Below are 54744 nucleotides of genomic sequence, written 5' to 3'. Positions count from 1 at the left end.
GAAAGATCCTCCGAACCCGTCAGCAAGCCCCTTGCGGGAACTCTCCGCGCTGAAGCGCCGCCAGGTCTGGCTCACCGTGTTGATTGGCTCGATAGGATTTGGCGGCATGTTTGCGGTCTACACATATGTGACGAGCGTCGTCTTTCAGGTGATCGGCGCTCCAGAATGGATGGCGCTTGTTGTGCTCGCTGTGTTCGGAACGGGAATCACTTTCGGAAATCTTGTTGGTGCATGGCTGGCCGACAAGGCCCTTATGCCTGCGGTCGCGGCGATTCTTTTATGGAGCTCGACATGCCTGCTGGCATATCCCTTCGCGGCTCAGCAAATATGGTCCTTGTGTTTGGTGGTCTTCTTTCTCGGCGGAACCAATGGGCTGTCTCCGGCGCTTCAGACGCGTTTGATGGACGTTGCCGGTGATGCGCAGACACTCGCGGCGGCACTCAACCATTCTGCTTTCAATATTGCGAATGCCCTGGGACCTCTGCTGGGCGGCGCAGCTATTGCAGCCGGCTATGGGCTTACCTCGACGGGTTATGTGGGGGCGGGGCTTGCTTTAGGAGGTCTTTTGTTTTGGGGAATCGCTGTCTGGGATGAGCGTCGAACCAATGCGCTGCAAGCAGCTGAAGTTACCCCTGGGGTGACGCCGGAGGGCTGATAATATATAGTGAGAAACAACGGCGATCAGCTTTCTGTCCCCGGGATACCCAAACCCCTGATAAATGCGGGCCAGAAACTTAACTCATGTGTTGACATCCGAGTCGCAAACACATAAACGTCGCCGCTCGTGAATGAGGTGACCGTACCTTTTCGGTATACGCTCCTCCACGAAACGGAACAATTCACTGGTTTTGGTCCGCCATCTGACCGTCAGGTCGCGTGTGGTGGGCTTAGCTTTTTTTGTGCGGACGGACGCTACAATGGAACGACAAAACATCCGGATTCGCCTGAAGGCCTTTGATCACCGCGCCCTCGATGTGTCGGCGAAAGAGATCGTATCAACGGCCAAGCGAACAGGCGCTCAGGTGCGCGGCCCGGTGCCGCTGCCAACCCGCATTGAGCGCTTCACGGTCAACCGCTCACCGCACGTGAACAAGAAGTCTCGTGAGCAGTTTGAAATTCGCACGCATAAGCGCGTGTTGGATATCGTTGACCCAACACCACAAACGGTCGACGCGCTCATGAAGCTCGACCTGTCTGCAGGTGTTGCGGTTGAGATCAAGCTCGAGGGGGCACGATAAATGACACTCCCAGCTAAACGTACTGGCCTCCTGGCCAAGAAAATGGGTATGACGCGCGTCTTCTCTGAAGACGGCAATCACATCCCGGTGACGGTCCTTTCTCTGGAAGGTTGTCAGGTAGTTGGTCTGCGTACCACTGAGGAGCGCACCACTTCTGTGAACCGTGGTTCTAAGAAAGACCGCGTCGAGAAAACGAAAACAGACGGTTACACGGCTGTCGTCATGGGCGCTGGCGCTAAGAAAGCTAAGCGCGCGACGAAAGCAGATCGCGGTCAGTTCGCGAAAGCTGGTGTGGAGCCTAAAGCAAAAGTTCTCGAGTTCCGCATTGAGGGTGGTGAGCTGCCTGCAGTTGGTTCTGAGATTTCTGCTGATCACTTTGTTGTGGGTCAGAAAGTAGACGTTGCCGGAATCTCGGTTGGTCGTGGCTTCGCGGGTGCGATGAAGCGCTGGAACTTTGGTGGTCTGCGCGCATCTCACGGTGTTTCCATCTCTCACCGTTCGCACGGTTCGACTGGTCAGTGCCAGGATCCGGGTAAGGTCTTCAAAGGCAAGAAAATGGCTGGCCACTACGGTGTTGACCGTGTGACCACACAAAACATTGAAGTCGTACGCGTCGACGCTGAGCGTGGTCTTCTCCTCGTCAAGGGTAACGTTCCTGGTCCGGAAAACGGCTGGGTCGAAGTTCGTGACGCTGTGAAAAAGGCTCGCCCAGAGGAAGCTCCGCTTCCAGGGGCTTTCAAGGCTGGTGAAGGCGCGCCTGCAGAATCCGAGGGAGCTGACGCGTAATGGAACTCGCAGTCACAACGCTTGGCGCTAAGAAAGCCGGTAAGGTTGAGCTCGATGATGCCATTTTTGGTATCGAAGAGATCCGCGGCGACATTCTTCAGCGCATGGTTCGTTATCAGCTGGCAAAGCGCCAGGCTGGTACGCACAAAACCAAGTCACGTTCAGAAGTGAAGCGTACAACCAAGAAGTACATTCGTCAGAAGGGTTCTGGCGGTGCTCGTCACGGTTCACGTAACGCGCCTATCTTTGTTGGTGGTGGTGTTGCTCACGGACCTCGCGTTCGCAGCCACGCTCACGATCTTCCTAAGAAGGTTCGTGCGCTTGCTCTGAAGCACGCTCTCTCTGCAAAAGTGCAGGGTGGTAGCCTTATTGTGCTCGAGGACGTGAACTTCGACGAAGGCAAAACGAAGGCGCTGCGCGCATCGTTCGAATCTCTCGGTCTGTCTAACGCGCTCATTATTGGCGGCGTTGAGCTGAATGAAGGTTTCGCACGTGCGGCCCGCAATATTCCTAACGTTGATGTCCTGCCATCTGCTGGTCTGAACGTTTACGACGTGATGCGTCGTCAAACACTGGTTCTGACTAAGGATGCGATTGACGCAATTCATGCGCGTTTCAACGGCGAAACGGATGCTCCAGCTGGCGCAAAGCCGGGCGAAGAGGGTTTCGTTGATGATGTCGTTCTGATCGACGGTGTTGGCGCTAAAGCTTCCAAAGCTCTGGCTGCAGAAGGTTACGGCGAGCTGACGAAGCTTGCAGCGATCTCTGAAGCAGACGCAACGGCGCTCTTCGACAAGGTCGGTGTCTCTAGCCGCGCTGCGACAGAAGACTGGGTTGGCCAGGCCAAAGCAATGGTGGCGGGCGAAGCTCCGCGTGCCAAAGTTGACCAGCGCCTGCTCGTTAAAATGCGTGCTGAAAAAGCCGCAAACGGAGAGGGCTAATTCATGTCTAAAGCTGCTCAACCCGTACACTATGACACGATCGTGTCGCCTCTCATCACTGAGAAAGCGACACTGCTCTCTGAAGAGAACAAGGTCGTGTTCAAAGTTGCGATCGACGCGACCAAGCCTCAGATTAAAGAGGCTATTGAGAAACTGTTCGAAGTTAAGGTCGAAGCCGTAAACACCATCAAGGTGAAAGGCAAAACCAAACGCTTCCGCGGTATCGCTGGTCGCCGTAATGACTTCAAAAAAGCGATTGTCACGCTTGCCGATGGCCAGTTCATCGACGTGACAACCGGACTTTAAGGGGCCCCTGAATCATGGCTTTGAAGACATTCAATCCTACCTCACCGGGCCGTCGCCAGCTTGTTCTGGTTGATCGTTCTGGTCTGCACAAAGGTCGCCCTGTAAAGGCGCTGACTGAAGGCCTGACCAAGAATGGCGGTCGTAACAACACAGGTCGTATCACGGCTCGTCGTATCGGCGGTGGTGCTAAGAAACTGTACCGTAAGGTCGACTTCAAACGTAACAAGTTTGATGTGCCTGCAACGGTAGAGCGTCTGGAATATGACCCGAACCGCACGGCGTTCATCGCTCTCATCAAATATGAGGATGGCGATCTGTCGTACATCATCGCGCCGCAGCGCCTTGGTGTCGGTGACACGGTTATCTCCAGCTCAACGGCTGACATCAAACCAGGCAATACGCTGCCTCTGAAGAACATCCCGGTGGGTACGATTATCCACAACATCGAGATGAAGCCTGAAAAAGGTGCTCAGATCGCGCGTTCAGCTGGTACGTATGCTCAGCTCGTTGGTCGTGCTGATGGTTACGCTCAGATCAAACTTTCTTCTGGCGAGCTTCGCATGGTGCTTGAACGCTGCCTGGCAACAGTTGGTGCTGTGTCCAACCCGGACAACATGAACCAGAACCTCGGTAAAGCTGGTCGCAAACGCCATCTCGGTAAGCGTCCGTCTGTTCGTGGTGTTGTTATGAACCCGTTCGACCACCCACACGGTGGTGGTGAAGGTAAGTCCTCGGGCGGTCGTCACCCAGTGACGCCGTGGGGTAAAAAGACGCGTGGTCCAAAAACCCGCAAGAACAAGGCGACGGACCGTCTCATCATCCGCCGCCGTCATAAGAAGTAGGACGTTTAGACATGTCTCGTTCTGTCTGGAAAGGCCCCTTCGTCGACGGCTATCTGCTCAAGAAAGCAGAGGCGGCTGCAAACTCGACGAAACGCGAAGTGATCAAGACCTGGTCGCGTCGTTCAACTATCCTGCCGAACTTTGTTGGCCTGACATTCCAGGTCCACAACGGCAACAAATTCATCCCGGTCACTGTTTCTGAGGAAATGGTTGGTCACAAGTTTGGCGAATTCGCTCCGACCCGTACTTACTACGGCCACGGCGCGGACAAGAAAGCGAAGCGGAGGTAGTCATGGGTAAGCCTAAGGCACCCCCGAAGCAGGCCGAGAACGAAGCACGCGCTGTTCTTCGCATGGCTCGCATCAGCCCTCAGAAGCTGAACCTGATTGCTCAGTCCATTCGTGGCCTGACAGCAGAGAAGGCGCTGGCTGAGCTGGAGTTCTCTCCTAAGCGTCATGCTCACGACGTTCGTAAGCTTCTCAAGAGCGCGATTGCGAATGCCGAGAACAACCATGGTCTCGACATCGACTCACTGATCGTTGCTGAAGCCTATGTCGGGAAGAACCTGGTTATGAAGCGTCTGCGTGCACGTGCTCGTGGCCGAGCTGCTCGCATTCTGAAGCCATTTGCACAGATCACGATCGTTCTGCGCGACACAAGCATGGCTGTATCTGAAGCGGAGGCCGCGTAATGGGTCAGAAGGTCAATCCAATCGGTCTTCGTCTTGGTATCAACCGGACTTGGGATTCTCGCTGGTATGCAGATAGCGCCGACTACGGTCGTCTTCTGCACGAAGATCTCAAGCTTCGTGAGTTCATCAAGACCAAGCTGAAGCAAGCTGGTATCTCGAAAATCATCGTCGAGCGTCCACACAAGAAATGCCGCATCACCATCCACACGGCTCGCCCGGGTATGGTCATCGGTAAAAAAGGTGCGGACATTGAAAGCCTGCGTAAGCAGCTTTCTAAAATCGTCGAAGACGAAGTATTCGTGAACCTGGTTGAGATCCGTAAGCCGGAAGTCGACGCCTCTCTGATCGCTGATGACATTGCTCGTCAGCTGGAGCGCCGTGCCTCTTTCCGTCGTGCGATGAAGCGCTCAATTCAGTCTGCTATGCGCCTTGGTGCGCTTGGTGTTCGTGTGATGGTTTCTGGTCGTCTTGGCGGCGCGGAGATCGCTCGTACAGAGCAGTATTCAGAGGGTTCTGTTCCTCTGCACACACTGCGTGCGGACATCGACTACGGTACGGCTGAAGCGCTGACGACCTACGGTATCATCGGCATTAAAGTCTGGGTCTACAAAGGCGAGATCATGGAACATGATCCGATGGCCCAGGATAAGAAACAGGAAGCTTCTGGTGAAGCGCGTGCGCGTTCTTCTAATCCGCGCGGCGACCGTCAGGGCAACCGTGAAGGCGCAGGAGCTTAAGTCTAATGCTGCAACCGAAACGGACAAAATTCCGCAAGGCGTTTAAAGGCCGTATCCACGGGAACGCAAAGGGTGGCTTTTCGCTGAACTTTGGTTCTTACGGTCTGAAAGCCATGGAACCAGAGCGCATTACGTCTCGCCAGATTGAGGCGACACGTCGTGCGATTACCCGTCAGATGAAACGTCAGGGTAAAGTCTGGATCCGCATCTTCCCGGACCTGCCGGTTTCTGCGAAGCCGATTGAAGTCCGGATGGGTAAAGGTAAAGGCTCCATCGACCGTTGGGTCGCAAAGGTGAAGCCAGGCCGTATCCTGTTCGAAATTGATGGTGTGAACGATGAAGTGGCTCGCGAAGCCCTGCGTCTTGGCGCTGCAAAGCTGCCGATCAAGACGAAAGTCGTTACCCGGATTAGCGAATAGGCGCGAGGAGAGACTGATATGAAAGCGGTAGACGTTCGCGCAAAAACTGAAGACCAGCTCAAGGAAGAGCTCGTAGGTCTGAAGAAAGAGCAATTTAATCTTCGATTCCAGCAGGCCACTGGTCAGCTGGAGAACACCGCCCGCGTGCGACAGGTGCGTCGCGACATCGCCCGGATCCAAACGATCCTGCGCGAAAAGACGCAAACCAGCGCTGCGTGAACCTAAGGGAGCAATGAAGCAATATGCCTAGGCGGATTATGGAAGGTGTGGTGGTCTCCACCAAGCAGGACAAAACAGCGATCGTGCGTGTTGAGCGTACTTTCCTGCACCCACTGCTTCGGAAGACCGTGCGTAAGTCAAAGCGCTACCACGCCCATGACGAAAACAACGTGGCTGTAGAAGGCCAGAAAGTGTCAATCATCGAGTGTGCACCGAAGTCCAAGCTCAAGCGCTGGGAACTCGTCACTGATCAAGCTGGTGGAGATGCCGCATGATCCAGATGCAGACAAACCTGATGGTTGCTGACAACTCAGGCGCTCGCCGCGTCCAGTGCATTAAAGTGCTGGGTGGTGCAAAGCGCCGTTACGCGAGTGTTGGCGATGTCATCGTGGTTTCGGTGAAGGAAGCAATTCCGAAAGGACGCGTGAAAAAAGGTGATGTGCGTAAAGCTGTCGTCGTTCGCGTTTCCAAAGACATTATGCGCCCAGACGGCACAGCGATCCGTTTCGACACGAACGCTGCCGTTCTGATCAACAATAACGGCGAGCCTATCGGCACTCGTATCTTCGGACCGGTTCCACGCGAACTTCGCGCGAAAAACCACATGAAGATCATTTCGCTCGCACCGGAGGTCTTGTAATGGCTGCCAAGGTGAAAAAAGGCGATCGCGTGGAGGTTCTCTCCGGCCGCGATAAAGGTAAGCAAGGCGAAGTGACGAAAGTCATGCCTGCTGAGAGCCGTGTGATTGTGTCTGGCGTTAATGTTGTGACACGTCACCAGAAACCAAGCCAGTTCGACCAGGGTGGCATTAAGCGCTTCGAAGCGCCGATCCATGTGTCGAACGTTGCACTGCTTGATCCGAAAGACGGCAAACCAACACGTGTTGGCTTCCGCACCGACGATCACGGTCGCAAAGTCCGGTTTGCAAAACGTTCAGGGGAGGCCATCGATGTCTGATACGGCCACTTACGAACCACGCCTGCGCAAAATCTATCGCGAGACCATTCGCGAGAAGATGCAAGAGCAGTTCAACTATTCGAACCCAATGCAAATGCCGAAGCTCGACAAAGTCGTGCTGAACATGGGGGTTGGCGAAGCGGTTGCGGATTCCAAGAAGATCCAAACGGCTCTTCGTGATATGGAAGCAATTGCTGGTCAAAAGCCAGTTGCGACCAAAGCCCGTAAGTCTATCGCTGGCTTCAAAGTCCGCGAAGGCATGAACATTGGTTGTAAAGTAACACTGCGTCGCGATCGTATGTATGAGTTTCTTGACCGTCTGGTCACGATTGCTCTTCCACGCGTGAAAGACTTCCGTGGCCTTAACGGCAAAAGCTTTGATGGCAATGGCAACTACGCCATGGGCATCAAGGAACACATCGTGTTCCCGGAAATCAATTACGACCAGGTCGATCAGATCTGGGGTATGGACATCATTGTGTGCACCACCGCGCAAACGGACGAGGAAGCCAAGGCCCTGCTGGGGCACGTTGGCTTCCCGTTCCGAAACTAGGCGCTGGGAGGACGATATGGCGAAGAAAAGCGCAATCGAACGTAACAACAAGCGCAAGGCGCTCGTTAAAAAGTATGCTGGCCGTCGGGCTCGCCTGAAAGAGATTGCTCTGAATGAGGACCTTCCTCTGGAAGAGCGTTTTGCAGCGCGCCTGAAACTGGCTGAGCTTCCACGTAATTCGGCTGAGAACCGTATTCGCAACCGTTGCGAAGTCTCTGGTCGCCCACGTGGTTATTATCGCAAGCTGAAGATGTCACGTGTGGCACTTCGCGAGCTGGGCAACCTGGGTAAGGTTCCTGGCATGGTCAAATCAAGCTGGTAAGGGAGGAGTATTCATGAACTTGTCAGATCCTCTCGGTGATATGCTGACCCGTATCCGCAACGCACAGCTGCGCGGTAAAACCGGTGTCATCACACCAGCTTCAAAACTGCGTCTGCGCGTTCTGGAAGTTCTTCAGAGCGAAGGCTATATTCGTGGTTTCACCGAGGTCGAAAAAGACGGCAAAAAGTCGATCGAAATCGAGCTCAAATATTATGATGGTACGCCCGTGATCTCGGAAATCCGTCGTGTGTCCAAACCAGGACGCCGCGTGTATTCTTCGGTCAAGGATCTGCCGCTGGTCCAGAACGGTCTGGGCATCTCAATTCTCTCCACGCCGAAGGGTGTCATGTCTGACAACACAGCGCGTACAGAGAATGTTGGCGGCGAAATCCTGTGTCGGGTCGTTTAAGGGTAGGGTGAAGGTATGTCTCGTATCGGAAAACTCCCTGTAGAAGGCGGAAAGGCCACGTTCTCTCTTGAGGATCGTGTCCTGACGGCCAAGGGCCCAAAAGGTGAGCTTCAGCTCAAAGTCGTGGACGACGTTGAAATCAAACTTGAGGACAACGCAGTAACGTTCACACCTCGTGATGAGTCCAAGCGTTCGCGTGCCATGTGGGGCACAATGCGCGCTCGTGCTCAGAACATGGTGATCGGTGTCACCGATGGCTATGAGAAAGAGCTTGAACTGGTTGGCGTTGGTTACCGTGCTCAAATGCAGGGCTCTAACGTTAAACTGTCACTCGGCTTCAGCCACGATGTAATCTATGAAGCTCCGGAAGGTATAACGCTCACAAGCACGAAACCAACCGAAGTGAAGATTGCTGGCGCTGATAAGCAAGCTGTTGGTCAGGTTGCTGCTGAGATCCGCAAGTATCGTCCGCCTGAGCCATACAAAGGCAAAGGTATTCGCTATGCTGGCGAACAAGTTCGTCGCAAGGAAGGTAAGAAGAAGTAACCATGATGACGCCACGCGAAAAACAAATGCGTCGCGCTCAGCGAGTTCGTGCCAAACTGCGCAAGCAGGCTACTGGTCGTCCTCGTCTGTCCGTGGTGCGCTCCTCCAAGAATATCGCCGTTCAGGTGATCGACGACGAACGTGGTATCACGCTGGCGTCTGCCTCCACCCAGGAGAAAGACTTCCGCGCAGATACAGCAAATGGAAGCACAACAGCTGCTGCGACAGCAATCGGCAAGCTTATTGCTGAGCGCGCAAGCAAGGCTGGCGTGGAAGAAGTCGTGTTCGATCGCGGCGGCTACATCTTTCACGGTCGTATCAAGGCTCTCGCCGATGCGGCTCGTGAAGGCGGCTTGAAGTTTTAGGAGACGGCAATGGCTGAGCAAAAACAAGGCGAACGCCGTGGTCGCGGTCGAGGCCGGGACAACAAGCGCGAAGAAGAGCAAAGCGAATTCGTTGATCGCCTCGTAGGCATCAACCGCGTTGCGAAGGTTGTTAAGGGCGGTAAGAACTTCGGTTTTGCTGCACTCGTCGTTGTCGGCGACCAAAAAGGCCGCGTTGGCTTTGGTCACGGTAAGGCGCGTGAAGTTCCTGAAGCGATCCGTAAAGCAACGGAAGAAGCCAAGAAGAAGATGATCCGCGTTCCACTGCGCGAAGGTCGTACACTTCACCATGACGGTCGTGGCCGTTGGGGCGCTGGTAAAGTCGTCCTGCGTGCAGCGCCTCCAGGTACAGGTGTGATCGCCGGTGGTCCAATGCGTGCGGTTCTCGACGTTCTTGGCGTACAAGACGTTGTTGCGAAGTCTCTCGGTTCTTCGAACCCATACAACATGGTTCGTGCAACGTTTGACGCGCTGAAGAACCAGTCATCGCCACGTTCGATTGCTTCAAAACGTGGTCTGAAGGTTCAGGACATTGTTGGTCGTCGTGCCGACGGTGCTTCTGAAGCCGGCATGGCTGAAGCCACCAACTAGGAGCGGGAAACATGGCCAATAAAACCATCACCGTTCGCCAGACTGGCAGCCCGATTCGACGCAAGAACGACCAGCGTGCAACGCTGGTTGGCCTTGGTCTGAATAAGGTCGGCCGTACCCGTGAACTGGAAGACACACCATCCGTGCGCGGCATGATTGCCAAAGTGCAGCACATGGTTGAAATCGTAGACGAAAAGGCCTGAGCATCCGGGGACCCCGGACCGTTCTGGCGAGGTTATCGACATGAAACTGAATGAACTCTCTGACAATCCGGGTGCCGTAAAGGCCCGCAAGCGTGTTGGCCGCGGTGTCGGTTCCGGCACGGGTAAAACTGGCGGCCGCGGTGTCAAAGGACAAAAATCCCGTTCGGGTGTTGCTCTGAATGGCTTTGAAGGTGGGCAAATGCCTATCTACATGCGCCTTCCAAAGCGTGGCTTCAAAGCGCCTAACGCCAAGAAGTACACTTGGGTGAACCTGGGTCGAATCACGAAAGCGATCGAATCAGGTCAGCTGGACGGTAAGGCTGACATCACGGAAGACACGCTGGTTGCATCTGGTGTTCTGCGTCGCTCACGCGACGGCGTTCGTCTCCTTGCCAAAGGCGACGCACCAAAAGGCGTGAACATCACGGTCACTGGCGCTTCGAAAGCTGCTATTGAAGCGGTCAAAGCTGCTGGCGGAAATGTCACAGTGACGGCACCGTCTACAGAAGAAACAGAATAAGTCATTTTTCAGGCTTCACAAACGCCTGGCTAATGCCGAATTAAAGGCCTGTTGCTTTTTGCGGCAGGCCTTTAGCATGTAAGGCTTGCAGAGGAATAAGGAGGCGCGTGTGGCGTCAGCTTCAGAGCAGCTTGCTCGGAATATGAATTTCGAGGCCTTCGGTAAGGCTAAAGAACTTCAGCAACGGATCCTCTTCACGCTGGGGATTCTGATCGTTTATCGACTCGGCACGTATCTGCCGATTCCGGGTATTGATCCGGAAGCCTTCCGTCAGCTTTTCCAGAGCCAGCAAAATGGTATCCTTGGAAACCTCAACCTCTTCGCAGGTGGTGCCGTCGAACGTATGGCGGTCTTTGCGCTGAACGTGATGCCTTACATCTCTGCGTCGATCATCATGCAGTTGATGACAACCGCCTCTCCGACGCTTGAGCGTCTCAAGAAAGAGGGAGAGACGGGGCGTCAGCAGATTAACCAGTATACTCGCTACCTGACAGTTCTGTTCGCGCTTGTTCAGTCTTTCGGTATTGCTCAGGGCCTATCTGGTTCTCGTATTGAAGGCATGCCGGTGTGGTATTTCGACCTCACGACTGTCGTCACGCTGACAGGCGGTACGCTTCTTTTGATGTGGATGGGCGAGCAGATCACGTCGCGTGGTATCGGTAACGGTATTTCACTGATCATTTTTGCGGGCATTGTTGCGGAACTTCCGCGTGCGATCTTCAACCTGATCTCTGGTAGCTGGCAAGGTGCAACCTCCGTACCGTTTGTCTTTGGCATTCTGGCAATGGCGATCGCGATCATCGTCTTTATCGTGTTTATGGAGCGCTCTCAGCGCCGCCTGCTTATCAAATACCCGAAGCGTCAGCAGGGTAATAAGATGAGCCAGGATCAGACGAGCTTCCTGCCGCTGAAACTGAACACGTCAGGCGTCATTCCGCCAATCTTTGCCTCGTCTCTGCTGCTCCTGCCGGCAACGGTTGCCAACTTCATGGCAGGTCAGGACGGCGCTGCGAGCGGTATTCTGGGAACGATCACGTCCTTCCTGGGTGCGGGGCAGCCGGGCTTCATCATCCTCTATGCGGTGCTGATCGTCTTCTTCTGTTTCTTCTACACGTCCATTGTGTTCAATCCGGAAGAAACCGCAGACAATCTGCGCAAGTATGGCGGCTTTGTTCCTGGTATTCGCCCTGGTAAGCGGACAGCTGAGTATCTTGACTATGTCCTGAGCCGACTGACAGTGATTGGCGCGGCATATTTGACTTTTGTCTGCTTGATGCCGGAAATTTTGCGCGCTCAAATGCCTTCCATTCCGTTCTATCTTGGTGGTACGTCGCTTCTTATTGTTGTGTCTGTCACCATGGACACTGTAACACAGATTCAGTCTCACCTGGTGGCTCACCAGTATGAAGGCATGATCAAGAAGTCTCGTTTGGGGGGAAAGAAACGATGAACATTATCCTGTTTGGTCCACCGGCCGCGGGTAAGGGAACGCAGGCCAAGCGCCTGGTCACGGAGTTCGGTTTCATCCAGCTCTCAACAGGTGACATGCTGCGCGCAGCGCGCTCGGCAGGCACCGAACTCGGTCAACGCGTCGCGAACATCATGGACTCAGGTCAGCTGGTGTCAGATGAGATCGTGATCGAACTCATCGAAGAGCAGCTCGACACGCACAAGGGTGCGCCTGGCTTCATCTTTGACGGTTTTCCTCGCACGGTTCCTCAGGCTGAGGCACTGGATGCGACTCTTAAATCTCGCGGCATGGAAGTCGACGCAGTGATTCGCTTGCAGGTCGATGAAGATTCGCTGCTTGATCGTGTCACAAAGCGATTCGAAGAGCAGGGCCGGGACGATGATAACCCGGAAACTTTCAAGAAACGGCTCGATGCGTATAATGCTCAGACCGCTCCTTTGCTGCCAATCTATGCAGAACGCCAGAAGCTGGCCCAGGTAGATGGTATGCGTAGCATTGAGGAAGTCTCCGCAGAGATCGATTCCGTGCTCGCAAAGCTTGAAGGTAAGGAAAAGAAAGGTTTCTTCTCGAAAATCTTCGGAGGAAGCAACTAAGAGTGAAGTAATTTCTGTCTGAGACGCAGTCAGCTATTGACCTTGCGTGTCAGGCAGATATAAGACGCGGCTTCTGCGAGTGATAGGCGCGTTTTTTCACGGTTTTAAGTGAAGCCGTGTCTCGCAACTAATGTCTCGTACTAATGGTTTTAACGGAGAAGTAGCTTGGCCCGTATTGCAGGCGTCAACATACCGACCAATAAGCGCGTTGAAATCGCGCTCCGTTATATTCACGGAATTGGATCGGCGAAGGCCAAAGAAATCTGCGACAAGGTCGGCATCACGCCGGAACGTCGCGTAGCGGATCTGTCGGACGCTGAAGTAATTCAGGTTCGTGAAACGATCGACGCTGATTATCTCGTCGAAGGTGACCTTCGTCGTGAGACAGCGATGAACATCAAGCGCCTGATGGACCTGGGCTGCTATCGCGGTCTGCGCCATCGTCGCGGTCTGCCGGTTCGCGGCCAGCGTACGCACACAAACGCTCGTACGCGTAAAGGTCCTGCCAAGCCGATCGCTGGTAAGAAGAAGTAAGGCTGGGAATCTATGGCTAAAGATACGACACGGGTTCGCCGCCGCGAGCGGAAAAACATCACCTCTGGCGTTTGCCACGTGAACTCGAGCTTCAACAACACCATGATCACGATTTCTGACTCTCAGGGAAACACGATTTCCTGGTCGTCTTCTGGTCACATGGGTTTCAAAGGTTCGCGTAAGTCGACTCCTTACGCAGCTCAGATGGCTGCGGAAGATGCAGGTCGCAAGGCTCAGGAACATGGCATGCGCACTCTGGAAGTGAACGTGCGTGGCCCGGGTTCTGGTCGTGAATCGGCTCTTCGTGCGCTCCAGTCGATTGGTTTCACCATCACGTCTATTCGTGACACGACGCCAATCCCGCACAACGGATGCCGCCCGCCAAAACGCCGCCGCGTCTAGTTCACCCACGTTTATAAAAGGACATCGCGATGTCTGGCACGCTTGCCGTCGTAAATGACAAAAACTGGAAAGAGCTGATTCGACCTGCGCGCCCTGAGGTGCAGCACGGGTTTGATCCGTCTCGTAAAGCGACTCTGGTTGTCGAACCACTGGAGCGTGGCTTCGGTACGACACTCGGAAACGCACTGCGCCGTGTTTTGCTGTCTTCCCTGCAAGGGGCAGCTATCACCGGTATGCAGATTGATGGCGTTGTTCATGAGTTTTCGTCTATTCCAGGCGTGCGTGAAGACGTCACGACGATTGTCCTGAACCTTAAACAGGTTGCTATTCGCATGGTTGCGGAAACAGCCAAGCGAATGACGCTTCGTGCGTCAGGTGCTGGTCCTGTTACTGCGGGTCAGATTGAAGTCCCAGGCGACGTTGAGATCCTCAATCCGGATCACATCATCTGTACGCTGGATGAAGGCGCAGAGCTCCGCATGGAGTTCACGGTCGACACTGGCAAAGGGTATGTGCCTGCAGACCGTCACCGCACAGAAGACAGTCCGATCGGCTTTATTCCGATGGATGCAATCTTCTCTCCAGTGCGTCGCGTTGGCTACCGTGTGGAAGACACACGCGAAGGTCAGGTTCTCGACTATGACAAGCTGATGCTTGACGTCGAAACGGACGGTTCAATCTCTCCAGAAGATGCTGTGGCGTATGCTGCGCGTATACTTCAGGATCAACTTCGTCTCTTCATCACGTTTGAAGAGCCAGAAGACAGTGGCGATCAGGATGACGAGCCGGATCTCGGCTTCAACCCTGTTCTCCTTAAAAAGGTGGACGAGCTGGAACTCTCAGTCCGTTCTGCAAACTGTCTGAAGAACGACAACATCGTTTATATCGGTGACCTCATTCAGAAATCAGAAGCAGAGATGCTTCGTACGCCGAACTTCGGTCGTAAGTCTCTGAACGAGATCAAGGAAGTGCTCGCAGGAATGGGCCTCCACCTCGGTATGGACGTACCTAGCTGGCCGCCAGAAGACATTGAAGGTCTGGCCAAAAAATACGAAGATCAGATTTAACGGCCACGACGCCGACAAGGGAAAAGAACAATGCGTCACGGACTCGCACATCGCAAACTCAACCGGACTTCCGAGCACCGGAAAGCTATGTTCGCCAATATGGCTGCGTCTCTGATTGAGCACGAGCAGATCGTGACGACTCTGCCGAAGGCTAAAGAGCTGCGTCCAATCATGGAAAAGCTGGTGACCCTCGCTAAGAAAGGTGACCTGTCTTCTCGTCGTCGTGCGATCTCTAAGATTCGCAACAAAGACATGGCGAAGAAGCTGTTCGACGTTCTTGGCCCACGCTATGAAGAGCGTAACGGTGGTTATGTTCGCATCATGAAAGCGGGCTTCCGTCACGGCGATAACGCGCCGATGGCTGTCATCGAGCTCGTCGAACGTGATGAAGAAGCGCGTGGCAAATCAGACCGCGAGCGCGTCGCTGCTGAGCTGGAGGTGGCCGAAGAATAGGTTCTTCGAGCTTTCGAAAATATATTGAGCCAGGTGTTTGACACCTGGCTTTTTTCGTTTCCGGCGTCCCGTCGTGGTTTGATACCCGATCGAAATGCGATCTTCTTTGGACCAAAGTTCCGCAGGCTATTGAGGCCGGAGGTGTGCGGTTCTATCTCATGAAGGTGGGCCGAAAGGCTCGCGCGGTTTCGACAGAGGCAGTGACAATGACAGTTCGACGTATTCATGCCCAAATAGAGCCATGGTCCGGCAGTTCTTTTGCGACCATGACAAGACACATCAATAAGATCCTGTTCGCGCTAACAGCCCTTTTTGCGGCGTTGGTGGTATTGTTGTTCGCAAGCGTTGCGCCTTCGAACGCATATGCGCAATTACTGCCAAACTCCCGGGAAGAAATCCGCATGTCGTTTGCGCCGCTTGTGCGAGATGCATCCCCAGCGGTGGTGAACGTTTATTCCGAGCGCCTGGTTCGGCAATCGGGGTCTCCCTTCGCCGGAGATCCATTCTTTGAGCGCTTCTTCGGGCCGGACGCCTTTGGAGCTCCTCGTGAGCGGGTACAGTCGTCACTGGGCTCAGGTGTAATCGTCGGCAGCGAAGGCATTATTGTTACCAACAATCACGTGGTTGAGGGCGCAAACGCGTTGAAAGTCGTTCTCTCGGATCGCAGGGAGTTCGAAGCAGAACTCGTCCTGGCGGATGAACGCACAGATCTTGCCGTTTTGCGGATCGATACCAAAGGGGAAGATCTCCCAACGCTCGAATTTGCGGATACCCGACTGATTGAAGTCGGCGATCTGGTGCTCGCCATCGGCAACCCGTTTGGCATTGGTCAAACGGTCACCAGTGGCATTATCTCTGCGACGGCTCGAACGGACGTCGGAATTTCGGACTATGCTTTTTTTATTCAGACGGATGCCGCGATTAACCCTGGCAACTCAGGGGGTGCCTTGATCGATAATGCTGGTCGACTGGTTGGTATCAACACGGCTATTTTCTCTCGTTCGGGCGGCTCCAACGGTATCGGCTTTGCGATCCCGGCTGAGATGGTTGAGCGCGTTGTGGATTCCGCGATCAATGAAGGTCGTATCGTTCGGCCTTGGCTTGGTCTGAAAGGCCAGGCGGTGACAACCGACATTGCCAAAACTATGGACCTCGATCGCCCCGTTGGCGTTCTGGTGACAGAAATCTATCCGGAAGGTCCCGCAGATGCGGCTGAACTTCGCCGCGGTGATTTGATCGTTAAGTTTGATGGCCGCGAGGTCTATGATGAGGCGGGTTTGAAGTTTTTGGCTGCAACCCTTGTAGAAGGCGATGATGTTCCGCTTAGCGTGCTGAGAAATGGCAAGGAAGTCATTGTTAAGATCAAGCTGTCAGTGCCGCCCGGTGCAACAGAGGCAGAGCTTGTTGTCCTGAAAGGGCAAAATCCGTTAGCGGGTGCAGAAGTTGCTGATCTATCGCCGGCGCTCGCGGAATCAATCCGGCGCGATCCATTTGAAAGTGGCGTCCTGATAAATCGAATCCAGCGCGGCTCTTTTGCTTACCGCTTCGGAGTACGTCCTGGAGACCTCGTTATAGAGGTGAATGGTGAGCTGATCGAGAATGTCGAGGAGCTTCAGGACGAATTGTCCAAGACGAATGATCAGGGCGTCTGGCAGGTCGCGATAGACCGGAATGGGCGACGCGTATCTCGCACGGTCAAAATGTAGGTCACTGTGAGCGATTTGTTTCAATCCGCAGGCATGGAAGCTTCCGCCCCGAAACCCTTGGCGGAAGCGGTTCGGCCTCAGTCTTTAAGCGAGGTGGTTGGCCAGGATCATTTGATTGGTCCCAAAGGTCTGCTAGGGCGCATGACGTCGAGCGGCTCGCTTTCATCCGTTATTTTGTGGGGGGCACCGGGCGTCGGGAAAACCACCATTGCGCAATTGCTGGCCGAAGGGACCGGGCTTCACTTTGAGGCTTTGTCGGCTGTCTTCTCCGGTGTGAAGGACCTCCGGGCTGTTTTCGACAAAGCCGAAGCCCGGCGCCGGTCGGGGCAGGGGACTCTCTTGTTCGTCGATGAGATCCACCGGTTTAACAAAGCTCAGCAGGATAGCTTTCTGCCATATGTCGAGCGGGGCGTCGTAACGCTCGTCGGAGCAACGACAGAGAATCCGAGTTTCGAACTGAACGGCGCACTGTTGTCCAGATGCCAGGTTCTGACACTGAAAGCATTGGACGAAGCTGCCCTTGATAAACTTATCGGGCGCGCAGAAGCGCATATGGGCGCGAACTTGCCAGTGACCCCAGAAGCCCGTGAACATATCATTTCGCTCGCGGGCGGCGATGGCCGGTACTTTCTGGGCCTCATCGAGGATATTTATCGATATGCTGGTGACGGCCAGAGCTTGTCGCTGGATGAAGTGAAACATGTGCTCCAGACACGCGCCGCAGCATATGATAAATCAGGTGATGGTCACTACAATCTCATTTCAGCGCTGCATAAATCCATTCGCGGGTCTGATCCGGATGCGGCCATGTATTGGTTTGCTCGCATGCTACAGGGGGGGGAAGACCCGCTCTACATCGCACGCCGTCTCCTGGTGATCGCAAGCGAAGATATTGGTATGGCCGATCCAACAGCTCTGATGGTGACAGGTGAGGCTGTGCGCGCATTCGAACGGGTCGGAAGTCCGGAAGGTGATCTGAACCTTGCCCACGCTGTTTTGCATCTGGCGACGGCGCCGAAATCGAACGCGGTCACGACCGCGCTCAGTTCGGCCAAAGCGGCTGCGAGAGAGACGGGGGACCTCAGCCCTCCCATGCACATCCTCAATGCACCAACCAAGCTTATGAAATCTCAGGGCTATGGTGACGGCTATATTTATGACCCGGATACCGAATATGGGTTTTCAGGTCAGGACTACTTTCCGGAAAAGCTCGGCCGCCAGACCTTCTATGCGCCGAAGGGCGACGGCCGTGAAAAAACCATCAAGGAGCGTCTGACTTACTGGTCTGGCCTGCGACAGCAGATTCAGTCAAAGAAGCGCTGAAACGCCTGACAGAAATCACTCTACAATTGCGTCTGCTTGCAGTATGGAGGCGCCATGAGAAACAGAAACATCGTCTGGCTGCCCGACGAAGACAAAGACTTCATTCGTTCTTTTCTGATCGATGAAGATGATGAGATGCTGGCTTTCAACAAGCCTGCCGGTCTCGCCTGCCAGACCCGGAATCCGGATGACCGTACGCTCGACAAGCTGCTTTGGGCTTTTGCCAAGTCGAATGGCAAGCGGCCACGCCTTGTCCATCGTATCGACGCCGATACAACAGGTGTCGTGCTTGCTGCGAAAACTCAGCCCGCTGCGGCTGCGCTGTCGAAAGCGTTTGAAGCACGTCTGATCAAGAAAACCTATCTCGCACTGGTCGAAGGTGATGCGACGCGCGTGACGCGCGCCGACAGTCCGATTGGCACGGTGAAGACGAAAGAAGGCGCATTGATTGCGGGCATTGGTGGAAAGCCTGGCGTGAAGAACACCAAGGATGCGGCGACGACATTTCGCTGTGTTGCCGTCGGCCCGAATGCGAGCCTGATCGAATGCCGCCCGGAATCCGGGCGTATGCACCAGATCCGTATACATCTGGCACATGCTGGTCATCCGATCCTGGGCGATGAGCTTTACGGGAATGCGTCCAGTGCACCTCGCCTGATGTTGCATGCATTCCGTTTGCAAGGGCCGCACCCGATCGGCGGCGTCTTTGATTATTCTGCGCCTGTGCCGGACGATTTTGAGACCTTTGCTGCGCAACTGGACGGCTGATCTCGAAGGGTTTGAGCTGCTACGTCTGCAGACATTGTCTGAAACTGCGAAACAGTGCCAAATGCGAGCATGTTCTTTAAACATCTGATCCTTGCAGCCTGCGGCGGTGCCATTGGTTCGGCGCTACGATTCAGCGTTGGCGCTGTAATGCTGCGCATAATGGGACCAGGCTGGCCTTGGGGAACCTATACAGTCAATCTCGCAGGCAGTCTGATCATGGGCCTCGTCATGGGATGGTTTGCGTTCAAAGGTTCAGGTAGCAGCAGTGCACAGATCTTTCTGGCAACCGGTATTCTTGGTGGGTTTACCACGTTTTCTGCTTTCTCTCTGGAGACCGCCCGCATGGTCGAGACGAAAGCTTATGGTCAGGCAGCAATCTATGCAGGCAGTTCTGTTATTCTCGGCCTGCTTATGGTATTTGCCGGCCTCTTTTTCATGCGAAAGGTTTTGATGTGAGCGGCGACGTTCAGCAGATTGAAGTCTCTTACGAGGAATCAGGTGCGCGTCTGGACAAATGGTTCAAGCGCCGGTTCGACGGGATCACTCAAGGACAGGTGGAGAAGTTTCTCCGGACCGGCCAAATCCGCGTGGATGGTGCTCGGGCAAAGTCCAATCAACGCCTTGAAGAAGGACAGATGGTCCGGGTGCCACCTCTGCCAACGCGCGAGGATATGGAAAAGCTGAAAGCGTCCAAGCCGAAAAAGCTGAGCCCGCGCGACGAAGCCTTCATTCGCGACATGCTCATCTATGAGGACGATGATATCATTGCGCTGAACAAGCCGTCTGGTGTCGCCGTCCAAGGCGGCACCAACACATCGCGCCATATTGACGGTATGCTCGACGCCCTCACCAAGGGTGAGCATCGTCCACGCCTCGTTCACAGGCTCGACCGTGACACATCTGGTGTCCTGTTGATCGCAAAACACCCGCGCGCTGCTGCGGAGCTGGGTGACATGTTCCGCGAACGCACGCTGAAGAAAGTCTATTGGGCTGTCGTCGCAGGCGTGCCGGTTCCCCATCAGGGACAGATCCGCTCCTGGATGATCAAGGGTGAAGGCCCTGAAAAGGAGCGGATGGTGCCAGCCGTGCAGAGCATGAAGGGCTCTCAGCATGCGGTGACCGAGTATGCTGTCATCTCTCAGGCTGGTCAGCGCGCCGCCTGGATGGCGCTCAGTCCGCTGACAGGGCGTACCCATCAGCTTCGCTTCCACATGGAAGAGATTGGCAATGCCATTATCGGCGATCCGAAATATCCGGGACGGCGCGAGCCTCTGAACGGGCTCGGTGAAGGCCTGAACCTGCATGCGCGTGCGTTGGTTATTCCGCGGAAGAAGGGCAAGCCGCTTGAGCTTGTCGCGCCACCGCCGAAACATATGATCGAGACATTCGACGCGCTTGGCTTCCTTTATCAGGAGGCTGGCACAGATCCTTGGGAACCATTTGAATGACAGGGCCAGCGCAATCCATTCAACAAGTGCTTAGTCTGATCCAGTCCGGACAGGCAGAGCAGGCCTTGCTGAAATCGGATGCCGCGCTGAGCCAGTTTCCAAACCAGCCCAATCTTCTGCATTTAAAGGCCGTTGCCCTTCGACGTCTAAACCGTCTCAGCGACGCTATTCCCGTCCTGCAAACCGCCATATCGGGCGATCCTCGCAATGAGGAAATGCTCAATACGCTCGGCAATATGCTCAAGGCAGCCGGTGATCTGGAAGGTGCTGTGCAGGCCTATCGCCGCGCCATCGACGCGAAGTTCGGTTATGCGCCTGCCCATAAAAACCTCGTCAATCTTCTGCTCGACCTGGAAGGGAATGATGAGGCGATAAGCTCTGTCGAGGACTTTTTGCGGGCGACGGGGCGGCTGGATGCGGACGCACTTGAAGCCCAGGGCAGATTGCTTAAGCACCGTAAGGCATGGAGAAAAGCGCTGACAAGCTTCGACGAAGCGCTTCAGCGAAACCCGGCGCATGTGGCGGCTGCCTATGGGCGAGCCTCCTGTCTGGTTGAGATCGGACAGACTGAGGTATGCCGCGATATCTGCCTGTCACTCATACAGGCTGGACATCAGGCGCCGCAAATCCTCCGTCTGCTAGCGCGTTCGCAAATGGAACTCTCGGCATTCGGTGTTGCAGAGCCGGCGCTTCAGCAAGCAGTTGCGGCCGGATCCAGTGATGCGGTGAAGGATTACACCAATCTGCTCTGGATGACGGGGCGCACACAGGACGCAGAAACGCTTTTGAAAGGTGCAATTTCTGCAGGCGCGGATCGACCCCAGCAGGCATTGGCGGGGTTTGATGAGCTGCTTGATATGGAGCGCCCAGATCTGGTGGAGAGCTATTTCGACTATCTGCCCGCCGAACGTCAAACCGATCCGGTGTTTCTCAGTCGCTTGTCCATGGCGCAATCAGACCTCGGCAAGACCGAAGAGGCGTTTCAGAACGCGAACATTGCTTACTCCGCTTTGCCGCATCACAAGGTGCTGGCCTATCAATTCATTGTCTCGTGCCTGATGAGTGGTCGCTATGATCTGGCGCTCAAATATGCCGATATCTGGCGTGCGCGCGAACCGAATGATCAGAGCTGGGTCGCGGTCAAGGCGGACGCCCACCGTATGTTGGGCCAACTGGACGCCTACCGTGCGCTGAATGATTTCGATCGATTTGTCATTCCGGCCGAACTCGAAGCGCCGAAAGGCTATGCCAGCATGGAAGAGTTTCATGCTGATTTCATTGAGCAGGTGCACGGCAAAAGCCCGTTCAAGACTCATCCGCTTGGACAGTCTGCGCGCCATGGCATCCAGTCGCCTCGTAATCTGGTCTATGACGAACGGCCCGTGGTGCAAAACTACATCGAAGCCTTGCACAAACCGGTTCAGGCCTATGTCGATCAGCTAGGGCAAGACCCTGACAATCCGCTCACCTCGCGCAATACAGGCGAGTTCTATATTGGTGGCTGCTGGTCGATTTATCTTCTGGCTGGTGGACGTCATGTCAGCCATGTTCATCCCAAAGGCTGGGTCAGCTCTGCTTATTACATGGCGGTTCCGCCCGAGGCGAAGACGGACCCAAACCGGGCAGGGTGGATCAAATTCGGTGAGCCGCCTTACAAGCTCCCGGATCCGGCACCTGCTGAACATTGGGTGTGTCCAAAACCGGGGACACTGGTTCTCTTTCCGGCTTACATGTGGCATGGGACCGTTCCCATTTCTGGGAAAGCGCCTCGCGTGACGGCGCCGCTTGATGTCTTGCCTGGAGTAGCCCCTTGAGTTTGCGTTTAGTTGTCTGGGATCTCGACGGAACGATCATCGACAGCCGGAAAATCATTCAGAACGCCATGGTCGACGCTTTCACTGCTTGTGGTCTGACCCCGCCAACCTATGACCAGACCCGCCACATTGTGGGGCTGAGCCTTGGTGAGGGGTGTCGTATGCTCGCACCCGTGGGCAGTTCAGACGACCAGATTGATCAGCTTGAAGATGCGTATCGATCGGCCTTCATCAAGAACCGGACAGTCCCCGGCTATCATGAACCTCTGTATGATGGCGCGATTGCAACGCTTGAGGCCCTCGCCAATCAGAATTGTCTGATGGCGATCGCGACAGGCAAATCCTACAAAGGTATTGAGTCGATCTTCGGCATGCACGATCTGAAGCGCTATTTTGATACTGTTTGGTGTGCCGATGATGGTCCGGGTAAGCCCAACCCGTTCATGGTTGTTGAAGCCATGAAGGTGATGGGATGCGAGGCAGATCAGACCGTCATGGTTGGCGATGCCATTCATGATATCCATATGGGCCGTGCCGCGGGTGTCACGACGCACGGCGTATCCTGGGGGTTTGGAACGTCTGCAGAGCTGGAAGCTGCCGGCGCCCATCATATCCACGACGAAATGCCGAAGCTGCATCAGGCTCTGACAGACTTCGCGACGATTTGAGATCCATTATGCAAAGCACGCCAACTGAAAAACCGAAACGTTTTTATAAAGCTGTCGACATCGCTGAGACGAATGGTCTCTGGCACGTCATGCTGGACGGTCGGACGCCCAAAACGCCGGCGAAGAAATCACTCGCTTTTCCGACCCAGGATCTGGCGCAGCGCGTGGCTGATGAATGGGACGCGCAGGCAGAACATATCGACCTGCAAGCCATGACGTTGACGCGTCTGGCTAATGTGGCGATCGACCGAACGCCCGAGACGCGCACAGAACTTGCCGCCGAAGTCGAGAAATATGCTGGCACAGATCTGCTCTGCTATCTCGCGGAGCATCCACAAGAGCTTCAGGACCGTCAGGAGGCGCATTTCAGGCCATTGCGGGATTGGGCTGGCCGGGAACATGGCGTGCTTCTGATGACGACACAGGGCGTTTTGAATGCACCTCAGCCACCGGCAAGTCTCGAAGCTGCCCGTGCCTTCGCTGAACGTCAAAATGACTATGCGCTGACAGGGCTGGTCTTCGGTCTGAATTTGTTTGGGTCGGCAATCCTTGCAATGGCGGTCGCTGACGGTGAACTCGCTGCGATGGATGCATATGATATTTCTCGCATTGATGAGGAATGGCAGATCGAACGTTGGGGTGAAGACGATGAAGCCATGGCGCGTGTTGAAGCTCAGCGCCGCGAAGTTTCTGCGCTCGATTCCTGGTTCAAGGGCCTCGCGTCAGCAGCTGTTGTGTAAAATCGGTTGCTTTCCCTGACAGAAACTTCGCTAGATGAAGTGATGTTCTGTCATAAATGCGGAAAAAGGTTGTGAGCGAGTTTTCAGAAAGTGAGCTTGAGCGCCTGGATCAGGCTGCAGAACTGTTGTTCGAAGCGGAAGATCGTCTGCCGGTCCTGAAATCCGTGAATTGGAACCGACAGGTGGCAGCTGATTTCTTTGCAAGCGATGGCAAAGAGCTCCCGAAACCTTCCTATACAGTGGTTGATCCGACCCCTTCGATTGAGCGTGTGAATGCCGCACGAAAGCTGGTTGATGGCGACTCACCTGTACATGACTGGTTGAATCGGCTGGCAGATGTCACCCGTCAGACGGCTGATATGTTGGGCGCACTCGGTACGCCCGCATTTTTCAGGCATTCGTGCGAACTATACGGATCACCAACCACGCCTATAGCGGATGGTGAGCATGGGGCGCTGGACCTGGCGGTCCGACTCGATGATCTCTTGTCTGAGTTCGACGAAGGCACTCTGAAGCTCGCACCGCCTGAGCGCTTTACGGCGGTAGAACTCAAAGCTCAGCTCGATGAAGCCTTACCCGAGCATTTCGGCGACATGGCTCCGAGCGTCATGGTGACCAGTGACGTGTCTGCGAAGGCTGCTGCAGGCAAGGATTATATCAAGCTGAGGGATGATGCGACCTTCACTGACCTCGACGTGACGCAGCTCTTACATCATGAGGCGCTGATCCATATCGCGACCGGCATGAACGGCCGGGCGCATGGCCGGTTCACGGTCCTCGGTGAAAGTCACCCCGGCAACGCGCAGACTCAGGAAGGACTGGCTGTTTTTGCCGAGTTTATCACCGGAGCAATCGATCCACGTCGCTTCCGCCGACTGGCAGACCGCACCATTGCCATCGATATGGCCGTGAACGGCGCGGATTTTCTCGATCTCTATGCCTTCTTCAGAGAGAAATCGACGCGTGACGCCCCCTTTGAAGCATTCGAGAGTGCCAGGCGGATCGTCCGCGGAGGTATGGTTGAGGGTGGGGCACCGTTCACGAAGGATGGTGTATATCTGTCCGGCCTCATTGAAGTGCATTCATATCTGCACGCGGCGATCCGCAGCGGTGATACGCGACTTATAAAGCTCCTCTTTGTCGGCAAGATTGATCTCGATGATCTGGATGCGATGGATATGCTCGCGCGTGAAAACTTTCTGAAGGAGCCGGCTTACCTACCGCCCTGGGCCAGCGATGCGCGTTATCTGCTCGCCTATCTGTCCTATTCAACCTTCCTCAATCAGATCGATCTGCGAAAGGTCACTCGGCGCTACAAGTCTCTCATCGCGTCGAACACGAACTGATGATTTCTATTTTGCGATAATAAATTATTGCAAAACGATAAAATTAACTTATCTGACTTTCAGTTTACGAATTCCGGATCTGAGGTTGAAGAGAATGTTCCGATTTTTGATGTCAGGCCTGTCGGCTGGTCTGCTGCTAAGCGGCGTTGCTGTCGCAAATGATATTGCGCCCGATAAAGCGTCGTTCAGCTCTTTGCAGAAGTTCGAGGCAGGCAGAATTCCGGAATCCATGAAGGGTATTTGGCAGTCGCAGGGATATGGCTGGCTTTTTGATATTAGCGACGAAGGCGTTCGCCAGTATCAAATTGCCGGTGAATATTGCTTTGCATCGCCCAGCGCCGAGCAGGCAATGACTGATACGCTTGCACTGAGCTATCAGTATTACCGGACGAGCTCATCACCGGATGCGGCCATCCTTCAGCTCTTGCCGGACGACACGGAAATACAAATCCGACGCGTGGCGACGCTACCGACAATCTGTCAGAGTGATTTGAACTGGAGCCGCGAAGCGGTGTTGGATTATGTGGCTGAGCTGATCGAGACCCACTACGCTTTTAAGGATCTACGCAGCATAGACTGGCCAGCGCGTGTTCAGGCCGCAAGCACTCAGTTTTCTGAAAACATGGATGATGAACAGTTCTTCGATCTGGTGGCAGGTCTGATTGATGGCTTCAGCGATTCTCATACGAAACTGATCGGCACGGTGAATGGTGAGCGACGCAAGCAGCAGGATGGGCTGGGCGAAACACTTTCGACCGTTCGCGCCAAGAATATGGAAACACCCTGGCTGATTAGCTTGTTCAGCACCCTCCAGGAAGACATTCTGGATCCGGGGAGTGAACACACAGCCAATGATCGGATTCTGTGGGGCATGATTGAGGATCGGATCGGCTATATTCAGATCCTTCAAATGGGTGGTTTCAGTGGGGTAGGAATCGGTGATCCGGAATTTCGCGTAGCGGAGTTTGCGGTGTTCGATGAAATCATGGATCGCGCTCTGGTACAGATGCAGGACGCGGAGTTCGTCATTCTCGACCTCAGTAATAATCGTGGTGGTTATGACGCCATTTCGCGTCGTCTGGCCGGTCGTTTCACGCAGCAGCGTTTTGTTGGCTATACAACACATGTGCCGGGAAGCGGGGTGCCTGCACGCGAGCGCATGATCGAGCCAACATCCGGTCTATCGTATACTGGACCCGTTATACTCCTGACGAGCGATGTGACGGTCAGTGGCGGAGAAATTGCGACGCTTGCTCTCCGAGAGCTGCCGAATGTCACTCATGTCGGTACGACCACACGAGGAAGCTTTTCTACAGTTCTGTCGAAGCCGCTCCCAAATGGCTGGGTGCTGGAATTGTCGAATGAAGTGATCGCTACGCCTGACGGAACTGTCTACGAGGAGTTGGGGATTTTGCCAGAAATTGAGATGTCTGTGTTCCCACAGGATGCCCTGATCGAAGGGCATAAAAGCGTGATTGACGCGATTGTCGCGAACGCGCCGAATTTCTGAAGACAATAAAAAAAGCCCGTACGCAAGTAGCGGACGGGCTTATCCGGTTCTCCTCAATTTCGGTGTCTAACCGACCTTGATGAGCTCGACTTCAAAGATCAGAGTGGCATTGCCTGGAATGACACCGCCAGCGCCTGCTGCGCCATAGCCCAGCTGAGAGGGGATTACGAATTCATATTTCGCGCCTTCCTGCATCAGCTGGACACCTTCTGACCAGCCAGGAATGACCGCATTGAGTGGAAACTCAATCGGTTGGCCGCGTTTATAGGAGCTATCGAATTCCTTGCCGTTGACCAGCTTGCCAGCATAGTGAACGGTGACTTTTTCAGTTGGGCCAGGTTTATAGCCGTCACCTTCTTTGATGACGCGATACTGCAGACCACTGGTCGTCGTCGTCACACCTTCTTTTTTGGCATTCTCTTCCAGATAAGCGAGATCGGGCGTAGTCATCTGGACTCTCCTTCTTGTTAGGCGCGAAGGCATGCAATGTTTTTGACGGCAGGTAAACCCTTTCAGGTGGTTGGTCATTCAAGATTCACTCCAGAATGCCCTCTGCCAGAAGCGCGTTGGCCAGTCCGGCGAGGATGCCCGTCAAATGCCTCACATTTGATGCAGCACCTGCTTTTGAAACGACGTTCACAGTCTTCACGCCGCGGCTGTCTTCGACCAACAAGCCGTCTTCTATCATTCTGTTGATCTTACGACGGACGAGCTCTCTTGAAAGCCCGGTGGCTTCCGCGACGGCGCGTCGGGATATGGGACGGAAGTTCGTCTCTGAAATGGCGAGCTGTCCTGTGTGAACGTCCTGCTCCTCCCGGTTTCTCAATCGGCGCTGAATGGAGGCAGCGATAACGGTGCAATAAATCAGCAGGTCGTCCGGTTCGAGCCCCGCTGTGTCGCGCATTGCGTTGAAGAAGGCCAGAAAGCCGTTTGTCAGTTGATAGCCAGTGTATCGCAGTTTCTGATCCAGAACGGCTTCATTGACCGTCAGACGTTTGTTGTTGCTCATGGCGCGCTCCCTGTCCCTTTAGACAGGGTAGAAGCGCCACGTGTCTAACGGAAGAGGAAGATGATCAGTGCTGTTGAGAAGACGACGATTGCTGCCTGTAGTCGGAAGTCCTTCCATCCGACAGCGCTGGCCGTCGTTGGGCGAATGTCCTGTTTGCCGAGAATGAGCTCGTTCGAGAATTCATGTTCCGGTTTCAGGATCATAGACAGAATAGCACACAGGACGAGGCAAAATGCGGTCATAATGCCTGTCATGACCGTGAAGTGCGGCAGGCCGTCTGCCTGACCGGCGGCAGCCATGCTTGCCCGGTAAGCGAAAGTCGTGCCGGAAATCAAATGACCAATGATGAGCGTTGCAAGCGCAGCTTTTCCGGAGGTTCTTTTCCAGAACATGCCAAGTAGGAAAATCGCGACGACAGGCGGTACAGAATAGCCGAAGACCTGTTGAATATAGCCAAAGACGCCCGGAAACTCCCGGATTACAATCGGCCAAAGTGCAGCAATAATGATCAAGCCGCCGGTCGTCAGCCGCCCGACCTGCATGATTTTCTTCTCTGACCAGCCGCGTTCCTTCACCTCTGCAAAGTCATGCAGTACCAGTGTTGAAGCTGAGTTGAGTGTCGAATCGACGGTGGACATGATGGCTGCGATCAGTCCCGCGAGCACAAGCCCGGTGAAGCCGATAGGCAGATAATCAGCGACAAGGGTAGGGAAGACGAGGTCGCTGTTTTCGAGGTTCGGCAGGAGTTCAGCAGCCATGGCGCCTGGAATGGCCATCACGAAAAGCGGTAAGATTTTCAGCATGCCGGCAAAGGCTGCGCCCTGACGTGCGGTCTCAATACCACGCGCTGCAAGCACGCGCTGAACGACGTATTGATTGTTTGACCAGTAGAACCAGCCAAGAATCGGTACGCCAATCAGCAAGCCTGTCCAGGGCAGGGCAGGGTCATCGGCGGACCTCACCAGTGACATATGACCATCTGGAAGCGCTTTCGTGGCTTCGGCCCAGCTAAAGCCGAACTGGCTGAACACCATGTAGGAAATGACACCCGCGCCAATAAGCAGAATGATTGCCTGAAGCACATCGGTGTAAACAACCGCACGAAGCCCGCCCGCAGCTGTGTAAAGTCCAGCAAACACGGCCAGTCCGATACACAATGGAATAAACGGCGCACTCGGGAAAAAGGTCTGAAGCACGACAACGCCCGCATAGACGCTCGCAGCCATGTCGACAAAAACCGTCAGGAATATGGTCAGTGCGGAGAAATATTTGCGGCAAGCCGGACCAAACCGACGTCCAAGATATTCTGGCACCGTCGTGATCTGCAGCCGCAGGAACAGCGGTATGGTTGTGAATGCCGCAAATGAGAGAACAAAGCCCGCCATGAGCTCATAGTTGGCGACCGAAATCCCGCTGGAATAAGCTTGGCCGGTGACGCCGATCAGGGTCGTACTGGAAATATTTGAGGCAAATAGCGAAAAGCCAATGGTGGCAACGCCGAGCGATCGACCTGCCAGAAACAGATCATCGCCGCTTTTCAGGTTCCGGCTTACAAACCAGCCGATGAACGTCACGATCCCGAAGTAAGCAACCAGGATCGCGATGTCGATAAATGTCAGCGTTGTCAGCATTCAACTCAAGTGGTCATGCAGCTTCAGGCTTAGATGTTTTTTTTTCCTCAAGCTGAGAGACCTTCTTCCCCTTAATACGGTCAAACAGATCGGTGACGTGTTTTGCCCAGTAATCGATATCCCAAGTTTTCACGGTTTCGAGCAGAGCTGATAAGCGCTCTTGTTTTTCTTCCTCCGGCATATCGATCGCCTGCTGGATGGCGTCATCCATGCTATGCGGCGAATACGGGTTCGTCAGGATCGCCTGAGGCAATTCCACCGCGACACCGGCAAACTCTGAAAGGACCAAGGTACCACTTCGACCTTCCTGAGCGGCAATATACTCTTTTGCTACGAGATTGAGCCCGTCCCGGATAGGCGTAATCCAGCATGTATCCGCTGCGCGAAAATAACAGACCAGTTCATCGAACTTTATCGGGTGCATGGTCAGCATAATTGGCGTCCAGCGTAGATTGCCGTATCGACCATTGATGGAGCCGACCAGTCGCTCGATTTCCCGCTGAGCGGCCTTGTAGGTCGTCATGCCCTTGGCAGCGGCAGCGCACACCAGCATCAGCTTCACCTTGCCGTGAAGATCGCTGCGTTTTTCTAGAACCCGGTCGAAGCATTCCAGCAGCTCTTTGGCGCCCTTAGTATAATCGACCCGTCCAACGGACAGGATGAAGTGCTGATCTTCAACTTCGCTCTTGATCTGAGCGACCCGCTCGCCGGATTCGAAATTGGAGAGATATTGCTTGATGACCTTGGGGTTTGTACCGATTGGCCAGGCGTCGACAATGATCTTGCGTCCGTTGTGGACGATATGCGGTGTAGACGTCGGTTCCGATAACGCCATGCCTGCATATGACATCGCGCCGCCGACAGGCTCTCTTTCTCCAAGCTCAACGCCGCGCAGAGACCGTGCTACGCCGCAGAAGTTTTCCGCATAACGCGGAATGTGGAAGCCCACGACATCTGCAGAGAGCAGGCTATCGACGATATCGTCGCGCCAAGGCAGAATGTTGAAGATATCGGCCGCAGGGAATGGCGTGTGATGGAAGAAGGCAATCTTCACATTCGGCTTGATCTTTCGAATGAAGTAAGGCGCAAGCCATAGATTATAGTCATGGACCCAGATCAGCCCATCATCGCTGACCTGCTCGCAAGCCGCTTCCGCAAACAGGCGGTTCACTTCCCGGAATGTGTCCCAGTCCGCGTTCTCATGACTATAGAGCCATGGAAATGAGTGGAGGATCGGCCAGAGCGCTTCTTTCGACGTGACGTGATAGAAGGAGCGGACCTGCTCGGCGGTCAGTGGCAGACGAATGACGTCGTATTCGCCATAGTCGTCGTCGATCGTTACGCGTTGCTGGAACTTCGCCTGCTTGTTTGCTGCAACCTGCTTCCACGCGATCCAGCAGCCACGTTCAGCTGTCGAGAAAAAGCCCTTCAGGGTTGGCACGATACCGTTCGGGCTGGAGTTTTCCTTGAACGTTGTTTTTCCATTTTCAACCACCTCTTCATAAGGTTGGCGGTGGTAGAGGATGACCAGATCAGATTTCTTCGACTTGCTCATGATGCGAATTCGCCCTTTGCGTGGGATTTTATCTTGCGGAGCAGGCCGTCATGTACGCCGGCAGCACCTTCTCCTTCAGCATGGTACACATTCTCGAGGTGGCTCACGGCCTCGATCAGAGCAGCTTCGGCGTTGCCGACCATTACACCGTCCAACCCCGTCTCGAAGAGAGAACGGTCGTTAAGAGTATCTCCGGCAACAAGAATGCTCGCGTCGGGTAGGTCGAAATGTGCCATCGTCTTTTTAAGCGTTGGACCTTTCTGTACGCCGCGCGGCAGAACATCAAAATAGATGTTGTCGGACATCAGGACATCATATCCCATGTCGGTGATTTCCTCGCGAAGTCGGTTGGCCTCTTCAACGTCGTGATAGAAATATGACAGGCGTCGTCCACCAAAGACCTTTTGCCGCTCAAGCTTTTGTGCGTTGATCAGCTTTTCTTCAGCGCTGTCAGACCCTGTCCAGAGTGCATCAATCCAATCTTCAACTTCCTTGACCGGTGAGAAGTCGTGTCCATGCACGACAGTCGTGCCGACATCGCCGATGACCAAGTCGGGGCGTGGCACGTCAGCAGAGGTGATGTCGTCTATAAAGCCGAGATCACGTCCTGTTACGAAAACCAGTCCCAGCCAGTCTCTGTTATCTTCAATATATCCGTAGAGCGCTTTCTTCGAAGCCTCGTCACCGCCTAAGAATGTTCCGTCTAAGTCTGTCGCAAGGATGAGGTCCTTGCCTGCCAGATTTGTCATATACCCCGTCCCGTTCAGGCCGTTAGTTGAAGTTCTGCGTGTGTTTCGCTCATCGCGCAGGCGAACAATTGATCAATGAGTTCGGCTGGTGTGATGTCGCCTGTGATGGCTTTCTCGACCGCCGGCGCAATTTCAGCGTCCAATTCCAGCGCTTTCATGAGCTGGCATACCTTGGAGACGCTCATTGCACCTTCGAACGTGTTCGCTGAAAGCGTCATTTCAGGATCCGCGAGTGCGCGACCGAATGAATAGTTTCGTGATTGTGCGTCCGTACATGTCAGGGCTAGGTCACCAGCACCTGCCACGCCAAGCAGCGTTACAGGGTTGCCGCCAAGTGCGGCGGCCAGCGTGCCAGCTTCGGCCAATCCTCGCGCGAGGATGGACGCCCTCGTGTTCGAGCCGTGTCCGAGACCGTCCGCCATACCGCAGGCAATGGCGATCACGTTCTTCATGATGCCACCGACTTGCACGCCAACCAGATCCGTCTCTGTGATGAGCTGGAAGTTTGGTGTTGCAAGAGCTTCCGTCAGAGCGTCAGCAAGCTGTGTTGGTCCGGCCAAAACGACACTTGTTGGCTGTTCATTGGCCACTTCGCTCGCGAAACTTGGGCCTGTCAGAACCATGGGAACAGACTGCGGGATTTCCCGCTTGATGCGCGTCGTGAGCAATCCATTTGTGTGTGGGTCCAGGCCCTTAGCGCAGGAAATAACCGGTGTACCTGGGCGAATTGATGTCGCGATTTCTCGTGCGACATGCTTGAACGCTTTTGACGGTGTGACAACGAAGATCGCGTCACTGCCGCGAACGGCGTCAAGAATATCATTGGTTGGAAGAATGCCGTCCGGTAAGGGAACGCCAGGAATATATTTGGCATTCGTGCCATCTTTTTTCATGTCTTCGATGTGTTCCGCGTTTCGGCCCCATAATTTGACTGGGAGGCCAGCACGGGCAAATGCCATGGCAAGAGCTGTTCCCCAGGATCCCGCGCCAAGCACCGTAATGTTTTCAATTTTGCGGTTTCGGGAACCGAAGAAAGATTGAGAAAGACCATCGGGTGCTTGAGAGGCTGGGATGTCGAGTGCCATAAGGCTGATCGCTCCTTTTTTGGGGTCCATCAATGACATTACGCGGTGAGGGCTCCGTAAGTTCCGAGAATTCTGAATTTAGTTTGCTCAATTACCCCGCCTAAAAATTGCGAGAGTATTTTTACGCGGAACAATTCACCGTTGATTTTTGTGAGCTGGATTTTGTCGCTATTTGCGGCTTTGTTGGTTTCACAAAAACCGGAAATTTTATAAGCGACAGTACGAGCACATCGGACCAACCTCCAATCTGGTGAGGGAGAAGTCATCTCGGTCCCGCTTCGCTCCTTCTGCTAACGCCTATTATTTTGGCATTCGGTCCTTTGAAGTCAAAGGAGCGGCAGCTTTCATCAGCGGCGCGGGGGTTTTTGAGTAAAAAATAATCAGAAATGATAGAAAAGGGAGCGCAATTAGGGCGCGAGGGAGATGTTTGCGAACCAATTTGACTGTTTGATCTGAGAAAGTCTGCCCAGTGCGGGTGAAAGATAGCTGGGTGGCGGCGCTTTGTGAGGAGAATCGGCAGTTTCGTCTGTTAAAGTATTTCGTGCACTAAGCAAGTTGTCGCCGGGTATGAAAAAACCCGGACCTTGCGATCCGGGTTTGAACATTTTTCGTTTGAGCAGGCTTAGAAGATTTCAAACAGACCGGCTGCGCCCATACCGCCACCAATACACATGGTGACCACACCCCATTTAGCGCCGCGGCGCTTGCCTTCCATCAGCAGAGAACCGGTGCAGCGTGCGCCGGTCATGCCAAACGGGTGCCCAATGGAGATGGAGCCGCCATTGACGTTGTATTTCTCTGGATCAATGCCGAGACGGTCACGAGAATAAAGGCACTGGGAGGCGAAAGCTTCGTTCAGCTCCCATAGATCGATGTCATCTACCGTCAGACCGTTACGCTCCAGCAGGCGCGGGACCGCGAATACCGGGCCAATACCCATCTCGTCAGGATCACATCCGGCAACATTGAAGCCGGCAAAACGACCGAGAGGTTCGAGACCGCGCTTCTTGGCTTCATCTGCTTCCATAAGCACCAGTGCAGCGGCACCGTCTGAAAGTTGAGACGCGTTACCAGCTGTAATGTACTTGCCTTCTTTGACAACCATGCCGTTTTTGAAGACCGGCTTCAGACCTGCCAGCGTGTCGACTGTGGTGCCTGGGCGATTGCATTCGTCGCGGTCACAAGTGACTTCCTGGAATGTCTCTTCGCCCGTTTCCTTGTTGACCAGCTTCATCGTCGTTTTGAGCGGGACGATCTCTTCGGACATATAGCCCTTTTCCTGGAAGATCGCGGTGCGGCGTTGCGATTCAGCAGAGTATTCGTCCTGTGCTTCGCGAGATACGTTGTAGCGCTCGGCAACGATTTCTGCCGTCTCGATCATAGTCATCCAGATGGCTGGCCATTTCGACATCAGCTCATCTTCTGTGTAGCGGTAAGTGTTCATGTGGCCGCTGTGAGAGACGAGAGAGAGCGATTCAACACCGCCGCCTATGGCGACTGGAGCGCCTTCATTTATGATGTTGTGTGCTGCGTTCGCAACAGCCTGAAGACCCGACGAACAAAACCGGTTAATCGTTGCGCCCGAAGTTGAGGATGGGCAGCCTGCCCAAAGCGCCGCATTGCGAGCAACGTTGTGGCCGGTGGCACCTTCAGGCTGAGCTGCGCCGAGATAAACGTCCTCGACAGATCCGGCTTCAATCCCGGCGCGTTCAATGGCGCCTTTGATTGCGGTTCCGGCGAGCGTGATACCATGTGTGTTATTCAGAGAACCACGGCCTGTTTTAGCCAGGCCAGTTCGAGCGTAAGAAACGATTACTGCTTCGCGCATGTCTTCCTCCCGTTAATTGACGTTGGGGGACCCTACAGCGACAAAAAACAGTTGGCTAGAGGAAACTAGCATGAAGTTGGGCGCGATGATTTCACGTTTTGAGGAGCTTAGGCAGGGCTCTTGTCTGAGGGTGGTTTTTGCCCCTCTGGGGAGTCCATTTTCGAACCATCGAGCGCCCGGCGGAGCTGATCAAGTTTGGATGAAATCGACGACTTTTCAGCTTTGCTCTGGCCGTGGCGAGCACGGTTTTCGTCGGCGCGTTTTTCTTTCAAAGCGCGCTCACGTTGTTTCCGCGCCTGGTTCAGGTTAACAACCTCTCCCACGTCAAACTCCATGCATGTCTTGGTCGATCAGATGACGTATTTGCACATGGAAAAGTTTCGCAATCAATGACCGCTTACATGAAAGTCCGGCAATTTTGCTGCGATTTTTTTCGGTCGGCCTGAAAGAATGAGAAATGCACAGCGTCACCAGAGGACAGGTTTTATCCATACTCACATCACCTGTTCTCGTTGCCGTAATGGCGGTCTTTCTTAGCACATGCATGGATGCCTTTGTGAAGTTCCTGAGCGGTCGCGTCGATCTGCTGACAATTGTGTTTTGGCGCTTCACGATTGCAGCTGTGGTGATTGGTGTTCCATTTTTCTTATCGGGGCGACGTCTGACTGGGTGGGCACCGGCACGCTTTCATGCTGTGCGGGGCTTGATCCATGTCACTGCGACCTATCTCTTCTTTTTCGCGCTGGGTAAGCTGGATCTCGTCGAAGTGACGACGATTGGCTTTATGGCCTCGCTCATCATTCCGGTGATCGCATGGATTTACCTCGGAGAGCGGATCAACGGTCTGACCTTTCTGGCGATCCTGATCGGGTTTGCGGGCGTTCTGACCGCGCTCAATGCCTGGCAAATCATCAGCAATGAGATGTCGAGGGATCGCTTGATCGGCTTTGGCTCAGTGCTTTTGTCGGCATGTCTGTATGCAGCGTCGATCGTTCTGCTGCGCAAGCGGGCTGCTGCTGATGGTGCCTTGATGGTAGCCTTTTACGCCAATCTTTTTCCGGCGCTATTCATTGCACCGTTCAGCCTGGCGCTCGCCACACCGGCTCAGCCGTCCGATATTGGGTATCTGATCATTGCTGCCGTGCTCGGATCATCCATCTGGCTGCTAATGACGTCTGCATATGCGCGTGCGCCTGCACAACGCCTGGCACCCGTCGAATTTACAGCGCTCTTATGGTCGGCGCTGATTGGTCTGTTTGTTTTTCGGGAAGTCCCGGGTGCATCGCTCTGGATAGGAGCAGTTTGCATTATCATGGCCTGCGCCATTGTCAGCTGGCAGGATGCGCGTTCAGCCGCTTCAATGCGTGCCCGCGCATCCGTGCAATCAGATCCTCGATAGAACCTGACAGTCTATTGAGTCGTGACAGGGCACTCGCCAACCCGGTTAGCGTTCGCTTCAATGGTGAACGAGCCTACTTCGCCGAGCACTGAGACCTCGCCTGCACCGGTCAGGCGAACCTGGTTGTCGCTGATCTTGGTGAAATTACCGGACGCCGTGCCAGCATAAATGCCATTGCACGCGAGCTTGAAGTCATACCCACTTCCATTTTCGGTGACGTCAGTGATCGAGCAGTTTTGGCCGAGATCTTCAGCGAGATCGTTCAGAGAGATGCTCGACTGCTCTGCCGGCAGACACTCAGTGTTCTCTTCCTCGATCGGGAATGAAACAAGCACAGTCCGGTGCGACCAGTTCCAAAGGCCTGGGTTCACAGAGATGGCACCTGATGCGTCAGCATTGGCCGCAGCGCTGATACTGGACACCGCGAGTCCGAGAGGGACCAGGAGTTTGAACATGAGACCTTTTCTCCACATTGTTGAATCAGGAATGCCAATCAAATTGGGCTATTCCAAGACAGCGATGTGAAACAATGGATAGAAATGACAGCGGTTCCCTATGGGGTGCACTGGCTCTTGACCCGTTTCGCACTCAGGGCGCGATGCATGGGGAAGGGCGTTCCGCCCAGATCCATTTCGAGATCTGAATCGATCGAAAATGCGTTATCGGTGAAGCGAATATGAGACGGTCCGGCGAGCGGCAGACCGTTTGACACACAGGCAATGTCAAACATCATTTCCTGATCGCTTTCCAGTGACAGACGTGCCTGACAGTCATCTTTCGGTTTGGCGAGTTCTGCGAACCAGTCAGGTGTCACAATGGTTTTTCCTGGTTGGATGCAAAATTCACGTTTGGAGTCGGATTTGCCATTTGTCGCAAATTCCAGCCCATCCTGAATCTGCCAGACACCTGGTGCCAGTCTGTGAGGTGCGGCCTGCGCCATTGGTGCCCAAACCAACGCAAGCAGCATAGTGCAAAGTGCTTTCTTCATTGTCCCCAGCCTATGAAAACCAGCGCTGCCGTATGTGCAGCTCTGGATGTAAAAAAGCTTTGGCAAATCTGAAATAAGAAAAGCCGCCCCGCAAGATGCAGGGCGGCTTTTGCCGCAAATATTTTAAGGCGCCGAGATTAGTTGCGGGATTTGTCGACCAGACGGTCGTTCTGTGCCCAATGCATCATGCCGCGCAGTTTCTCACCAACTTCTTCGATCTGGTGAGCGTTCATTTTCGAACGCATGGCAGAGAAGCCTGGTGCGCCAGCCTGGTTTTCCAGAACCCAGTTACGAGCGAATGTGCCGTTCTGAATGTCGTCCAGAACCTTTTTCATGTTGGCTTTGGCTTCAGAGTTCACAACCCGCGGGCCAGAAACATATTCGCCATACTCAGCCGTGTTCGAGATCGAGTAATTCATGTTGGCGATGCCGCCTTCATAGATCAGGTCAACGATCAGCTTGGTTTCGTGGAGGCACTCAAAATATGCCATTTCCGGTGCATAGCCTGCTTCAACCAGTGTTTCAAAACCAGCTTTGATCAGCTCGACAATACCGCCGCAAAGAACGGCCTGCTCGCCGAACAGGTCAGTTTCGGTTTCTTCGCGAAAAGAGGTCTCGATCACGCCAGCGCGGGTGTTGCCGATCGCTTTGGAATAAGACAGTGCAACGTCTTTTGCTGTGCCGGTCGCGTTCTGGTGGATCGCAACGAGACCCGGCAGACCGAAGCCACGCTGGAACTGGTCGCGCAGCGTGTGGCCAGGGCCTTTTGGTGCTGAAAGCGACACGTCAACAGATGCGCTTGGGCGGATCAGGTTATAATGAACGTTGAAACCATGGCCGAACATGATGTGCTGGCCATCACGAACATGCGGTTCGATTTCGTTTGCCCAGAGAACAGACTGCTTTTCGTCCGGGATCAGGATCATCACAACGTCAGCCCATTGCGTAGCTTCGGCTGGGGTCATGACTTCGAGGCCAGCTTCTGTCGCTTTTTTGCGGGAAGAAGATGTTTCCTGCAAACCGACGCGTACGGTTACGCCGCTGTCTTTCAGGTTCAGCGCATGGGCGTGGCCCTGGGAACCATAGCCAATGACAGCCACTTTTTTCGACTTGATGAGGGCGAGATCTGCGTCCTGTTCGTAGTAAATTTTCATCGTCATGCTTTCTTTCTGGGACGAAATTTGTTCGCGTCTAACCGCAATGTCGGCTTTGACGCAAGACTTTGCTTCTAAGGATTAAAGTGGAAGTCCGCGTTGAATGCTCAGAACACCAGTTCTGGATACCTGTTGCATGCCAAGTGGCTCCATCAATTCTATGAATTGATCGATCTTCGAAGACGCGCCTGTCAGCTCGAAAATAAAACTTTCAAGCGTTACATCGAGCACGCGGGCCCGGAAGATTTCAGATAGGCGCAGCGCTTCAACACGTTCGTTGGACCCGGTTGCTGCGCGTACTTTGACGAGTGCCAGCTCGCGCTCCAGCCCTGCAGGGGCCATGGTAATATCTGTGACGCGGGCAACAGGTACCAGGCGTTCCAGCTGCGCTTTGATCTGATCAATCGTCTGCACCGTGCCAGATGTGACAATGGTAATGCGTGACTGGTGTTGGCGGCGGTCGACTTCGGCAACCGTCAGGCTTTCGATATTGTATCCACGCGCGGAGAAAAGGCCGACGACACGGGCCAGAACACCCGGTTCGTTGTCGACAATGGCTGCGAGCGTCCGGCGAACAATAGAGTCGTCGGAATGGTCATCAATGAAATATGCGCTTTGTGGTGAGTTTGGCGTATTGGTCACAATTTCATTCCTGTCTTGAGGGCTGATCCCGAATAGCAAGAGGGCGCGTTTTCACGCGCCCAACAGGCTAGACGAGCATTTTGCCGTCTTCTCCAATTTCGTTGCCGGTAATTTCACCGAGGATCATGTCGTTGTGCGCAGCGCCCGACGGGATCATTGGGAAACAGTTTTCATCCTTGGTAACAAGGCAATCAAAGAGAACCGGACCGTCATAGTCGATCATTTCATCAATAGCGGCGTCCAGATCATCAGGATTGCTGCATTGAATGCCATGTCCACCATAGGCTTTTGCCAGAGCAACAAAGTCCGGCAAGCTCTCTGAATAGGAGTGCGAATACCGCTCTCCATGCAGCAATTGCTGCCATTGGCGAACCATGCCCATCCATTCATTGTTCAGGATGAAGATCTTGACCGGCAGATTATGCTGAACGGCTGTTGAGAGCTCCTGCATGCACATCTGGATCGATGCTTCACCGGCAATGTCGATCACAAGCGCATCGGGATGCGCGGCCTGAACACCAACGGCAGCAGGTAGACCATATCCCATCGTGCCGAGACCGCCGGATGTCATCCAGCGGTTAGGCTCTTCAAAGTGATAATGCTGTGCTGCCCACATCTGGTGCTGGCCAACTTCCGTCGTGATGAAGGTGTTGCGATGCTTTGTTTTTTCATAGAGGCGCTGGATCGCATATTGTGGCTTGATGTGTTGCTTGTCCTCTTCAAAGGCAAAGCAATCAACGGCACGCCATGTATCAATCTGTTGCCACCATGTGGTCAGGTCATTTCGCTTGGACTGCTGGCTTCTCCAGCCCTTGAGCAGTGCCTGAATGGCCAGGCCGGCATCGGCGATGATCGGTACATCAACGCGGACGGTTTTGTTGATCGAAGATGGGTCCACATCAATATGGATTTTCTTCGAGCCTGGAGAGAACGCATCCAGGCGCCCCGTGACACGGTCGTCAAATCGCGCTCCGATGCAGATCATCAGATCGCAATCGTGCATGGTGTGGTTGGCTTCATACGCGCCATGCATGCCAACCATGCCGAGCCAATGCTCGCCAGACGCCGGGTAAGCGCCAAGTCCCATCAGGGTGGAGGTGATTGGAAAGCCCGTTTCTGTGACCAGTTCGCGTAGCGCAGTGCAGGCTTCGGGGCCGGAATTGATGACGCCGCCGCCAGTATAGAAGACAGGGCGCTGTGCAAAGCGCATCATCTCGATTGCGGCTTCAATCGCAATGCCATCCGGTTCAGCAGCCGGGTGATAGGTTTTGTGGAAGATGTTTTCCTTCGACTTGTATTGGCCGGTCGCGAACTGAATATCTTTCGGGATGTCGATGACAACAGGGCCTGGGCGGCCGGTGGTCGCGATCAGGAATGCCTCATGGACGATACGTGCCAGATCATTGACATCACGAACCAGATAATTGTGTTTCGCACAACAACGTGTGATCCCGACAGTGTCGCATTCCTGAAAGGCATCGGTGCCGATCAAATGGCTCGGAACCTGACCGGTGATAACGACCATTGGGATGGAATCCATCATGGCGTCAGCAATCGGTGTAACCATATTGGTTGCACCCGGACCAGACGTCACCAGCGCAACGCCGGGTTTGCCGGTGGATCGCGCATAACCTTCGGCTGCGTGGCCCGCGCCCTGTTCGTGGCGGACCAGAATGTGGCGTAGCTCGGGCTTGGAAAACAGAGCGTCATAAATTGGTAGGACAGCGCCGCCTGGATAGCCAAAGAGTGTATCCACGCCTTGATCAAGAAGGGCGCGCACCACGATTTCGGCGCCAGTCATTGTTGTGCGCGTTTCGTTGCTCTCCATGATCGCTTGCTTGTCCATTGTAACTTCCCGGTTGTGTTGGGGTCTCATCCCCGATTTTTTTCCAAAAATAAAGGGGCCCATTTGAGCCCCTGACATAACCGCGCCGTTCGTTAGAGTGTTTTCACTCTACCGTTCGGCGCTTTCTTACCACTACGAGCAGTTTGCCCATAAAAATTCCCTTCAAATTCTTCTGCTAGGTTATCTATTCGAATAAGCGGCGTCAATCTCTTTAAAAAGGGCATGAATTACCCTCTTGCGATCGTCTACTTCGGTTGACGGTATACGAGGCCAGAACGGAAACTGGTGTGCGATCCAGGTAAATTGGCGCTTTGCATACCGCCGCGTGTCACGTTTGGCATACTCTGCGGCGAGTTCAGCTTTCATTTCGCCTCTGAGGTAGGCTAACAGCCATGGCATACCGTGTGCTTTCATCGCTGGGAGGTTCGGATCAAGATCGCGTGCGGCAAGAGCGCGCGCCTCATCCATTGCACCTTCGATGAGCATGCTGGCAAAGCGGCTATCAATTCGACCATACAATTTTTGCCGAGGAGGCGTCAGCGCAATTCCCAGCCACTCACCCTTTGTGAGAACGGGAGGTGTTTTGTTTTCATGATAACTGGAAAGCGTTTTGCCGGTGGCGTACCAGACCTCTAGAGCGCGAGCGACGCGTTGGCGATCATTCGGTGCCAGACGCTCAGCTGATTCCGGGTCTGTCTCGGCCAGCATGCGGTGGGCGCCAAGCGGGCCTTCCTGCTGAAACAGTTTTCGGACTTCCTGGCGGCTATCTTCCGGAATAGGCGGGATTTCAGACAAGCCATCAACAAGCGCCATCAAATGCAGGCCCGTCCCGCCGATAATGATTGGAACATTTCCGCGCTTTTGAATGTCCAGAATGATCGGACGGGCATCGCGCAGCCAGCTTCCGGCAGAACCGCGTTCCGCAGCATCCTTATAACCGAACAGATGGTGAGGTGCCTCTTTCATCTCTTCGTCTGTCGGTCGAGCTGTCAAAACGCTTAGATCGCGATACACCTGCATGGAATCAGCGTTCACGATCTCGCCGCCAAGTCTTTTCGCAAGTTCGAGAGAAATTTGGGTCTTGCCGCTTGCCGTCGGACCGTGGATGAGAAGTGCAGGGCGCATGTCCTACAACTAGCTTGTTTAACAATTTTGTGAAAGCACAGTTTCGTGTGCGGGGTCGAGTTTATCATGAGCAGCGAACAGCCATCATTCTTCTTAACCTGCGTCAGTCAGAAAGCAGATGCGCTGTCTGGTGAAATGATCCGAGCTGTCCTCGTGGAACAGGGTGTTCTGGGCGCGATCACGGAACAGGTTCTGGGTGATGGCGCGGTTGATTTTGCATTCACATCAGACGCTGAAACAGCAGGAAAGCTGTCGGACGCAGTTTTGGCTGCGGTTCCGGATGACATGGATGTTTGCGTCCAGGCTGCGGCGTCTCGAGACAAGAAAATTCTGATCTGCGACATGGATTCGACCATTATTGGCCAGGAATGCATTGATGAGCTTGCCGACTATGCGGGCATAAAGTCTCAGATCTCAGAAATCACCGAACGAGCCATGCGTGGTGAGCTGGATTTCGAAGAAGCGCTGACCGAACGGGTGGGGCTACTCAAAGGACTTTCTGTGGCGGCCCTGCAGCAATGTTTTGAGGAACGGATCACCTTGACGCCGGGCGCAAGAACTCTGGTCCAGACGATGAAGTCGCGCGGCGCGGCCTGTTTGCTTGTATCGGGTGGTTTCACCTTTTTCACCGCGCGGGTCGCTGAGGCGGCTGGTTTTGATGAGAATTATGCCAATGTCCTCATTGATGATGGCAATGCGCTGACAGGCGAGGTCGGTCGTCCGATCCTTGGCAAGCAGGCAAAGCTTGATCGCCTGAATGAAAAGGTTGCAGCGCTTGGACTTTCAAATTCGGCGGTTCTGTCTATCGGCGATGGCGCAAATGATATGGCTATGATTGAAGCGGCCGGACTTGGTATTGGCTTTAATCCCCATCCCGTTCTCGCAAAAGCAGCCGATGCCGTCATTTCAGGGCCAAGCCTGACAACGGCACTTTATTTTCAGGGCATTGCGAAATCAGACTGGAAGGAATCCTGAGCGATCAGGCTTCGATCTGCAGCGCGTAGAACGATACCCGGCCACGGCGATAGACTTTTACCAGCACGGGATCTGCGCCCGCAACAGCTTCAAGCTGAGCATCGGCCTCGGCGGCATTTGTCACATCCTTGAAATTTATCTGGGTGATGACATCGCCTTTCTCGACCAGACCGTAGGATGCGCCATCCGGGTCTACCATCTCGACCAGCGCGCCATCGACCGGCTCCTGAATCTGCCAGCGGCGGCGGGCATCATCGGTAATCTCTGTGAGCTTCAGACCGTACGCGTTCGCGCCAACGAACATCGGAGGAGTCGTGTTCGTTGAACCTTCTTCTTCTCCTGCATCTCCATCTTCACGTTCTTCGATCTGGATATTGATCGTTTGTCGACGCCCTTCGCGAATAATGTTCACCGGAATGATCTCGCCAATCTCAGCTTCGGCTACCAGTCGTGAAAGCGTTCGTGTATCCGGTATCAACGTATCATCGAATTTTAGGATCAGATCACCGACCTCCAGACCGGCAAGTGCTGCTGGGCCCTCTTCGGTGATGTCGGTGACAATTACGCCCGCGGTATTTGCAAGCCCATAGGCTTTGGCAAGCGGCGCGTCGACCGCTTGAATATTGATTCCAACCCAGCCACGACGAACACGACCTTCCTCTATCAGTTGGATGACAATGTTCGAAACAAGATTCGAAGGCACAGAAAATCCGATGCCGACCGACCCTCCTGTCGGTGAGATGATCGCGGTATTTACGCCGACAACCTTGCCGTCCAGTGTAAAGAGCGGTCCGCCTGAATTGCCGCGGTTGATCGCGGCATCCGTCTGAATGAAGTCGTCGTATGATCCGGCGTTGATGTCTCGATTTCGCGCAGAAATGATACCGGCAGATACCGAGCCGCCGAGGCCGAAAGGGTTGCCAATCGCGATGACCCAGTCACCAACTTCTGCTTTATCAGAATCCGCAAAATTCAGCGCGGTGAGTTTCGTCGGCGTTTCGATCTTCAGTACAGCGAGGTCTGTATCTGCATCGCGTCCGATCAATTGGGCGGGGTAGGTCCGACCATCGGCAAAAATCACCTCAATTTCGTCCGCACCTTCAATCACGTGATTGTTGGTGACGATATAGCCGGTCTCATCGATTACGAAGCCGGAGCCGAGTGAGGAGGTGCGTTTGAAACCTTCTTCATCACGGCCGAATAGATCGTTGAACCGCTCAATTGGTGAATTCTGAGGGAATTCAGGCAGACCTGCTTCGACAATTCGTTGTGATGTTGAGATGTTCACAACCGAGGGCATGAGCCGCTTCGACAGATCGGAAAAGTCTGTCGGAGCAGGTTTGCGGTCTGGCATGAGTGAAGACAGAAGCGCTTGCGCGTCCGTGTTCTTCTTTGTTTGCTCCTGAGCCAGTACAGGCGACGCCATGGCAGTCAGGGCCAGAGCACCGGTAGCAACGCGTGTGAGCAAACCCATCTATCCAAAAACCTTCCACATATTCCCCAGCGTTCTGGTGCATAACGTGTTCTCGTAGGACGAGCAATCACCGACGCTGAAGAATAGTTCTGCATGGATTCAGCCGCGTAGGAAGCGCGCAGCAATGAAAATTATCACAGCACCAATGGCTGCAGCCAGAATGCCGGACTGGCGTATTTGGTCGTCTGGCATGGTCAGCACCATAGCGATGAAACGCTTCATCGCTTCCGGCGCTATGGCGTACAAAAGGCCTTCGAGGGCGAGAAGAAGGCCGAGTGCAACTACGATGACTAACACGTGAGGTCGTCCTCAAAAGGCGAGATCATGCGCGCATTCATCATGAGAGAAGCATGCGCGCATGAAAACCGGATCAGTTGCCGCCAGCTGTGCGAGCCTGATCAATAAAGACCCGACATAGATCGAGATCCTGAGGTGCCACGACGACCTGTGTGCCATCCTCAATGGAGTTCTCACAGGCAATCAGAGCCCGCTGGAAGCGGAAGAATTCAGCATCCTTCGAGTAGGCGTTTGCATAGATGTCGTTCCGGCGTGCGTCGCCTTCACCGCGAATCTGCTCTGCCTGCTCACGCGCCTGCGCTTTCAGAACGGTTGCTTCACGGTCGGCGCGGGCGCGAACCAGACGAGCCTGTTCCTCACCTTCAGAGCGGATACCCTGAGCCACTTGCTGACGCTCTGTCCGCATCCGGTTGTAGACACCTTCAGCCACTTCAGCTGGAAGGTCGGCCTGACGCAGACGCACGTCGATGATCTCAATCCCAGTGCCGTTCAACGTACCGTTCACGGTCTCACGAATATCTGACATGAGCTGACCACGCTGGCCGGAGACGATTTCCGGAACCGGTACCTGACCAAGTGCGTCACGAATCGCCGATTCGGTGAAACGCTGCAGCTGGCTGGTCGCGGCGCGCTCGGAACGTAGACGCTGGTAGAATTTCAGCGGGTCGGTGATTCTCCAGCGGACGAAGGCATCGACAGACAGGCGGCGCTGGTCAGAAGCCAGAACCTCGATGTCGGCGATATCCGTGCCCATATTCTTGCGATCCAGATAGATCACTTCATGCCAAGGCAGTTTGAAGAAGAGACCGGCCTCGTCGATTTCCTGGCCCTGTTCGTTCACATCATATTCGTTTCGAACAGCAACTGGGTTACCAAATTCGAGGATTAGCGCCTGATAGTCCTGGCGCACGGTATAGAATGAATTCATCCCGATCAGGGCCAGAACGCCAATCGCGACGAGGATGACAATAGATAAAACTCTCATGATCGCTATCTCCTAGTTCGCGTTTGGACGACCAGAGCGGTCGAGTTGCAGGTAAGGAACGGCACCTGAGTTGTTATCCAGGATCATCTTGTCGGTACGCTTCAGGACATTTTCCATGGTCTCAAGATACATACGTTCCCGCGTGACGCGCGGAGCTTTGCGATACTCTTCGTAAATCTGATCGAAACGAGATGCTTCACCGGTCGCATTCGCAATCACCTGGTCGCGATAGCCTTCGGCTTCCTGCAGCATACGGGATGCTTCACCGCGGGCTTCAGGAACGACCTGATTGGCGTAACGCTGAGCCTGGTTGATCAACTGTTCAGCGTCCTGTTGGGCGACGTTGACGTCGTTAAACGCTTCGATGACCTGTTGAGGCGGGTCGCCTTTTGCAATCTGGACTTCGATGATTTCGATGCCGGCTTCATACTCGTCGAGCAGAGCCTGTGTCTGTTCCTTAACCTGGCGGGCGACCTCGGCGCGCTCGGTGGTGATTACGCGCTGCAATTCGGATTTACCGACAACTTCACGCATCACAGATTCCGCGACGAGTGGGACCGCTTCGTCAGGATCCTTCACGTTGAGAATAAAATTCTGCGGCTGATCGGATTTGACCTTCCAGAAAACCGAGAATTGAACGTCCGCGATGTTTTCGTCTTCGGTCAACATCAGGCTTTCATTCAAAGTGTTGCCGATCCGGACTTCCTGCTGAGATTCAACGGGAATGATTTCGTGCGATTCAATCGGGCTTGGCAGGTGAAAATGAATACCCGCGCCCAGATTGCGTTTCCACTTACCGAACTGGAAGACGGCCGCCTGTTCGCCAGCGTCGACAACGACAGCACCTGTTGCGCCCCAGCCCAGCAAAAGTGCGACAGCCAGAAAGCCGATACCAGCAATGCCGAGGCCTTTTCCGCCGCCGTCGCCACCGCTGCCGCCGCCATTTCCGCGACCTTTAAAGGAACCACGGAAGCGGTCCTGCACTTTACGTAGTTGATCTTCCAGGTCAGGACCCTGCTGTCCGCCACCGGATGGCCGGCCCCATGGAGATCCGTTTTTGTCGTCTCCGGAACCACCTCCGGAGCCCCACGGGCCTCCATTTCCACCTTTTTGGTCATTCCATGGCATTCAGCCACTCCTTTTAATTACCTCTGATCCACATCATGTGTGGAATTGATCTCGAACTTCTAGATATGTATGTGCCTTTCCTGCGACGGGGCTTCAAGTATGCGTTTCTTTAAAAGCAGTCGACTTTCAGAGGATTCTGTTCGTCAGACTCTCACAAATCACGGTGTTGCGCCTGAACGTGTGGACAGCCTGCTCGTTCAGGAGAATGGGAATGTGACGCTGGCGCTGCTGGCGACACCTGCTGAACTGGAAGCGGCAGAGCGCGATCGATACGAAATTGAACAGGTTCTGCGGGGTATAAAAGGGGCGGGTGATGTCCGCGTCATTTTGACCGCCAACAACGCAACTGGTACGAGCAAAACACCGCCTGCTTCAGGCACGCAGCGGATTCGTAAAGGAGCGAATCTCTCTGGCTCCGTGAAAGCACAGACGGATCCATCGCGCCCCAGTCCGGGCAATATCCTGTCTCTTCCTAATGTGAAGAATATCGTTGCCGTCGCCAGCGCCAAGGGCGGCGTCGGAAAATCGACCACCGCCTTGAATCTGGCCATGGCGCTCTCGCAGATGGGGCTGAAAGTCGGTGTGCTGGATGCGGATGTGTACGGCCCGTCTATTCCAACCATGACCGGCACCACTGACACGCAGCCGGAATATACGGAAGAGAAAAAGCTGAAGCCCGTTGAGGCGCTGGGGCTGAAGCTAATGTCGATCGGCTATGTCTCTGACGTCGATGCGCCTATGATCTGGCGAGGACCGATCGTCATGAGCGCGATTTCACAGATGATGAAAGACGTCGATTGGGGAGAATTGGATCTTCTGATTATTGATACGCCGCCTGGAACCGGTGATGCACAGCTGACTTTGGCTCAAAAGGTTTCGCTGTCGGGTGCTGTGATCGTCTCGACACCGCAGGAGGTCGCGCTAGCCGATGTGCGGCGTGGCGTCGCCATGTTCCGTAAAACCAATGTTCCGGTGCTGGGCATCGTGGAAAACATGGCCTGGTTTGAAGACCCCGCTTCGGGCAATCGTACTTTCATTTTCGGAGAAGGCGGCGCACGTCGCATGGCTGAAACGCTCAGCATTCCGTTGTTGGGAGAGGTTCCGCTTCTGCCGGAAATCCGTGCTGCGGGTGATGCGGGCCATGTAGATAGTCAGATGTCTGGCAGTCGTCAGTCCGAGCTATATGCCGAAATTGCAGAGCGAATGTTGAACGAACTTGCGAACGCGGCGCCAGAGGCGCAGCCAAAAATCGTTTTCGAATAATATACCAAGCCAGATTAGGTTAAGATGTGCAAACCGGTGCTTTCGTCGTGGGAAACTCCCAAGCGAAGCTTGCCAGTTGGCACGAGTTTGGCTTCGGTATGACTTATGACGCAAGAAACTGAAAAAAGTCTCGTATCAGAACAATTGTTCTCCACGCCCCTGATCCGGGCCAGGCACCCGGAGCTGAGCAAGCTCGTGCAACCGCTCAAGGACGCTATTCTGGAGCACAAACGCGCACAGGCGGGGATAAAACGCTCCAATTTTGGAGGCTGGCATTCAGAACTCGGCATGGATCGATGGGCAGGTGAGCCAGCGCAGATGCTGGTCTCAATGACCTCAAGCATTCTGGAAGACCAGTTGGATGTGCAGCAAATGGATGGCACGCACATGCGGCCCGGTTGGGCCGTCGATATGTGGGCAAATGTGAACCGTGCAGGTGATGCCAACGCGCAGCACTGTCATCCCGGATCTTTTGCGTCCGCGGTGTTTTACGTCGACATGGGTGCATCCGGCGGCGAGCCGAAGGATGGCCATTTTGTGGTGGAAGATCCACGTTATCCGATGGCACATATGCAGCACCCGAATGTGCTCTGGAAGGGCGCTTCCGGCGCTGGTGCCGAGTCTCAGGTCGCAATCATGCCTGAGGCTGGTGAGCTGATCATTTTTCCAAGCTGGCTTCGTCATGCCGTTCGGCCGCATTCCGGTCTCGGCGAACGCATCTCTATTGCCATGAACCTGACGCTGATGTGGCAGGCACCTGGAGGCGCGAGATGAGTATGGGACCGTATCTCTGGTCTCAGGACCCATGGGGGCGAATTCTCAATGGTGCGCTGATGTCGACCGAACTGCCGGTCAATGTTCTGACGCTAGCTGAGAGTGCGATTGATCTGGCGCATGAACGATTTGCCGATGATCTGCATAGTGTCTACCTGACCGGGCCGGTTGCGCGAAATCAGGGCCGGGAGCCTGAATTCATCATTGTACTGCGCCATTCGACTCAGGCGCTTGGCATTGATCTGTTCTGCGCCGCCGCTGCGCTGAGACTGCAGAAAGAGCATCCGGACTTCGGGGCATGCCATATTCAGGTTTATGCCTGGACCGATATTTTTCCGGAAGACGGCTGTTTTTCATATCCACGATTTCGAATTGGCGTGAACAGTGTTGTTGTGGCGGGCAGGGATCTGAAACGCCTCATCGCGCCACAAAAACTGACAACGGCTGTCGCCAATGCGTTTCTGGTCGATCTGCCCGGAAAGCTTTCCAGCTTGCAGCAACGCCTGAAAGCGATCTCAACCGAAACCCGCGTTCACGCGACCAGCCGCTTGTTTTCGCAGACGGCGCTAGACGGGGCTTTTGCGCTGGTACTGGCCGAAGAGCAGATTTACACGGAAGACCCGGAGACGATGGCCTCTTTTGTCGGGCTGAGTTTCCCGCAACACCGCAATAATCTTGCAGCATTGGTCCGTATGTCGCGTCTCGGTACATTCTCGAGCCTTGAGGCGCTGGCGGTTGCAGATGAAACGCTGCGCTGGCTGCCCGGTCTCGCAGAGGCCTGGTTGGATCAATTTAATCCGAAGCGTCAGAAGTCGCTGAAACTGGTCTGAAGTTAAAGCGATTTCCGAATCAGTTTGCGATAACGTGTCGGGTAATCATTTCGGTCATCCGACGGAAGGTATTGTGTCTCAACGCAGTCCCACTCGTCTTCGTCAAAGGCCGGGAAGAAGGTGTCCGCATCCGGTGACGCCGCAACTTCTGTCAGATAGAGGCGTGCCGCATATGGCAGGGCTGACTGATAAAGCGTTGCGCCTCCGATAATGAAGAATTCATCAAGCGATTTCTCGGTCGACATGGCTTCCCCGATGGCAATGGCGTGCTCAACACTGGCAACCTGCCAGGCTCCGTCAGCACGATAATCCGAGTTGCGTGAGACCACGATATTCGGACGTTTGGGGAGAGGGCGTTTCGGCAAGCTTTCCCAGGTGTTCCGCCCCATAATAAGAGGTTTTCCAGACGACAGTGCTTTGAAGCGTTTGAGATCTGCAGACAGGCGCCACGGCATATCGCCGTTTTTTCCGATTGCCCGATTTTCAGCCATGGCGACGATGATCGCCAAGCAAGGCTTTTGAATTGTCGCGTGTTCGGCCATTTCGTTGAACTGTATTTCCGTGTCGAGCAATGCTAGCAATCTTGCTTGTGACTTGCGTTGGCAATGCCATGCAAGTGCTTTCTTGGGGAGGATGGGATTTGAGCGCTCCGTCTGTATCGGTTCTGGATCAGTTCATTTCGGCCATGGTTTACCGCGCCGATATTCAGACGATTTTCGACCTGTCCAATCCTGGCACAGCTTTCCATGCGGCGATTGTGTTTCTGGTCGTGATCGCGACAGCGGCGCTGATCTGGAAGCTGAATGGCCGCGCATGGGCCTATGCCTATGTCGCTGTCATTCCATTCCTGAACTGGTCTTTCGGAACCGTGCCAAGTTTTGAGTTCATTGCGCCGAATGACATGTTTGAGCACGGCGTGAAGATCAATCCGCTGACGATGGTCACAGGTCTGGTCTTCGTTCTACGCGACTTCGTGCAACGGGAGATGGGCCATAAGGTGCTGATCCTGATGGCCGTGGCGATAGCCTGGTCTTTCTATTATTCATGGCCGGTGATTGCGATTGCGTCGGGACTGGCCTTTGCCATTTCCGAGACAGCGGACTGGCTTTTGTTCACCTTCACCAAATACCGGCTGTCGACACGGATCCTGCTGTCAAGCGCGCTGGCCGCGCCGATCGATACGACCGTCTTCCTCTATGGTGCTGACCTTGCAAAGGTGATGGCAGGGATCGCAGAACCCGGATCCGAGTTCCATTTTGCCAACTGGGTGGTGTTCGTTATTGGCAAAATGGTCGGCGCTGTGATCGTTTCCTACATGATGCGGATGCGCGAAAATCGCGGAGAAGTGGATCCGCAGGCGGCCTGAGATTAAAATACAACACAGGGTTGGCCTAAGGCCTGCATCCTGAGTGTCATCTGATCTGGAATGACACACGGGGTGGGCAGATGAAACTGGAATACGCGTTGCTGTGCTTATTGATCGCAAGCGGTGTGGTGTTTGGTATTTCCCATCTGGGGAAAGAACTGAAACAGACTTTCGAATACATCAATGAGGCCTTCGAGAAGGCTACGAAGCCAGCGTTAAGTGCGGACGCCGATACGCCAGAACAACCAATGCTGGAACTGGCATCCGGAGAGCCAATGGGGCGCTAGCCGTGCGGCTATGCGTGAGGGGGAAGGAGCCTGCGTGTTTGCGCAGGCTCTTTTCGTTCTTAGTGGGCGAGAGCCAGCGCTGGGCCATGTTCTGCACGAAGGAGGGAGCGGCTGACGCCACCGAAGATGAACTCTTCAATGCGCGAGTGGCCATATGCACCTGCGATGATGACACCGGCATTGTGGGTCTCTGCCAGCTTGAGTAGACCGTCTGCCACCTTGCCATCAAAGCCCTGAATTTCTGCGCTGAGGCCCAGTTTCGAGAGATAATCGATGACTATTGCCGGATCTTCTGCGCCGTCCAGATCCTTGCTGTCGATGCGTTCTGCATTCTGGGCAATGATGATCTTTGTTGCTGATTTCAGAATGCCGGTGTGAAAGCGTACGGCGCGAGCAGCTTCCGGGCTGCCATCCCAGGCAATGATGACCGTGTCGAGCACAGGATCTGTTTCAAGTCCGCAGGCAATGACGGGCTGGCGTTTGTCGAGCAGCATGGATTCGAAAGCGAGGCCATGGTCATTGCCGACGCTAACGCATTCGTGCGGGGTCACGAACGCATCGGAGAGTAGGGTGACACGCGGATATACATCCGATGGCAGGCCGATATGGTGCTCGACCGAGGTTTGGTCGGTTGGCATGCCTTCGGCGGTGCATACTTCTTTGAATAGCGCTTCGAGCTTGCCTTTGGCTTCGTCCTGAGCTTCGCGAATGCCTTCGGCGAGAGTGGCGCCTGAGGAGACCATCATACCGTGCATGGTCACGCCCGTCATCAGAACGGCACGGGCCGGATCTGGCATGGCGGAGATGCCGACGAGATTGGTGTTGAGCCGCTTAGCCAGGCGGCATGCAAATGTCAGTGATTCCTTGAGGCTGAATTCGCCTTCCGTCAGGGCCGCATGAATGGTCATATCGAGTCCTCCACATTTTCCCAGCGAATAACCTTATCGCCAGTACTAGAATTAAGGAGGAAAAGCGTCAGTACAATGACACAGCCATTTGACGTATTGTCGCGCTACGAATTTTAGACGGCAATCGGCGCACGAATTGTCGGGTGCGCGTCATAGTTTTCCAGTTTGAAGTCGGACCGTTCCCAGCCGAAGATATCCGTTCTGCCAGGATTGATCCGCATCACAGGTGCCTCACGCGGGGTGCGGGTGAGCTGCTCTTTCGCCTGATCCATATGGTTCAGATAGAGGTGGGCATCGCCCAGCGTGTGCACAAACTCGCCCGGCTTGAGACCTGTTGCCTGTGCCATCATCATGGTGAGGAGGGCGTAAGAGGCAATGTTGAACGGTACCCCGAGAAACACATCAGCTGACCGCTGATAGAGCTGACAGTTGAGTTTGCCATCCATGACATTGAACTGGAACAGGCAGTGGCAAGGCGGGAGCGCCATGTCGTTCACATCTGCCGGGTTCCAGGCAGAAACGATCAGACGGCGTGAATTCGGATTGGTGCGGATCTCATCTCGGACCCATGAAATCTGGTCAATTGATTGCCCATTCGGTGCCGCCCAGGAGCGCCATTGTTTACCGTAAACAGGGCCGAGCTCACCGTCTGCATTGGCCCATTCATCCCAGATGGACACCCCATTTTCCTGCAGATAGCGCACATTCGTGTCACCTTCGAGAAACCAGAGGAGCTCGTAGATAATCGACTTCAGGTGGAGCTTCTTGGTGGTCAGCAGCGGGAAGCGCTCAGACAGATCAAACCGCATCTGGTGTCCAAACACAGCTTTTGTGCCGGTTCCCGTGCGATCTCCACGTGTCACACCTTCATCCAGAATGCGTTGCAGAAGTTGCAGGTAGACGGGATCAGCTGAAAACATTTTCGGGTTCCTGAGGTCCTGCCAAGACGGGTGTCAGACGGCAGAAAGCATCTTTCATGGTTAGCGAAGGGTCAACATTCGCCGTCTCATTTGAAGCGCTGATTTTACCTGAACACAGGAGATTCCTGTTAGCAATTGACGGTAATGAGGCGGGACAAAGAGATATCTGAATGCTGAATGGCATGAAGCATCACCTTACGGGATTCATTGAGAACAAGCGAGCCAATATCACGGTTACGTTCGCGCTGACGCTGATTCCCATGCTTGTCGTGGTAGGTATCGCGATGGACTTTTCCCGTACTGAGAGCTCATCTGCACACGTCCAATATGCGTTGGATGGCGCCGTTCTAGCGGCTGCGCGAGAATTGCAGGAAAATGCAAAAGACGATGATATCGGAACCGTCGCACAGAAATATTTTGACTCGACGGTAAGCGCGAACAATCTCTCCGCGGATTGTGGTGGTTTGTCTCTTTCAATCGATCGAAAGAACAGTCAGGTGCTCGCAGAGGTCAATTGTCGGCAGAATACGACGCTTGCGGGTCTGGTCGGCATTGGTGAGCTTGATTTCAAACGGACTGCTGAAACGGATTATGGTGTCGGCAAGCTCGATGTCGTCTTCATGTTCGATACCTCTGGCTCTATGGGCAATCAGGGCCGGATGACGGATCTGAAAGCAGCTGCCAAAGATGCTGTGCAGACCATTTTCAAAAGTAAGGTGGAAGAACCTGACGACGTTCGGATTGCCGTTTCAACCTATGCGACGGCTGTGAATGTCGGTGAAGAGTACTTTGAAGCCGTGACGAATGAAGAGCCGAACAAGACCGAATGTGGGGAATGGCGCCGTCGAGGCTACAGCAATCAGTATTACTGTGCCTGGTACCGACAGGTGACATCCACATGCGTAACAGGTCGTGAAGGCAGCCAGAAATATACGGACGCAGCGCCAGGCGCAAATTCCTGGATCGAGTATGACACAACAAGCTGCAACTCAGCGACCATCACGCCGCTAACCCATATTCAGGGACGCGTGATTTCCGCGATCGAAACCTTGCCGACTAGCGGTTCGACAGCGGGTCATCTGGGCATTGCATGGTCTTGGTATCTGATCTCACCAAAATGGTCCTCCATCTGGCCTTCGTCGGCGAAGCCGCGCGGTTATGATGACGATGACACGTCCAAAGTTGCAATCCTGATGACGGATGGTGAGTTCAACCTCGACTACATGTCAGGTGGTGGCTCATTCGATCATGCTGAGAAATTCTGCGACGCAATGAAGGCCGAAGATATTCTGATTTACACGGTCGCGTTCCGAGCTCCGAAAAAGGGCGAAGAAATCCTTTCCTATTGTGCAAGTTCTGACGAGTACGCGTTCAAAGCGTCCAATGGGGAGCAGCTTGCAGATGCGTATCAGAAGATCGCAACAACCATTTCTGATCTGAGATTGTCGAAATAGGCTACAGCCGTCCTGGTGCGCAAGTGAGTGCTCTGAATTCGGCTTGTTTGCGATGAGAGTTTTCAAACTCGTTCTTCCATCGTTCAGATTCTATCCCTATATAGATGCTGTTCTTCGGAACTATGGCGATAAACGCGCGCGTAATAAGCGGTTCGGACCCGGGGGCGGTACCCGGCGGCTCCACCAGATTTCCCCGGTCGTTAGCCGGATGGTGAGGGGCCGAAATAGGATCGACGGACGTGTAAAGGTGTTGCCTTCGCCCGGATGAGCTCCGTCAGAAGCTCAACTTGCAAATAGTTGCTAACGACAACTTTGCTGAAGGTGAACTCCTCGCAGCGTAACGCTGTGCGGAAACTAACCGCTTAAACTCCTAGATGGTTTAGCTCGTCTAGGCGGGGCCCGGAGGCGCCTGGCAACAGAAGCCTCCACTTTCTCTTAAATCTTAATGTGATGCCCCGCTCAGGTTAGCGAATCGAACGAATTTCAGGCGCTCTGCGCAGTCAGACGCGTGCGATTTCACCGAATACTTTCATGCTTTTTTGCGCCTTTCAGTGCTATTTTCTGAC

The 54744-nt window shown here is 54.3% G+C and carries 65 protein-coding genes, 1 other RNA gene and 2 pseudogenes (1 of these 68 only partly in view); 47 read left to right on the top strand and 21 right to left on the bottom strand.

From position 1 onward, the window contains the following. From ACFQDM_RS19500 to ACFQDM_RS19315, 38 genes and pseudogenes are all read left to right on the top strand, one after another. A protein-coding gene (locus tag ACFQDM_RS19500) for an MFS transporter (protein WP_377382466.1) crosses the window boundary here: on the top strand, nt 1–655 show its 3' portion. It extends 575 nt beyond the left edge of the window; 655 of the gene's 1230 nt are visible here — the last part of the coding sequence; its start codon lies beyond the left edge, outside the window; its stop codon occupies nt 653–655. A 262-nt stretch (nt 656–917) separates the two neighbouring features. Further along, nucleotides 918–1238, top strand: a complete 321-nt coding sequence (gene rpsJ, locus ACFQDM_RS19495; protein ID WP_377382463.1) for a 30S ribosomal protein S10 — start codon at nt 918–920, stop codon at nt 1236–1238. Beyond that, a complete protein-coding gene (rplC, locus tag ACFQDM_RS19490) occupies nt 1239–2024 on the top strand; it encodes a 50S ribosomal protein L3 (RefSeq protein ID WP_377382459.1) in 786 nt (261 codons plus the stop codon). Beyond that, nucleotides 2024–2641: pseudogene (gene rplD / locus ACFQDM_RS19485) on the top strand (50S ribosomal protein L4); the annotation flags it as partial. The gene rplC and the pseudogene rplD, both read left to right, overlap by 1 nt. A gap of 327 nt (nt 2642–2968) precedes the next feature. Continuing rightward, nucleotides 2969–3271, top strand: a complete 303-nt coding sequence (locus tag ACFQDM_RS19480) for a 50S ribosomal protein L23 (RefSeq protein ID WP_377382456.1) — start codon at nt 2969–2971, stop codon at nt 3269–3271. Nucleotides 3272–3285: 14 nt separating this feature from the next. Then, nucleotides 3286–4113 carry a 50S ribosomal protein L2 gene (gene rplB / locus ACFQDM_RS19475; protein WP_377382453.1) on the top strand — a complete coding sequence of 276 codons (828 nt, stop codon included), beginning with the start codon at nt 3286–3288 and terminating at the stop codon, nt 4111–4113. Nucleotides 4114–4124: 11 nt separating this feature from the next. Then, on the top strand, nt 4125–4403 hold the full coding sequence (rpsS, locus tag ACFQDM_RS19470) for a 30S ribosomal protein S19 (protein ID WP_377382450.1): 279 nt from the start codon (nt 4125–4127) through the stop codon (nt 4401–4403). Between the two features lie 2 nt (nt 4404–4405). Next, a complete protein-coding gene (rplV, locus tag ACFQDM_RS19465; protein WP_377382448.1) occupies nt 4406–4804 on the top strand; it encodes a 50S ribosomal protein L22 in 399 nt (132 codons plus the stop codon). Beyond that, nucleotides 4804–5541, top strand: coding sequence for a 30S ribosomal protein S3 (gene rpsC / locus ACFQDM_RS19460; protein WP_377382445.1), 738 nt, complete (start codon nt 4804–4806; stop codon nt 5539–5541). Before rplV ends, rpsC begins: the two co-directional genes overlap by 1 nt. A 5-nt stretch (nt 5542–5546) precedes the next feature. Then, on the top strand, nt 5547–5960 hold the full coding sequence (gene rplP, locus ACFQDM_RS19455; protein WP_377382442.1) for a 50S ribosomal protein L16: 414 nt from the start codon (nt 5547–5549) through the stop codon (nt 5958–5960). Nucleotides 5961–5978: 18 nt separating this feature from the next. After that, nucleotides 5979–6179, top strand: a complete 201-nt coding sequence (gene rpmC, locus ACFQDM_RS19450) for a 50S ribosomal protein L29 (protein WP_377382440.1) — start codon at nt 5979–5981, stop codon at nt 6177–6179. A 23-nt stretch (nt 6180–6202) separates the two neighbouring features. Continuing rightward, the gene (rpsQ, locus tag ACFQDM_RS19445) at nt 6203–6454 is read left to right on the top strand and encodes a 30S ribosomal protein S17 (RefSeq protein WP_377382437.1); all 252 of its coding nucleotides are present in this window, start codon (nt 6203–6205) and stop codon (nt 6452–6454) included. Next, nucleotides 6451–6819, top strand: a complete 369-nt coding sequence (gene rplN / locus ACFQDM_RS19440) for a 50S ribosomal protein L14 (RefSeq protein WP_377382434.1) — start codon at nt 6451–6453, stop codon at nt 6817–6819. Before rpsQ ends, rplN begins: the two co-directional genes overlap by 4 nt. Beyond that, complete coding sequence (gene rplX, locus ACFQDM_RS19435) at nt 6819–7136, top strand: 50S ribosomal protein L24 (protein ID WP_377382431.1); 318 nt, start codon at nt 6819–6821, stop codon at nt 7134–7136. Before rplN ends, rplX begins: the two co-directional genes overlap by 1 nt. Next, nucleotides 7129–7689: a 50S ribosomal protein L5 gene (gene rplE, locus ACFQDM_RS19430; RefSeq protein ID WP_377382428.1), complete on the top strand. Its 561-nt coding sequence runs from the start codon at nt 7129–7131 to the stop codon at nt 7687–7689. Before rplX ends, rplE begins: the two co-directional genes overlap by 8 nt. 16 nt (nt 7690–7705) lie before the next feature. Then, nucleotides 7706–8011, top strand: a complete 306-nt coding sequence (gene rpsN, locus ACFQDM_RS19425) for a 30S ribosomal protein S14 (protein WP_377382425.1) — start codon at nt 7706–7708, stop codon at nt 8009–8011. Nucleotides 8012–8024: 13 nt separating this feature from the next. Next, nucleotides 8025–8420, top strand: coding sequence for a 30S ribosomal protein S8 (gene rpsH, locus ACFQDM_RS19420; RefSeq protein ID WP_377382422.1), 396 nt, complete (start codon nt 8025–8027; stop codon nt 8418–8420). Nucleotides 8421–8435: 15 nt separating this feature from the next. Next, on the top strand, nt 8436–8966 hold the full coding sequence (gene rplF, locus ACFQDM_RS19415; protein WP_377382419.1) for a 50S ribosomal protein L6: 531 nt from the start codon (nt 8436–8438) through the stop codon (nt 8964–8966). Between the two features lie 5 nt (nt 8967–8971). Next, complete coding sequence (rplR, locus tag ACFQDM_RS19410; protein WP_377382520.1) at nt 8972–9331, top strand: 50S ribosomal protein L18; 360 nt, start codon at nt 8972–8974, stop codon at nt 9329–9331. A 9-nt stretch (nt 9332–9340) separates the two neighbouring features. Continuing rightward, complete coding sequence (gene rpsE / locus ACFQDM_RS19405; RefSeq protein ID WP_377382417.1) at nt 9341–9940, top strand: 30S ribosomal protein S5; 600 nt, start codon at nt 9341–9343, stop codon at nt 9938–9940. A gap of 11 nt (nt 9941–9951) precedes the next feature. Further along, on the top strand, nt 9952–10143 hold the full coding sequence (gene rpmD / locus ACFQDM_RS19400) for a 50S ribosomal protein L30 (protein ID WP_377382416.1): 192 nt from the start codon (nt 9952–9954) through the stop codon (nt 10141–10143). A gap of 40 nt (nt 10144–10183) precedes the next feature. Beyond that, nucleotides 10184–10663: a 50S ribosomal protein L15 gene (rplO, locus tag ACFQDM_RS19395; RefSeq protein ID WP_377382413.1), complete on the top strand. Its 480-nt coding sequence runs from the start codon at nt 10184–10186 to the stop codon at nt 10661–10663. 109 nt (nt 10664–10772) lie between these two features. Then, nucleotides 10773–12113 carry a preprotein translocase subunit SecY gene (gene secY, locus ACFQDM_RS19390; protein ID WP_377382411.1) on the top strand — a complete coding sequence of 447 codons (1341 nt, stop codon included), beginning with the start codon at nt 10773–10775 and terminating at the stop codon, nt 12111–12113. Then, complete coding sequence (locus ACFQDM_RS19385; protein WP_377382408.1) at nt 12110–12727, top strand: adenylate kinase; 618 nt, start codon at nt 12110–12112, stop codon at nt 12725–12727. The genes secY and ACFQDM_RS19385 overlap by 4 nt, the downstream gene beginning before the upstream one ends. 165 nt (nt 12728–12892) lie before the next feature. Continuing rightward, complete coding sequence (gene rpsM / locus ACFQDM_RS19380) at nt 12893–13261, top strand: 30S ribosomal protein S13 (protein WP_377382405.1); 369 nt, start codon at nt 12893–12895, stop codon at nt 13259–13261. Between the two features lie 12 nt (nt 13262–13273). After that, nucleotides 13274–13663, top strand: coding sequence for a 30S ribosomal protein S11 (rpsK, locus tag ACFQDM_RS19375; protein ID WP_377382402.1), 390 nt, complete (start codon nt 13274–13276; stop codon nt 13661–13663). A 29-nt stretch (nt 13664–13692) separates the two neighbouring features. After that, the gene (locus tag ACFQDM_RS19370; protein WP_377382400.1) at nt 13693–14730 is read left to right on the top strand and encodes a DNA-directed RNA polymerase subunit alpha; all 1038 of its coding nucleotides are present in this window, start codon (nt 13693–13695) and stop codon (nt 14728–14730) included. Nucleotides 14731–14760: 30 nt separating this feature from the next. Next, the gene (gene rplQ, locus ACFQDM_RS19365; RefSeq protein ID WP_377382397.1) at nt 14761–15183 is read left to right on the top strand and encodes a 50S ribosomal protein L17; all 423 of its coding nucleotides are present in this window, start codon (nt 14761–14763) and stop codon (nt 15181–15183) included. A gap of 266 nt (nt 15184–15449) precedes the next feature. Next, nucleotides 15450–16889 (top strand): DegQ family serine endoprotease, encoded by a 1440-nt coding sequence (locus ACFQDM_RS19360; protein ID WP_377382394.1) that lies wholly within the window; start codon nt 15450–15452, stop codon nt 16887–16889. A 6-nt stretch (nt 16890–16895) separates the two neighbouring features. Continuing rightward, complete coding sequence (locus tag ACFQDM_RS19355) at nt 16896–18212, top strand: replication-associated recombination protein A (protein WP_377382391.1); 1317 nt, start codon at nt 16896–16898, stop codon at nt 18210–18212. Between the two features lie 54 nt (nt 18213–18266). Beyond that, a complete protein-coding gene (locus tag ACFQDM_RS19350; RefSeq protein WP_377382388.1) occupies nt 18267–18980 on the top strand; it encodes an RluA family pseudouridine synthase in 714 nt (237 codons plus the stop codon). A 69-nt stretch (nt 18981–19049) separates the two neighbouring features. Further along, nucleotides 19050–19436 carry a fluoride efflux transporter CrcB gene (crcB, locus tag ACFQDM_RS19345; RefSeq protein WP_377382385.1) on the top strand — a complete coding sequence of 129 codons (387 nt, stop codon included), beginning with the start codon at nt 19050–19052 and terminating at the stop codon, nt 19434–19436. Then, nucleotides 19433–20428 (top strand): RluA family pseudouridine synthase, encoded by a 996-nt coding sequence (locus tag ACFQDM_RS19340; RefSeq protein WP_377382383.1) that lies wholly within the window; start codon nt 19433–19435, stop codon nt 20426–20428. Before crcB ends, ACFQDM_RS19340 begins: the two co-directional genes overlap by 4 nt. After that, complete coding sequence (locus tag ACFQDM_RS19335; protein WP_377382380.1) at nt 20425–22242, top strand: 2OG-Fe(II) oxygenase family protein; 1818 nt, start codon at nt 20425–20427, stop codon at nt 22240–22242. Before ACFQDM_RS19340 ends, ACFQDM_RS19335 begins: the two co-directional genes overlap by 4 nt. Then, nucleotides 22239–22910 (top strand): HAD family hydrolase, encoded by a 672-nt coding sequence (locus tag ACFQDM_RS19330; RefSeq protein ID WP_377382378.1) that lies wholly within the window; start codon nt 22239–22241, stop codon nt 22908–22910. Before ACFQDM_RS19335 ends, ACFQDM_RS19330 begins: the two co-directional genes overlap by 4 nt. Before the next feature lie 8 nt (nt 22911–22918). Continuing rightward, complete coding sequence (locus tag ACFQDM_RS19325) at nt 22919–23650, top strand: ATP12 family chaperone protein (protein ID WP_377382375.1); 732 nt, start codon at nt 22919–22921, stop codon at nt 23648–23650. Between the two features lie 71 nt (nt 23651–23721). After that, on the top strand, nt 23722–24996 hold the full coding sequence (locus ACFQDM_RS19320; RefSeq protein WP_377382373.1) for a flavohemoglobin expression-modulating QEGLA motif protein: 1275 nt from the start codon (nt 23722–23724) through the stop codon (nt 24994–24996). 94 nt (nt 24997–25090) lie between these two features. Further along, nucleotides 25091–26506, top strand: a complete 1416-nt coding sequence (locus tag ACFQDM_RS19315; RefSeq protein WP_377382370.1) for a S41 family peptidase — start codon at nt 25091–25093, stop codon at nt 26504–26506. A gap of 66 nt (nt 26507–26572) precedes the next feature. On the opposite strand, the pseudogene ACFQDM_RS19310 reads toward ACFQDM_RS19315, so the two are convergent. From ACFQDM_RS19310 to ACFQDM_RS19275, 8 genes and pseudogenes are all read right to left on the bottom strand, one after another. Continuing rightward, nucleotides 26573–26938 (bottom strand): annotated as a pseudogene (locus ACFQDM_RS19310) (FKBP-type peptidyl-prolyl cis-trans isomerase); the annotation flags it as partial. A 103-nt stretch (nt 26939–27041) separates the two neighbouring features. Then, nucleotides 27042–27515 carry a winged helix-turn-helix transcriptional regulator gene (locus ACFQDM_RS19305; RefSeq protein ID WP_377382367.1) on the bottom strand — a complete coding sequence of 158 codons (474 nt, stop codon included), beginning with the start codon at nt 27513–27515 and terminating at the stop codon, nt 27042–27044. Nucleotides 27516–27559: 44 nt separating this feature from the next. Then, complete coding sequence (locus tag ACFQDM_RS19300; RefSeq protein WP_377382362.1) at nt 27560–29146, bottom strand: sodium:solute symporter; 1587 nt, start codon at nt 29144–29146, stop codon at nt 27560–27562. A 13-nt stretch (nt 29147–29159) separates the two neighbouring features. After that, on the bottom strand, nt 29160–30701 hold the full coding sequence (gene ggpS / locus ACFQDM_RS19295) for a glucosylglycerol-phosphate synthase (RefSeq protein ID WP_377382359.1): 1542 nt from the start codon (nt 30699–30701) through the stop codon (nt 29160–29162). Next, nucleotides 30698–31450 (bottom strand): HAD family hydrolase, encoded by a 753-nt coding sequence (locus ACFQDM_RS19290; protein ID WP_377382357.1) that lies wholly within the window; start codon nt 31448–31450, stop codon nt 30698–30700. Before ACFQDM_RS19290 ends, ggpS begins: the two co-directional genes overlap by 4 nt. 14 nt (nt 31451–31464) lie before the next feature. After that, the gene (locus ACFQDM_RS19285; RefSeq protein ID WP_377382354.1) at nt 31465–32535 is read right to left on the bottom strand and encodes an NAD(P)H-dependent glycerol-3-phosphate dehydrogenase; all 1071 of its coding nucleotides are present in this window, start codon (nt 32533–32535) and stop codon (nt 31465–31467) included. Between the two features lie 622 nt (nt 32536–33157). Next, on the bottom strand, nt 33158–34363 hold the full coding sequence (locus tag ACFQDM_RS19280) for an acetyl-CoA C-acyltransferase (RefSeq protein ID WP_377382351.1): 1206 nt from the start codon (nt 34361–34363) through the stop codon (nt 33158–33160). A gap of 107 nt (nt 34364–34470) precedes the next feature. Then, nucleotides 34471–34698 carry a DUF4169 family protein gene (locus tag ACFQDM_RS19275; protein ID WP_377382348.1) on the bottom strand — a complete coding sequence of 76 codons (228 nt, stop codon included), beginning with the start codon at nt 34696–34698 and terminating at the stop codon, nt 34471–34473. Nucleotides 34699–34820: 122 nt separating this feature from the next. Between ACFQDM_RS19275 and ACFQDM_RS19270 the strand changes: the two genes are divergently transcribed. Beyond that, a complete protein-coding gene (locus ACFQDM_RS19270; RefSeq protein WP_377382345.1) occupies nt 34821–35762 on the top strand; it encodes a DMT family transporter in 942 nt (313 codons plus the stop codon). 11 nt (nt 35763–35773) lie between these two features. Here the strand turns inward: ACFQDM_RS19270 and ACFQDM_RS19265 are convergent, their stop codons facing one another. The 6 genes from ACFQDM_RS19265 to miaA form a co-directional block, all read right to left on the bottom strand. After that, nucleotides 35774–36217 (bottom strand): DUF3617 domain-containing protein, encoded by a 444-nt coding sequence (locus ACFQDM_RS19265; protein ID WP_377382342.1) that lies wholly within the window; start codon nt 36215–36217, stop codon nt 35774–35776. Between the two features lie 98 nt (nt 36218–36315). Next, nucleotides 36316–36729, bottom strand: coding sequence for a hypothetical protein (locus ACFQDM_RS19260; RefSeq protein WP_377382339.1), 414 nt, complete (start codon nt 36727–36729; stop codon nt 36316–36318). Between the two features lie 158 nt (nt 36730–36887). After that, nucleotides 36888–37904, bottom strand: coding sequence for a ketol-acid reductoisomerase (gene ilvC, locus ACFQDM_RS19255; RefSeq protein ID WP_377382518.1), 1017 nt, complete (start codon nt 37902–37904; stop codon nt 36888–36890). A gap of 81 nt (nt 37905–37985) precedes the next feature. After that, complete coding sequence (gene ilvN, locus ACFQDM_RS19250) at nt 37986–38549, bottom strand: acetolactate synthase small subunit (RefSeq protein ID WP_377382516.1); 564 nt, start codon at nt 38547–38549, stop codon at nt 37986–37988. A gap of 64 nt (nt 38550–38613) precedes the next feature. Then, the gene (locus tag ACFQDM_RS19245; RefSeq protein ID WP_377382337.1) at nt 38614–40392 is read right to left on the bottom strand and encodes an acetolactate synthase 3 large subunit; all 1779 of its coding nucleotides are present in this window, start codon (nt 40390–40392) and stop codon (nt 38614–38616) included. A gap of 180 nt (nt 40393–40572) precedes the next feature. Further along, a complete protein-coding gene (gene miaA / locus ACFQDM_RS19240; RefSeq protein ID WP_377382335.1) occupies nt 40573–41517 on the bottom strand; it encodes a tRNA (adenosine(37)-N6)-dimethylallyltransferase MiaA in 945 nt (314 codons plus the stop codon). Nucleotides 41518–41583: 66 nt separating this feature from the next. On the opposite strand from miaA, the gene serB reads away from it, so the two are divergent. Next, the gene (gene serB, locus ACFQDM_RS19235) at nt 41584–42492 is read left to right on the top strand and encodes a phosphoserine phosphatase SerB (protein ID WP_377382333.1); all 909 of its coding nucleotides are present in this window, start codon (nt 41584–41586) and stop codon (nt 42490–42492) included. 4 nt (nt 42493–42496) lie between these two features. Here the strand turns inward: serB and ACFQDM_RS19230 are convergent, their stop codons facing one another. The 4 genes from ACFQDM_RS19230 to hflK all read right to left on the bottom strand — a co-directional run bounded on the left by ACFQDM_RS19230 (nt 42497) and on the right by hflK (nt 46376). Next, nucleotides 42497–43966: a Do family serine endopeptidase gene (locus ACFQDM_RS19230; protein ID WP_377382331.1), complete on the bottom strand. Its 1470-nt coding sequence runs from the start codon at nt 43964–43966 to the stop codon at nt 42497–42499. A gap of 99 nt (nt 43967–44065) precedes the next feature. Next, entirely contained in the window at nt 44066–44263 is a 198-nt protein-coding gene (locus tag ACFQDM_RS19225) for a DUF2065 domain-containing protein (RefSeq protein WP_377382328.1), read from the bottom strand. Nucleotides 44264–44336: 73 nt separating this feature from the next. Beyond that, nucleotides 44337–45248: a protease modulator HflC gene (hflC, locus tag ACFQDM_RS19220; protein WP_377382325.1), complete on the bottom strand. Its 912-nt coding sequence runs from the start codon at nt 45246–45248 to the stop codon at nt 44337–44339. A gap of 12 nt (nt 45249–45260) precedes the next feature. Beyond that, nucleotides 45261–46376 (bottom strand): FtsH protease activity modulator HflK, encoded by a 1116-nt coding sequence (gene hflK, locus ACFQDM_RS19215; RefSeq protein WP_377382322.1) that lies wholly within the window; start codon nt 46374–46376, stop codon nt 45261–45263. Between the two features lie 99 nt (nt 46377–46475). Between hflK and ACFQDM_RS19210 the strand changes: the two genes are divergently transcribed. From ACFQDM_RS19210 to ACFQDM_RS19200, 3 genes are all read left to right on the top strand, one after another. After that, nucleotides 46476–47639, top strand: coding sequence for an Mrp/NBP35 family ATP-binding protein (locus ACFQDM_RS19210; RefSeq protein ID WP_377382319.1), 1164 nt, complete (start codon nt 46476–46478; stop codon nt 47637–47639). Nucleotides 47640–47744: 105 nt separating this feature from the next. Beyond that, complete coding sequence (locus tag ACFQDM_RS19205; protein WP_377382316.1) at nt 47745–48413, top strand: TIGR02466 family protein; 669 nt, start codon at nt 47745–47747, stop codon at nt 48411–48413. After that, on the top strand, nt 48410–49243 hold the full coding sequence (locus ACFQDM_RS19200; protein WP_377382313.1) for a hypothetical protein: 834 nt from the start codon (nt 48410–48412) through the stop codon (nt 49241–49243). The genes ACFQDM_RS19205 and ACFQDM_RS19200 overlap by 4 nt, the downstream gene beginning before the upstream one ends. Before the next feature lie 2 nt (nt 49244–49245). Here the strand turns inward: ACFQDM_RS19200 and ACFQDM_RS19195 are convergent, their stop codons facing one another. Then, nucleotides 49246–49767 carry a dihydrofolate reductase gene (locus tag ACFQDM_RS19195; protein ID WP_377382513.1) on the bottom strand — a complete coding sequence of 174 codons (522 nt, stop codon included), beginning with the start codon at nt 49765–49767 and terminating at the stop codon, nt 49246–49248. A gap of 116 nt (nt 49768–49883) precedes the next feature. Here ACFQDM_RS19195 and ACFQDM_RS19190 point away from each other — a divergent pair, with 116 nt between their 5' ends. Then, complete coding sequence (locus tag ACFQDM_RS19190; protein WP_377382311.1) at nt 49884–50609, top strand: hypothetical protein; 726 nt, start codon at nt 49884–49886, stop codon at nt 50607–50609. Nucleotides 50610–50689: 80 nt separating this feature from the next. Beyond that, nucleotides 50690–50896: a Flp family type IVb pilin gene (locus ACFQDM_RS19185; protein WP_377382308.1), complete on the top strand. Its 207-nt coding sequence runs from the start codon at nt 50690–50692 to the stop codon at nt 50894–50896. A 59-nt stretch (nt 50897–50955) separates the two neighbouring features. Here ACFQDM_RS19185 and ACFQDM_RS19180 read toward each other — a convergent pair whose 3' ends face one another. Together ACFQDM_RS19180 and ACFQDM_RS19175 are read right to left on the bottom strand one after the other, a co-directional pair. After that, nucleotides 50956–51804, bottom strand: coding sequence for a universal stress protein (locus ACFQDM_RS19180; protein ID WP_377382306.1), 849 nt, complete (start codon nt 51802–51804; stop codon nt 50956–50958). Between the two features lie 113 nt (nt 51805–51917). Then, nucleotides 51918–52724 carry a thymidylate synthase gene (locus ACFQDM_RS19175; protein ID WP_377382303.1) on the bottom strand — a complete coding sequence of 269 codons (807 nt, stop codon included), beginning with the start codon at nt 52722–52724 and terminating at the stop codon, nt 51918–51920. A gap of 182 nt (nt 52725–52906) precedes the next feature. Between ACFQDM_RS19175 and ACFQDM_RS19170 the strand changes: the two genes are divergently transcribed. Together ACFQDM_RS19170 and ssrA are read left to right on the top strand one after the other, a co-directional pair. Beyond that, nucleotides 52907–54178 carry a vWA domain-containing protein gene (locus ACFQDM_RS19170; protein WP_377382300.1) on the top strand — a complete coding sequence of 424 codons (1272 nt, stop codon included), beginning with the start codon at nt 52907–52909 and terminating at the stop codon, nt 54176–54178. A 70-nt stretch (nt 54179–54248) separates the two neighbouring features. Further along, nucleotides 54249–54608, top strand: a transfer-messenger RNA (tmRNA) gene (gene ssrA / locus ACFQDM_RS19165). Nucleotides 54609–54744 lie beyond the last annotated feature (136 nt).

Origin of the sequence: Ponticaulis profundi, from assembly GCF_042659465.1 — a bacterium.
In the GTDB taxonomy this organism is placed as follows: Bacteria; Pseudomonadota; Alphaproteobacteria; order Caulobacterales; family Hyphomonadaceae; genus Ponticaulis; species Ponticaulis profundi.
Note: the sequence above shows the minus strand (reverse complement) of the source record. Positions and strands in the feature narration are given on the sequence as shown.

Coding starts and splice junctions, on each gene's coding strand:
- rplO (WP_377382413.1), top strand. CDS start 10,184: ATGAAACTGAATGAACTCTCTGACAATCCGGGTGCCGTAAAGGCCCGC.
- ACFQDM_RS19180 (WP_377382306.1), bottom strand. CDS start 51,804: ATGACCATTCATGCGGCCCTGACGGAAGGCGAATTCAGCCTCAAGGAA.
- ACFQDM_RS19265 (WP_377382342.1), bottom strand. CDS start 36,217: ATGTTCAAACTCCTGGTCCCTCTCGGACTCGCGGTGTCCAGTATCAGC.
- ACFQDM_RS19230 (WP_377382331.1), bottom strand. CDS start 43,966: ATGGGTTTGCTCACACGCGTTGCTACCGGTGCTCTGGCCCTGACTGCC.
- rplN (WP_377382434.1), top strand. CDS start 6,451: ATGATCCAGATGCAGACAAACCTGATGGTTGCTGACAACTCAGGCGCT.
- serB (WP_377382333.1), top strand. CDS start 41,584: ATGAGCAGCGAACAGCCATCATTCTTCTTAACCTGCGTCAGTCAGAAA.
- rplB (WP_377382453.1), top strand. CDS start 3,286: ATGGCTTTGAAGACATTCAATCCTACCTCACCGGGCCGTCGCCAGCTT.
- ACFQDM_RS19270 (WP_377382345.1), top strand. CDS start 34,821: ATGCACAGCGTCACCAGAGGACAGGTTTTATCCATACTCACATCACCT.
- rpmD (WP_377382416.1), top strand. CDS start 9,952: ATGGCCAATAAAACCATCACCGTTCGCCAGACTGGCAGCCCGATTCGA.
- rpsQ (WP_377382437.1), top strand. CDS start 6,203: ATGCCTAGGCGGATTATGGAAGGTGTGGTGGTCTCCACCAAGCAGGAC.
- ACFQDM_RS19175 (WP_377382303.1), bottom strand. CDS start 52,724: ATGTTTTCAGCTGATCCCGTCTACCTGCAACTTCTGCAACGCATTCTG.
- rpsS (WP_377382450.1), top strand. CDS start 4,125: ATGTCTCGTTCTGTCTGGAAAGGCCCCTTCGTCGACGGCTATCTGCTC.
- rpsK (WP_377382402.1), top strand. CDS start 13,274: ATGGCTAAAGATACGACACGGGTTCGCCGCCGCGAGCGGAAAAACATC.
- ACFQDM_RS19360 (WP_377382394.1), top strand. CDS start 15,450: ATGACAAGACACATCAATAAGATCCTGTTCGCGCTAACAGCCCTTTTT.
- rplE (WP_377382428.1), top strand. CDS start 7,129: ATGTCTGATACGGCCACTTACGAACCACGCCTGCGCAAAATCTATCGC.
- miaA (WP_377382335.1), bottom strand. CDS start 41,517: ATGCGCCCTGCACTTCTCATCCACGGTCCGACGGCAAGCGGCAAGACC.
- hflK (WP_377382322.1), bottom strand. CDS start 46,376: ATGCCATGGAATGACCAAAAAGGTGGAAATGGAGGCCCGTGGGGCTCC.
- ggpS (WP_377382359.1), bottom strand. CDS start 30,701: ATGAGCAAGTCGAAGAAATCTGATCTGGTCATCCTCTACCACCGCCAA.
- rpsJ (WP_377382463.1), top strand. CDS start 918: ATGGAACGACAAAACATCCGGATTCGCCTGAAGGCCTTTGATCACCGC.
- rplF (WP_377382419.1), top strand. CDS start 8,436: ATGTCTCGTATCGGAAAACTCCCTGTAGAAGGCGGAAAGGCCACGTTC.
- ACFQDM_RS19185 (WP_377382308.1), top strand. CDS start 50,690: ATGAAACTGGAATACGCGTTGCTGTGCTTATTGATCGCAAGCGGTGTG.
- ACFQDM_RS19305 (WP_377382367.1), bottom strand. CDS start 27,515: ATGAGCAACAACAAACGTCTGACGGTCAATGAAGCCGTTCTGGATCAG.
- rpsN (WP_377382425.1), top strand. CDS start 7,706: ATGGCGAAGAAAAGCGCAATCGAACGTAACAACAAGCGCAAGGCGCTC.
- ACFQDM_RS19280 (WP_377382351.1), bottom strand. CDS start 34,363: ATGCGCGAAGCAGTAATCGTTTCTTACGCTCGAACTGGCCTGGCTAAA.
- ACFQDM_RS19385 (WP_377382408.1), top strand. CDS start 12,110: ATGAACATTATCCTGTTTGGTCCACCGGCCGCGGGTAAGGGAACGCAG.
- hflC (WP_377382325.1), bottom strand. CDS start 45,248: ATGAGAGTTTTATCTATTGTCATCCTCGTCGCGATTGGCGTTCTGGCC.
- rplQ (WP_377382397.1), top strand. CDS start 14,761: ATGCGTCACGGACTCGCACATCGCAAACTCAACCGGACTTCCGAGCAC.
- rplP (WP_377382442.1), top strand. CDS start 5,547: ATGCTGCAACCGAAACGGACAAAATTCCGCAAGGCGTTTAAAGGCCGT.
- rplV (WP_377382448.1), top strand. CDS start 4,406: ATGGGTAAGCCTAAGGCACCCCCGAAGCAGGCCGAGAACGAAGCACGC.
- ACFQDM_RS19210 (WP_377382319.1), top strand. CDS start 46,476: ATGCGTTTCTTTAAAAGCAGTCGACTTTCAGAGGATTCTGTTCGTCAG.
- ACFQDM_RS19370 (WP_377382400.1), top strand. CDS start 13,693: ATGTCTGGCACGCTTGCCGTCGTAAATGACAAAAACTGGAAAGAGCTG.
- ilvC (WP_377382518.1), bottom strand. CDS start 37,904: ATGAAAATTTACTACGAACAGGACGCAGATCTCGCCCTCATCAAGTCG.
- ACFQDM_RS19205 (WP_377382316.1), top strand. CDS start 47,745: ATGACGCAAGAAACTGAAAAAAGTCTCGTATCAGAACAATTGTTCTCC.
- ACFQDM_RS19245 (WP_377382337.1), bottom strand. CDS start 40,392: ATGGACAAGCAAGCGATCATGGAGAGCAACGAAACGCGCACAACAATG.
- rpsH (WP_377382422.1), top strand. CDS start 8,025: ATGAACTTGTCAGATCCTCTCGGTGATATGCTGACCCGTATCCGCAAC.
- rpsE (WP_377382417.1), top strand. CDS start 9,341: ATGGCTGAGCAAAAACAAGGCGAACGCCGTGGTCGCGGTCGAGGCCGG.
- ACFQDM_RS19325 (WP_377382375.1), top strand. CDS start 22,919: ATGCAAAGCACGCCAACTGAAAAACCGAAACGTTTTTATAAAGCTGTC.
- crcB (WP_377382385.1), top strand. CDS start 19,050: ATGTTCTTTAAACATCTGATCCTTGCAGCCTGCGGCGGTGCCATTGGT.
- ACFQDM_RS19275 (WP_377382348.1), bottom strand. CDS start 34,698: ATGGAGTTTGACGTGGGAGAGGTTGTTAACCTGAACCAGGCGCGGAAA.
- rplX (WP_377382431.1), top strand. CDS start 6,819: ATGGCTGCCAAGGTGAAAAAAGGCGATCGCGTGGAGGTTCTCTCCGGC.
- ACFQDM_RS19170 (WP_377382300.1), top strand. CDS start 52,907: ATGAAGCATCACCTTACGGGATTCATTGAGAACAAGCGAGCCAATATC.
- ACFQDM_RS19480 (WP_377382456.1), top strand. CDS start 2,969: ATGTCTAAAGCTGCTCAACCCGTACACTATGACACGATCGTGTCGCCT.
- ACFQDM_RS19285 (WP_377382354.1), bottom strand. CDS start 32,535: ATGGCACTCGACATCCCAGCCTCTCAAGCACCCGATGGTCTTTCTCAA.
- ACFQDM_RS19290 (WP_377382357.1), bottom strand. CDS start 31,450: ATGACAAATCTGGCAGGCAAGGACCTCATCCTTGCGACAGACTTAGAC.
- ACFQDM_RS19200 (WP_377382313.1), top strand. CDS start 48,410: ATGAGTATGGGACCGTATCTCTGGTCTCAGGACCCATGGGGGCGAATT.
- rpmC (WP_377382440.1), top strand. CDS start 5,979: ATGAAAGCGGTAGACGTTCGCGCAAAAACTGAAGACCAGCTCAAGGAA.
- rplC (WP_377382459.1), top strand. CDS start 1,239: ATGACACTCCCAGCTAAACGTACTGGCCTCCTGGCCAAGAAAATGGGT.
- ACFQDM_RS19315 (WP_377382370.1), top strand. CDS start 25,091: ATGTTCCGATTTTTGATGTCAGGCCTGTCGGCTGGTCTGCTGCTAAGC.
- ACFQDM_RS19260 (WP_377382339.1), bottom strand. CDS start 36,729: ATGCTGCTTGCGTTGGTTTGGGCACCAATGGCGCAGGCCGCACCTCAC.
- ACFQDM_RS19335 (WP_377382380.1), top strand. CDS start 20,425: ATGACAGGGCCAGCGCAATCCATTCAACAAGTGCTTAGTCTGATCCAG.
- rplR (WP_377382520.1), top strand. CDS start 8,972: ATGACGCCACGCGAAAAACAAATGCGTCGCGCTCAGCGAGTTCGTGCC.
- ACFQDM_RS19350 (WP_377382388.1), top strand. CDS start 18,267: ATGAGAAACAGAAACATCGTCTGGCTGCCCGACGAAGACAAAGACTTC.
- rpsC (WP_377382445.1), top strand. CDS start 4,804: ATGGGTCAGAAGGTCAATCCAATCGGTCTTCGTCTTGGTATCAACCGG.
- ACFQDM_RS19300 (WP_377382362.1), bottom strand. CDS start 29,146: ATGCTGACAACGCTGACATTTATCGACATCGCGATCCTGGTTGCTTAC.